This window comes from Staphylococcus sp. McC-251-APC-3A2 (genome assembly GCF_009695665.1).
Taxonomy (GTDB): domain Bacteria; phylum Bacillota; class Bacilli; order Staphylococcales; family Staphylococcaceae; genus Staphylococcus; species Staphylococcus cohnii.
The window spans coordinates 922746-980416 of sequence record NZ_VUNO01000001.1 but is presented as its reverse complement, the minus strand read 5'-3'; the positions used below and the strand labels follow the sequence as shown (position 1 = coordinate 980416).

Sequence of the window (57671 nt, the reverse complement as noted above, 5' to 3'; positions counted from 1 at the left end):
GTCAACCACTTTATAAATATTTAGGTGGCTTCAATGGTAAACAATTACCAGTTCCAATGATGAATATTGTAAATGGTGGTTCTCACTCTGATGCGCCAATCGCATTCCAAGAGTTCATGATCTTACCAGTTGGTGCAGAAACATTTAAAGAATCATTACGTTGGGGAGCAGAAATTTTCCACAACTTAAAATCAATCCTTAAAAACCGTGGTTTAGAAACAGCAGTAGGTGACGAAGGTGGTTTCGCTCCTAAATTTGAAGGTACAGAAGACGCTGTTGAAACAATATTAGAAGCGATCAAAGCAGTTGGATTAGAACCTGGTAAAGATGTGTTCTTAGGCTTTGACTGTGCTTCATCTGAATTCTTCGAAGATGGCGTTTATAATTATGCTAAATTTGAAGGTGAAAATGGTTCAAAACTTACAGCAGAACAACAAGTTGACTATTTAGAAGAATTAGTTAATAAATATCCAATCATTTCTATTGAAGATGGTATGGATGAAAATGACTGGGACGGTTGGAAAGTATTAACTGACCGTATCGGTGATCGTGTTCAATTAGTTGGTGACGATTTATTTGTTACAAATACTGTTAAATTATCAGAAGGTATCGAAAAAGGCATTGGTAACTCAATCTTAATTAAAGTTAACCAAATTGGTACATTAACTGAAACATTTGATGCTATTGAAATGGCTCAAAAAGCTGGATATACAGCAGTAGTATCACACCGTTCTGGTGAAACAGAAGATACAACTATTGCGGATATCGCAGTTGCTACAAATGCAGGCCAAATTAAAACTGGTTCATTATCTAGAACTGACCGTATTGCTAAATACAATCAATTATTACGCATCGAAGATGAATTGTTTGAAACAGGCAAATTCGATGGTATTAAATCTTTCTACAACTTAGATAAATAATATTTATCTTGAAAAAGAGTTCACGCGCTAACACGTAAGCCCAATGGGTTTGCGTGTTTTTTTATTGCAAGACGCGTTAATATCATTTATGATTCAAAATTGTGTCAGACAAAGATAAGATTCAATAAATACATCGTCAACGTTATTTAATTTGTTCATCTTTGTCAGTGAAACTGATATAATTAAAAGTGTAAATTATAGAAGGAGTATTGACTGATTATGAAGGCACAACCTAAAACAAAAGAAATTAGAACAGGTCATTTTCTTGCTTACACTTCACTTATCATAGCAATATTATATGCCATCCATTTATTTGTTATTTTAGATGACAGTGTGATAAAACAAATGTTAATAAATAGTAGACAAAAGCCTTCTGAAAACGCAATTGGTGTTATAAAAAACAGTTTCCAATTTACAGGTATCATGTATGTGATTGCTAATTTAACAGGGATTATTGCGATTTGGAATAGGCACACGTATTTGTGGTGGTTTATGTTTGCAGTATTCACTTCACAAATTTTATATAATTTAGTTAATATCAGTTCGGTTTATGAGGCGATATTAGATACAAAATCAATGATAAATATCTTACCGTTAACAATTGTATTGATCATGTCACTTATTTTAGCGATTTATATGTTGGTTGTTTCAATCAAACGTAAAAGCACTTTTAATAGATAGAAGTTTGCTAAATAAGTTAAACGTGTGATATAATGCGGTTCGTATATAATGAATGGAGGACAATTTTTATGCATACATTTTTCATGATCATTTTAATTTTAGATTGTATTGCATTAGTGACTGTTGTATTACTCCAAGAAGGTAAAAGTAATGGACTATCAGGTGCGATAAGCGGTGGCGCTGAACAGTTATTTGGTAAACAAAAACAACGTGGCGTTGATTTATTCTTGCATAGATTAACAATTGTATTGTCTGTCATTTTCTTCTTGTTAATGTTAGGCATAAGTTATTTTGGTTTATAAGGTCCGACAATGTAAAAGTCGGGCTTTTTTATTTATAATAGAAGTATTCGGCTTTTAAATGCTTCAAAGTAGGGAATATATTTTGAGTACAACTGATATCATATTTATTTTAATAGCTTGGACGAAAGGATTGAATCACGATGCAAATTAGATTACCAGAACCATTCTTTTTTGAAGAAGGTAATCGCGCTGTATTACTTTTACACGGTTTTACAGGAAATTCTTCAGATGTAAGACAATTAGGTCGATTCTTACAAAAAAAGGGTTACACTTCTTATGCGCCACAATATGACGGGCATGCAGCACCACCAGAAGAGATACTTCAATCTAGTCCATTTGCATGGTATAAAGATGCGATAGATGGATATGAATTCCTTGTGGATAAAGGATATGATGAAATTGTGGTGGCTGGCTTATCACTTGGTGGTTGTTATGCATTGAAAATAAGCTTAGATAGAGATGTAAAGGGTATTATAACAATGTGTTCACCTATGCATATTAAGACTGAAGGTGCAATGTTTGATGGTGTCTTAACGTATGCACGTAATTTTAAAAAATACGAAGGCAAAGATGAAACAACAGTAGAAAGAGAAATGGATGCGTTTCATCCAACAGATACTTTAAAAGATTTACAAGGTCAAATTCAAAGTATACGTAATCGAGTAGATGAGGTTATGGATCCGCTACTGGTTATCCAAGGTGAGCAAGATCAAATGATTAATACAGATTCTGCTAACATTATATACAATGAAAGCGACTCAGATGATAAAGAGATTAAATGGTATGCGAATTCAGGACATGTCATTACAATTGATAAAGAAAAAGAACAAGTTTTTGAAGATATATACCAATTCTTAGAATCATTAGATTGGTCCAAATAAATTTACAGTATTTAATAAAAGAAAGGAGGGGCATAATGAATTTAAAGCAATCCATTGAAGAAATTATTAAACAACCAGATTATGAACCCATGTCTGTATCAGATTTTCAAGATGCATTAGGTTTAAATAGTGCCGACTCATTTAGAGACTTAATCAAGGTACTTGTTGAATTAGAACAAACAGGATTAATTCAACGTACAAAGACAGACAGATACCAACGTCAGGAATCTAAAAAATCAAAGCAATCGAAATTAATACAAGGTACACTTAGCCAAAATAAAAAAGGTTTTGCATTCTTACGTCCTGAAGACAATGATATGGATGATGTCTTTATCCCACCTACGAAAATTAATCGTGCAATGGATGGAGATACCGTACTTGTCGAATTACAAAACTCTAAAGGTGAACATAAAGGTAAGTTAGAAGGTGAAGTGAAATCAATTGAAAAGCACTCTGTTACTCAAGTAGTGGGTACGTATAGTGAAGCTCGACATTTTGGTTTCGTGTTACCTGATGATAAACGTATTATGCAAGATGTCTTTATTCCCAAAGGGCATAATTTAGGTGCGATAGATGGACATAAAGTCTTAGTACAAATTACAAAATATGCGGACGGTACCGATAATCCAGAAGGCCAAGTTTCTGCAATTTTAGGCCATAAAAATGATCCAGGTGTCGATATCTTGTCGATTATCTATCAACATGGTATTGAAATTGAATTCCCAGATAAAGTGTTAGAGGAAGCTGAAGCTGTTCCAGATGAAATTAAACCATCTGAAATCGAAGGACGTCGTGATTTAAGAAATGAGCTAACCATTACAATTGATGGTGCAGACGCTAAAGACTTAGATGACGCGATTAGTGTGAAAAAGTTAGATAATGGACATACGCAATTAACGGTAAGTATCGCCGATGTCAGTTATTATGTAACAGAGGGGTCAGCGTTAAATGAAGAAGCATACGACCGTGCAACGAGTGTTTATTTAGTAGACCGTGTGATTCCAATGATACCTCATCGACTAAGTAATGGCATTTGTTCATTAAATCCACAAGTGGATAGACTAACTTTAAGTTGTCAAATGGAATTAGATGAACGTGGGCATGTAGTTAATCATGAAATCTTTGATAGTGTGATTCATTCAAATTATCGTATGACTTATGATGAAGTGAATGAAATTATTACAGATCAAAATGAAGACACGCGTAAACAATATAACGAAGTTACACCAATGCTAGATTTAGCTAAAGACTTATCAGAACGTTTAATCAATATGCGCAGACGCCGCGGTGAAATTGACTTCGATATCAGTGAAGCCAAAGTACTTGTCAATGATGAAGGTATCCCAACAGACGTAGAATTAAGAAAACGCGGTGAAGGTGAACGTCTCATCGAATCGTTTATGTTAGCAGCCAATGAAACGATAGCAGAACACTTTGATCGTTTAAATGTGCCATTTATATATCGTGTTCATGAGCAACCAAAATCAGAGCGTTTACGTCAATTCTTTGATTTTATTACTAACTTTGGTTTAATGATTAAAGGTACTGGTGAAGAAGTTCACCCATCAACTTTACAAAAAATTCAACAAGAAGTAGAAGGCCAACCAGAGCAAATGGTCATTTCTACAATGATGTTACGTTCAATGCAACAAGCACGTTATGATGATGTGAATCTAGGTCACTTCGGTCTGTCAGCAGAGCACTATACACACTTCACGTCACCGATTCGTAGATATCCAGATTTAATCGTGCATAGACTCATTCGTAAATATCTTATTGATAAAACAATGGATGATAAAACACTTAATAAATGGGAAGAAGCATTACCAGAAATTGCTGATCATACATCACAAAGAGAACGAAGAGCGATCGAAGCAGAACGTGATACAGATGAATTGAAAAAAGCAGAATACATGGTTCAACATATTGGAGAAGAATATGAGGGTATCATTAGTTCTGTGGCTAATTTTGGTATGTTTATCGAATTGCCGAATACAATCGAAGGTATGGTACATGTATCAGAGATGACAGACGATTACTATCACTTCGATGAACGTCAAATGGCAATGATTGGAGAACGTCAAGCTAAAGTCTTTCGCATCGGTGATCCAGTTACAATCAAAGTTGTTAACGTAGATGTTGATGAGCGTATGATTGATTTCCAAATTGTTGGTATGCCATTACCGAAAAAAGAACGCAGCCCAAGACCTTCACGTGGTAAGACCATTCAAGCGAAACCACGCGGTCAGTCATTAGATAATTCAAATAATGATAAAAAGGGTAAGAAAAACCAACGTAAAGGTAAAAACCAACGCAATAAAAACAAGCCAGCAAGTGGTAATACAAAACATAAACCATTTTACAAAGATAAAAAAGTGAAAAATAAAGCTCGTAAGAAGAAAAAATAATTCAACAAAGAGGTGAAACTCAATGCCAAAGAAAAAATCACCAGGAACATTAGCTGAAAATCGTAAGGCCAGACATGATTTTAATATAGAAGATACGATTGAAGCGGGCATTGTGTTGAAAGGGACAGAAATTAAGTCCATTCGTCGTGGCAGTGCAAACCTTAAAGATAGCTATGCGCAAGTAAATCGTGGCGAAATGTTTTTAAATAATATGCACATTGCCCCATATGAAGAAGGGAATCGATTTAACCATGACCCGCGTCGTTCACGTAAATTACTATTACACAAACGTGAAATAGCAAAATTAGGGGAACGCACAAGAGAAATTGGTTATTCCATCATTCCTTTAAAACTCTATTTAAAACACGGTCAATGCAAAGTTTTACTTGGTGTTGCAAGAGGTAAGAAAAGACATGATAAACGTCAAGCATTGAAAGAAAAAGCAATGAAGCGCGACGTAGATAGAGCACTTAAAGCGCGTTATTAAGCGAAAATATTGCCAAAGACATTGATCTTTGGTAATATAATATGTGCTTTCTGAAAAAGATAGATGATTAAATCTGCAGAAAGTACATTATATTATTACGGGGGCGTTTTTGGATTCGACAGGGGTCCCCGAGCTAGTTAAGCGTGTCGGAGGGCTGTCTCCGCACCAACACACACAGTTAAAAATTAACTGACAAATCAAACAATAATTTCGCAGTAGCTGCCTAATAGCACTCTGCATCGCCTAACTGCATTTCCTATGTGCAGTTAACGCGATTCAACCTTAATAGGATACGCTAGGCACTGCCGTTTGAAGTCTGCCTAGAAGAGATTAATCGAACTAGCATAATGTCGGCTGTCTATCACCTAACATTATGCGAAATACCTTGATAGACTACACACGTAGAAAGATTAGTATCAGGACCTCTGGACGCGGGTTCGAATCCCGCCGTCTCCATTATATAGCCTGCAACCCATGTGGTTGTAGGCTTTTTACTTGTATAAAGATGTTGAAAATTTTTGAGAGTTATTTTAGAAAGATAACTGCGTAATTATCACTAGGTTGATACTTATAAGAATAAACCTAGTGATATGGATGAACTTCAATATATGAACTTAGAATCGATTGTAAAGGGCATTACAGAGGTATACAACAATAGCCAAGTAAAAGTACAACAGATTATTAAATTGTCATGGTGGGAGGATAACAACCATACAGAGAACGTTATAGCTGATGTGATGAGTATAAGTGAATTAACGTTAAGACATGCAAAAGAAGTGATATTAAAGCGTGTTGCGAAAGCAGTTGACTATGTGTGATGTATGACAAGAAAACAGTTAAAAAGTTTATATTAAATTATCACAAGACAATGAATAATAGTAATGAGTGTGACGAAGAAACAACTGTGGATGACTTTTTTAGTGTGAATGATCAAGTGGAATCGCATGAAATAGATAATAGTTATATTGAAGAAAGTATATTTTATATTGAAATAGAAGCAACTATTGAAAGAGTAACGACTGAAAAAGAACACAATTTATTTTTACTACTTTGTAACTGTGTTAGCTTTGAAAAGATAGGTAATATATTCGGAGTTAAAGCACTTAGAGTTAACCAGATGTTAAATGAGTTGTTGGATAAGATAGCGTATTAATTATCGAGGGTACACAAATAGCGGTGCTTGCCCTGTTTTTTACGTCTTAATACATATTTTATAAAATTAAAATCAATTTATTTTATTATACAGTTTGGAAAAGAAATTAAACGTTTAAGAAAAACAAATATTAAAACAAATAAATTGTGTTAATATTTGTTTATATTCAAATGACAGGGGGGATAGTAAAAATGGAGACAGTAATAAATGCAGTAGGATCTGCAGTTAAATGGGTTGCGAATAATCCAGACACTGTAGTGAAAGTAGTAAACTTTGTTAAAGACCATATTTAAAAAAGTTTAAACTACATACTTAGTGAAACACGTCTCATCTAAATAAATAGATGGGGCGTTTATTTATTTAAATATGCTTACATTCACAGGGTCGGCGTTCACACTCAGATACTACATTTATATGAAGAAATTTGAATATGTAAGTTGAATTTAAAAGATATTGTGGAGATAAAATAAAAAAGGCATAGTTAAATGCCCATATAAAAATATGTTAAATAAAATTATCAATCATATAATTCAAGATAACTATCTGTAAATTCTTCTGATGAAATTTCTCCATTGTCTCTTTGTTATTGCAATTCTGCAGCTTTATTCTGAATTTCATCGTACTCTTCACGAGAATATCCTTGATTTTCCATCTCTTCATAGTTTGCTTCTTCTTGGTCTTTTTGTTGTTCAGGTGTTAAACAACCACCAACTGTACAATAAGTACCATCATCTTTATATTCACCAAACATTACATCACCAGCAGGTACATTTGATTGCTCGTTATTAGCTACTTGTGATTTTTGTTGTTCTTCAGATTGTTGTGCTGTCTGTTGTTCTTGTGTATTCACTTGTTCTTGTGATTGAACAGGTTGTTCATTAATTTTATCTTGTTTTGCTACTTCTTCATTAGAGCTATCATCTGATTTGTTTTTTTTATCCTCAGATTTTTTATCATCTTTCTTTTTGTCAGCCTTTTCGGATGACTTCGTTTCCTTCTTATCTTCTGATTTATTTTCTTCATTATTTCCACATGCTGCTAATAATAAAAAACTAGCTAATAATAAAAATAAGATTTTTTTCATTTAATGCTCTCCCTTAAAAATAAATTATTAACTTAATTGTACTATACCTAAAAATAAAAGTGATAACAAAAAGTTATGATGATTATTATTTTTTGTGAAAATACTTATAGTTACATGTAAATCAAATACGATTATTGTACATCAAACGAATAACTTATATGTTTATACATTTTTTGATGCAACACAGACGAAGGTTAGGAACATATTTACTCAATGGCAAAGGCTTACGCTAAGCGTTATATCATTTGGAATTATTGGATGAATGTAACGGGAAAATTTAGAAGTCAAAAACATACGCATACTAAATTTCGACAGAAAAAAGCTATTTTTAAATAACACATAGGGAGCATTAATGGCCGGAAAAATTTAGAATTTTATTCACGGAGAACATTATATAAAGTATCTAATTTGCAATACTAAATAATTAGTTGGATAATTAATTTATAATACTTACACAGGGTGAATATAGATGGACGAAATTTTTGTTTTTAAAATAAAAACGAACGATGGAAATATGTTTCGTGAATATGTAGAAAATATTTGGCAAATTAGTGAAGCAGTGGCTTTGAAAAGGTTTGAAAAAGCGATTAAAAAGCATGAATACTTTTACTTAAAAGATAGTGGTAGATATATTAATGTGAGTAAAATTATTTCAATAGACGTAGAACTATTGAAATAAAACTATTAAATTATCAGTATAAAATATAAGTATATTGATATCATGAATTGTTTTTTAAGATTTATACGTACAGTTAAACTATAGAATCAATATAAAATCAAGACGTAGCATTATGAAAATTGATTACTTAGTGTGCTTAACTAATAAGAAATATTTTATAATCCAATATGGATATTGCTCAAAAGGAGCTAGAAAATTGAAAAAAATAATAATGTTAATGAGCTTGTATATTGTTGGGAAATTAGCTTCATCTGCGACAAAATTTTTAAATAATATAAGATATGGAAATAAAAAAAGTTTTACACCGAATCCACAGTTTTTAAAAAAGGAAGATGGCTTAAGTGCTAAAAATATTCTTTTTTTAGATTCGTCAATAACATATGGAGCAGCTTCTCATGGGGTATCATTTGTTGAATTTTTAAATATAGAATCTAATATGAACACAACGAAAGAAGCAATTTCGGGTACAAGTTTGGCAGGAACAGAAAAAAATTCATATGTCCAAAGGATTAAAAAAGAGGAGTTGAGTAAAGCCAAATATGATTTATTGGTTTGTCAGTTATCGACAAATGACGGTAGGTTAAATAAGTCTATAGGTGAAATAAAAAAAGAGTACGACATTGACGCCTTTGATGTAAAAACAACAATCGGCGCAATGGAATATATTATCAGTTACGCTAAATTAACTTGGGACGTTCCCGTATTATTTTATACATGTATTAGAAAAACAGATCCTTATTATGAATTCTTGGTAGATAATTTATATAAACTAAAAGAAAAATGGGATATTGAAATTTTAGATGTTTGGGGCAATCAATGGGCAAATGAACAAATGAAATATGATAATACACTTTTTGCTGATGATGCACACCCGACTTTAAAAGGCTACCGCTATATTTATACACCACTTTTTAAAGAAAAAATAAAAAATATATTGACTAAAGAAATATAAAAATGAACCAATTTTTTAAACGAAGTAGAAAAGTTAGCAGTTCATTTTGTATTTAATGCAAAAGGATAGGCAAATGAATGCCTATCCTTTTTAATTATCCAGTATTTATTTTTTAGGAAAAATGAACAAAGTAAAAATACTTAAAACAATAGAAATCATAGCTAGATAAACTGGTGCATTTATATTTTGAGTGTAAAAATAGCCAGTAATAATTGGTGCTATTAAAGTACCTAGAGAGGTGAAAGTAGAGTTTATTGAACCTGCTAAGCCTTGTTTGTTTTGAACTAATTTTGATAGATACACTGTTATAGTAGGGCGTATGATATCAAATCCAATAAATATAATCCAACTTATTAATATGAGGGATATCACAGAATTTAAGAATAATAAGCTAAATAGTATGACGATTGAATACATAGAACTAATAGTGATAATCGAAAGTTCACTTAAATACTTTGAAATTTTAGGATATAGAAAATATTGAGTAAAAGCGCCTAGCAAAGATCCACCTATAATAGCGGCAGCTATATTAATTGATGTAAACGCAGCTTTATCGACTAAGTATAATGGATAAAGTTCTTCTATAGCAGCTAGTCCAAATGCCAATAAAAATATAATTATAGAAGGTAATAAATATAGCTTTAAGTCCTTGAATTTTATTTTAAAATTTTTATTTTTTGGTACATGTTCATTTTTAATATGTGGAATACTTAACTTTAAATTTATAACTAACATGATCATGCCTATTACCATAGCTATAAAATAAGGTAATCTTATGTGGATTGATGAAAACAGCGCTCCTATACCTGGTCCAATGATAAAGCCCAATGATGTTATAGCTGAAAATGTGCCGAAATTTTTATCACGATTTTTTTCATCAGAGATATCTCCGATAATGCCAATAATAGATGTAGTCATTAAGGCGGCACTTATGCCTCCCAATACTCTGGAAACAAAGAGTGTATAAAAATCCATACCTATCCCGAATAAGCATTCTGAAATTATATAGAATAACAATCCAAACGATAGAAAGTGTTTTTTGGGGTACTTGTCAGAAAAGTATCCAATTATAAGTGAACAAATCATTTGGAAAAAAGAAAAAACTGCAATAAGTATTCCAAAAGCATTTCCAGTTATAGATAAATCTTTAATTATTAAAGGTAAACTTGGGACAACTAGTCCTATGCCAGTAAATGCCAAAAAAATATTGATATAAAGTGGAATAATTAAGCCTCTTTTAATCATTGTAACTCCTTAATGGAATAAATGATTAAAAGTAAGATTTCAATCATATATTGTTTGCATATTTATATAATTGATTGATTTAATCATTTATTCCTCCTGTTGTTTTAGTTTTAATTTGAATTATTAACGTATTTTTTCTGACTAACATAAAAACTCCTCCTTTTGATGATTGTATTATACAATATTTAATTTTTTACGAAAATAATGACTTGAAATATTTTTATTTATTTAAAAAGTATGATTAAAACTACATTAGTTTATATATTCAACCGAATTTTAAGTGAAAAAAGATAACAATATTGTAAGTACACTTAATTCATTTTGATTGATAAAATAATTTTATATAACGAAAGGAATGATTATAAATGAAGAAGATATTGATTTTAATGCCAGTTGTAATACTAGCTTTAGCAATAATATTAATAGGAATGTATTTAGTATCAAATGGAAAAAAACAAGAAGGAGAAATAGCTGGTTTAATTGATCACATTAACCCCTTAGTTAAAAAGGAAAGCAGTTATGTAAAAACAAAAAAACCTGATGAATTTTTGGAATATGATAGAGTCAGTTACACACAAAAAGCTTATGATGAACAAGGCGAAAGTAGAAATCTTACTTTCACAGCCTCTCAAAGTTTAAAGCTAGATAAATATTTGAAAATAACGCATAAGGGAGCTCATGTAGCTACATTTGAAGAAGTTAACAAACAGGATATACCTAAAAAAGCAATTGAAGAAATTGAAAAGTAAAAAATGATAATTTGATAACTCACTTTAAAGGGACTTTCAAACAGTTCCTTTATTTTTATTGATAAACATGAATTTGGATTCTATAGTAAGTCGTAGTTTTACTAGTTTAATCAATGAATCGTAGTCTTGTAATTTTCTAACGATTTGTGAGGTGTTGATTTTGGGAACTCGAAAATTTTAGGAATTATTATAATAAGTAAATAATTGACTTTTTGTAATGTAAGTGTAATATTACAATTGAATCAACCAAGATTCAAAATTTTTACAGGGAGTGTTTAATATGAATAAAGTGTCAAAGATAATGTTATCTTGCGGCCTCGTATTTAGTACAGCAGTAGGTGCAGCAGCAATCGATTCACATCAATCACAAACCCAAGCAGCAGAAACGCCATATTATAACTATACAGGTTATACATCAGCAAATAGTGAATTTATTTTGGATCAAGATTTTATTAATGCAATTAAATACGGTAATTTAACAATTAATGGTTATAAAATTACAAATAGTGACGCAGAAACAGCTGAGATGGTAGACATATATGATCAATCATTTCGTAAAACTGGCGAAAATAAAGCAGATGCTGTTACTTTTGATTTAGATGGTAAATCTGTTTCAAAAAATGATTTATTAACAGTATATGGTCCTTCAGATGTAACCGACACACCAGCAGGACATATGTATGAACGTAATTATAACGGTACGTCAATTAAATTTTATGTAAACGAGGGTTATGTAACCAAAGTACAAATTAATACTTAAAGTGAAATATAAAGGGAATACTAAACAATCAATCAAATTTAATAAATAATGTAGTTAATGAAAGTGTATTTTTATCACATGTATGTCATTCTTAAATTTTTTAGCAGTGTGTAATTTACAAATGTACAAGTCAAAAAGTGATTAATAGAAAATAGGTAATGCTAGTGGTTCTTTTTATAAAACTAAATTTCTAATAAACAAACGCTCACCAATTGGTGGGCGTTTTTGTAATAAAAAATATTTTTAGTGTGACTTTAATAGGTTAAGGATATAATTATATACACAATTTTGGAAGTAAGGATTTAAGCATGTTCTTTGAGAAGGAATTAACTTTTAATTATAAATTTAGTTTTAACAATTTTTATGCGTTGTCATAAAAGGTAAGTACGTTTGTCTAAAATTCATTTGGCATATTAGTCCTTCTGAGGTCTTAAAATATAAAAATAAAAAACCAAAAATATGATGATTGATGGTGGTAAACTTATAGATATTGTTTTTAAAAATTCGTTACTGATTAAAATCAATGTTTCGAAATTAGAAGCGTTCATAATTTTATTAATTCCTGTTTCTGATGGTCTGATTAAAATTGTAATAAATGTTATTATCAAGAAAAAAACAATGGAATATTTTAGACTTTTTTTAAATCTCATAAAGCACCTCTCTTTGATATAGCGTATCGTGATATTGAAACATGTATGACAAATGTATTATTTGCTCATATTATATAATAATGATGTATATATGTCACAGTGTTATCGAATTTTATTATAAAAGCGTTGTAAAATCTAATTTACTATAATATTATAAAAATATGATTTTTTTAGAGCTCTATCATTTTTGCGGCCACCTTTAAAGGTGGTTATTTTAATGGATTTATAATTAATTTCTGTTTTTAAGATAGTTAGTAAAAAGGAGATATTAAATTGAAAAGAGTAATAGGCGTAGGTATTTTAAGTGGTATATTACTTTCTGGTTGTTCTCCAGATATGTTAAGTAAAAAATATTTAAATATTGCCCATCGAGGGGCTAGTGGATCGACACCTGAACATACTTTTGTCGCATATGATAAAGCAATTGAGTTGGATGCAGATTATATAGAAGTAGATTTACAAATGACTAAAGATAATAAGTTAATTGCAATGCATGATAGTAAAGTCGATAGAACTACTGATAACACAGGATATGTAAAAGATAAAAATATCTCTCAAATAAAAAAATTAGATGCTGGATCTTGGTTTGATAAAAAATACAAAAATGAAAAAGTACCGGAATTAGCAGAAATATTAAAAAAATATTATAAAAAGTCTAATTTTTATATTGAAACTAAAAATCCTGAAATGTACCCAGGTATGGATGAAAAACTAGTAGAAGAACTCAATAAAAAAGTTTTATTAGGTAAAAATAAATTAAAAAAAGGTGAAGTTATAATACAGTCATTTTCTGAAAGTAGTTTAGTGAACATACATAAAATAAATAAAAACATTCCATTAATAAAACTAATTGATGATAATGAAATTAATAGTTTATCAGATAAAGAATTGCAACGCTTATCAAAATTTATATATGGTATTGGGATGAATCATAAAAGCGTGAATCCTGAATTAGTAAAACGAGTACACGATAACGGATTAAAAGTTCATGTTTTTACTTTAAATAGTAAAGGAGAAGTTAAAAAAATGAAAAAAATGGGGGTTGATGGTGGGTTTAACAATAATCCATAGTATTTAATTAAAATAATATTTATGATCGTAGGCGTAATTCGAATAATATGCTTAAATAATGCCAACGACTATATAGAACCACAATGACGTTAAGTAGAGTTTTGAATCTTTAAGAAGCATAAATAATAAATTAGGATATTAAAATTTTAAATTATATGGTTATTTATAATGAACGGTAAATTATTTTAGCATAAATCGTTTATATGTATATTGTTTTGGTTATATTTAAGAAAGTCTGAAATTGGAAAGGTGTATTGTAAAATGGAGAAATTAAATCAGGTCATGCTATATGTAGATGATCAGTCAAAAGCTGTTGATTTTTGGAAAAATATAATGGAATTTGTCGTTTTATCAGAAGAAGCATTAGCAGAAGGATATAAAGCAGTAGAAATAGCACCCAATAATGAGGCCGAAACATCGATTTCTATTATGGAAAAAGCATTTATTAAAAAATATAGTCCAGAAGTTAATTTGGGTACACCATCACTTATGTTTAAAGCATCAAATTTCGATGAACTTTATGAAAAGTTAAAAGCTAAAGGCTTAACTGGACATGATATTATTGAAATGTCAGGAACTCGGGTATTTAATTTTCAAGATGGACAAGGTAACTATTTCGCCGTAAGTGAATAGCATTTATTATTTTCTTGAAATAAATAACTGCCGTCAATAGGACTGAAACCAAATCGATGAAATTCGTTTGGTTTTGGTCCTTTTTAATAATCGCAAGCATATTTATTATACCTTGTGGGGGTATATGTTATAATCATTAATGCTAAGAGAATAACGTTACACTCTATAAGGAGGATAAAACATGACAAATTCAAATAATCATGAATCACGCGATTATCATGATCATGGGATGCATGAGGAACATCATACACAGCATCATGAAGGACATGATATGCATGATCACCAGGGACATCACCATGGCAATTTTAAGCGTAAATTTTTTATATCACTGTTATTTGCTATACCAATCGTCATTTTATCACCAATGATGGGAATAAAATTACCGTTTCAATTCTCATTTAATGGTTCCGATTGGATCGTAGTAGTGCTTGCCACAATATTGTTTTTCTATGGTGGTAAACCTTTTTTAACTGGTGCCAAAGATGAACTTTTATCTAAAAAGCCTGGTATGATGACGCTTGTTGCGTTAGGTATTTCTGTAGCATATATTTATAGTTTATATGCATTTTATATGAATCATTTTAGCCATGCATCTGGGCATGTTATGGATTTCTTCTGGGAATTAGCTACATTAATATTGATTATGTTGTTAGGACATTGGATTGAAATGAATGCAGTTGGTAATGCAGGTAATGCTTTGAAAAAAATGGCTGAACTTTTACCTAATAAAGCGATAAGAGTGATAGATTCGGAAGAAAAAGAAGAGGTTTCTATATCTGAAATTTCAGCGAATGATATTGTGGAAGTAAAAGCTGGAGAAAGCATACCGGCAGACGGAGTGATCACTCAAGGAAGTACCTCAGTAGATGAATCATTAGTAACAGGAGAATCTAAGCAAGTAGTTAAAAATGAACAAGATGAAGTTATCGGTGGTTCAATTAATGGTTCAGGCACGGTACATGTCAAAGTAACTGCTACAGGAGAGAATGGCTATTTATCACAAGTGATGGGATTAGTAAATCAAGCACAAAATGATAAGTCTGATGCGGAATTATTATCAGATAAAGTAGCGGGTTATCTATTTTATTTTGCAGTAAGTGTTGGTTTAATAGCATTTATCGTGTGGATGCTTATCCATAATAATATAGATTTTGCTTTGGAAAGATTAGTGACGGTATTGGTTATAGCTTGTCCTCATGCACTGGGATTAGCTATACCTCTAGTTACGGCGCGTTCTACTTCTATTGGCGCACATAATGGATTAATCATAAAAAATAGATCTTCTGTTGAATTAGCTCAACATATTGACTATATTATGATGGATAAAACAGGCACTTTAACAGAAGGTGATTTTTCAGTGAATCATTATGAAAGTTATACAGATCAAAGTGATAATGAAGCAATCTTATCTTTATTTGCTTCATTGGAAAGTAATTCCAATCATCCACTCGCTTTAGGTATCGTGACATTTGCTAAAAGTAAAGGTATCAAAATTAAAAATCCTCAAGAAGTTACCAATATACCAGGTGTTGGATTAGAAGGTATAATTGAAAATCAAAAATATAAAATTACAAATGTAAGCTATTTAGAAAATAACAACTTGAAATATAATATCGAAGAATTTGAAAACCTTACGAAACAAGGTAACTCAGTTAGCTTTTTAATTAATAACGAAGAAGTAATAGGAGTTATTGCACAAGGGGATAAAATTAAAGAAAGTTCAAGAAAAATGGTTTCAGATTTATTATCAAGAAATATTACGCCAGTGATGTTAACAGGAGATAATAATGAAGTTGCAACTACAGTGGCTAAAGAATTAGGTATTAATGATGTCCATGCACAATTATTACCTGAGGATAAAGAAAAAATTATTCAAGATTATCAAAATAATGGACATAAAGTAATGATGGTTGGTGACGGTATCAATGATGCACCTAGTTTAATTAGAGCGGATATAGGTATGGCTATTGGTGCTGGTACGGACGTTGCTGTTGAATCAGGAGACGTGATTCTTGTTAAAAGTACACCATCAGATATAATTCATTTCCTTTCACTTTCTAAAAATACTATGAGAAAAATGGTTCAAAATTTATGGTGGGGAGCTGGATATAACATTGTTGCTGTACCACTCGCAGCTGGTGTTTTAGCATTTTTAGGGTTAATATTATCTCCTGCTGTCGGAGCAATTTTGATGTCTTTAAGTACGGTTATTGTTGCAATTAATGCAATGACATTAAAATTGAAGTAGAACCACAAAAATTTTGAATGAACGCGTACGAATATAATGACTTGAATAAAGTGGAAAGACACAATCTTTTAAAGGTAAAGTGTTTGTTCCACTTTTTTTTAATTAGTAAACTAGAAATGAATTATGCTAAACTAGTGCTAATTAAAAAGGGGGTATGACATGTCGTTAAAACTGGAGCCTATGACGCAAAAAACTTTTGATGAAATTTATGAAAATAGCATTCATGAATATGCGCATGAACATATAAAAAGTGGTGATTGGGAAGCAGAAGGTGCCATTGAGAGGGCACGTTCAGATTTTGAAAAACTATTGCCTTATGGATTAGCTACTGAAAATCAGGATTTATTTTCTGTTAATTATTTGGATGAAATGATTGGATATTGTTGGTTACATTTTGAGGGGATTAAAAAGAAAACTAAATGTTTTATTTATGATGTACATATTTTTGACAGTTATAGAGGTCAAGGCTTAGGTGAAAAAACGATGCTTTGTATCGAAGATTATTGCCAAAAAAGAAATATACATCGTATTGGTTTACATGTGTTTGGTCACAACGAGAGGGCAGTATCCTTATACAATAAATTAGGGTTTCAAACTACTAATTATAGAATGGAAAAAGTGATAGGGAATGATACACATTAAAATAAGACGCTAATTTTTAAAAATTTATCAAAAGTTTTAAGTAGGGGAATTTAAAAATCGGTAATCTATGCAAATTGATAGCGAAATATTTTTAGAATTAAGCAATTATTTTTAGATGTTTTAATGAATGTTGGTTGGCAATATAAATGAGGTTCAACCTCAACTTAGAATGATTCTATAGGTTTATTACCATAAAGGAAATAAGCGTCCAATGACTTATGACTTTTTATAAAAATAGAGAAGACGTCCCTTTCTATTGGACAGATATAGAAAGAGACGTTTTTTTATATGACTAAAGCTTTATGAAAGCCACTGAATTGTCTGTTTGCCAGCATTTGTATATTTATGACCAGCCAATTAATTGTGCAATTACTAATGAAATAATTGAAATAAGTCCCCACATAATAAATAAAGGGAAGAAAAACTTGATCCACTTAGTATAAGAAACGCCACCAATGGCTAATGCTGCCATGAAATAACCACTTGTAGGATAGAATACATGTGTGAAGCCATCGCCTAATTGAAAAGCTAAAACAGCTGTTTGACGAGTAATTCCTAGCATATCTGCTAATGGTGCCATGATAGGCATAGTGACAAGTGCTTGACCACTTCCTGATGAGATGATGAAGTTAATTAATACCTGAACGAGATACATTCCGATGACTGCGACAGTCGGTGTTGCACCGTCAATAACAGAACCTAAGCCATGCACGATACTGTCCATAATCTTACCATCTTCAAGAACTACTGCGATAGAACGTGCGAGACCTACAATGATAGCTCCCATCAATACGTCTTTAAATCCGTCATTAAATGACTCGCAAATTTCACGCGTATTCAATCCAGTAATTAATCCAACAACAATTCCCATAATGATAAATAATCCGGACATTTCAACCATAAACCAACCCTGTGTAGTAACACCATAAACAAGTACAATAAAAAAGGCTAATACAACTGCAATGCCAATTTTTTGACGTTGAGTTGCAACTAGCGGTTCGTGCTTCGTAATGTCTTTATAGGTTTGTCTTTTTTCAGTGTCTTCTTGGTAAACTAAGCTAATATGTGGGCTTTGTTTTACTTTTCGTGCGTATCTCATTATAAATAATATCGTTATAATAAGCACAACTACAAAGATTATTAGTCGTAAGCCAATACCAGAAAAAACAGGAATACCAGATAATTTTTGTGCTAACCCAGTATTAATAGGGTTTAATACACCGACTGTAAAGCCTACAACAGTACCACATAGCGCAATCGCAGTAGCGGTTATAGAATCATAACCTAAAGCAATAATTAATGGAATGATAACGGGTATGTATACAAGTGAAAGTTCAGCAGTACCTATGAGAGTAGCAATAATTGCAAATACTGATGTCAGTACTGGAATGATAAAGATACTATGATTTAAAAACCTACGCGCGAGTTTATCAACTCCAATTTCAATAATGCCCGTACGTCTTAATACCATAAACATACCACCAATAATCAGTGTGAAAAATACAATTTCACCTGCTTCAATGAGACCTCTTGGAATAATGGATATAAAGTCTATGATATTCAATGGTGTAGCTTTTATGTAATGAAATGAGTCTGCATCAACCATTTCTCTACCTTCTGGTCCTTTAATTCGATCAAATTCTCCGGAAGGAATGAGGTAAGTTGAAATGGTGGCTAAGACACCAAATATAAATAATATGACATAAATATGTGGCATTTCGACCATTTTCCTGTCTTTATTTGTTGTTTTCCCTTTATTTTTTGAAAATTTCATTGCTACACCCCTTTTAGCTAACATAAATAATGAAAATATATCATGGTTATATAAAAATTAAAATCTTAATTTTCTGAAAATTTTAATTTAAACATAATTATAACAAAATTATTAAATAAATATGATTTTAGTTAAACAATTTAGTGTGAATTAATATAAAATAAAAAACCTAGTAATTGAACTGTGCAGCTCATTTACTAGATTTTACTAGAAACATTTTATTTATTTGATAACTAAAGACAGTAACAAGGCACTATCTTTAATTATAAGTGTTTATTACATTGCTCGATCAACATTACTACACAATATATTCAAATAGCGATGAACATTATGCGAAGTCGTATCTTTAGGTAGTGCATGAGAAAACGTATTACCTTTTGTCGTTTTAACAGTATAGATTATATCATAGTTACTAATTTTGAAATCAATAATTTTCATAAATATCCCCTTAACAATGGTCATTGTTTTAAAATTATGAAATTGCAAATGAAACTGTGAAATAGGTTGAAGTACAAAGTTGACCATTTATATAATTGTACTATACATAAATCTTTTAAGTAATAAAAAGTATAACATATTTATGAAATAAACTTAAATAATACAAATAAAAAACACATTCAAATTTAAGAATATGTTTAATCATTAAGTAAATTTATTATTTCATCGTACTTTTGTTCACTCAAGGTACCTAAAGGACTTTGATTTATTTCAAATATTAAAAAATCATCATTTGAATTGAATACACTTTTTATATTTTCACAAATCGTATTTTGATCTAAGTCACTTTTTAACAACCACAATCCTTTGTAGATGTACAAAGGTTTACCAACAAGATTTAACTTAGAAGGTAATTTTTCATACCCATAAGAAATAGCATTTAAATTATAGGATAATATATATTTCGCCATTTATATCGCCCTCCGATATAAGCATATCATTAACTAAGATTTAAAGGTTGAAAGAAGGTTGGGTTTAAACACCATTTATTAATTTATGGAATATTATAGGCGGATTAAGTTTGTTTTTATTTTGGAAGGGGATTTTAATAATATAGGTAACTTTATTTTTAATACTATGGGGTGAAATAAAAATGAATTATATAAAGTATATAACTCAAAAGATAACACGAAGCTTTATGCAAAAATAAATGAAATTGAAAAGGCTAAAGCTAATATTATTATTGTCCATGGATTAGCTGAACATCTTGATCGTTATGATGAATTAGCTAATTACTTAAATAAAAATGAATTCAATGTAATTAGGTATGATCAGCGGGGACATGGTCGATCAGAAGGCAAGCAGACATTTTATAGTAATAAAGATGAGATTGTTGAAGATTTGACTGCTGTGGTTGATAAAGTTAAAGCAGACTATAAAGGGAAGATATATTTAATTGGTCATAGTATGGGCGGATATACAGTAACATTATTCGGTACACAATATCCTAATGAAGTAGACGGCATAATAACATCTGGCGCTTTAACGAGATATAATAAGAAAACGTTTGGTGAAGTAGACAATCATGTAGATAAGTATAGTTATTTTGATAACGAGCTTAGTGAAGGACTATGTTCAGATCAAAATGTTGTTGAAAAATATGCATTAGATGATTTGAATGCAAAGCAAATTTCAATGGGATTAATAGTTAGTCTAATGGATGGTATAGCGTATTTAAAAGAAAATGCATCTAAATTTATTGAACATACACTTATATTACATGGTAAGGAAGATGGGTTGGTGAGTTACCAAGATTCATTACAATTATTTGATGAAATAGGTTCTGAACATAAATCAATTCATATTTATGATGGTTTACAACACGAAATATTTAATGAATCTTCTTTTAACAAGAATATTTTTAAAGAAATTGTTGATTGGTTAGATAATGAAATATAATTAACATGAATTTTTAAAGTAGATTTACAAATTTATTGTTGATTAAGTCCTCAAATATTTTAAAATGTTTGTTTCAGTAATTTGAAGGATTTATAATAAAAAAATAATTAAGACAAAATAGTTGAAGGAGACAAATATGTTTATTAAAACCTTGCACATGGAATACGAAGAGAGTTTCGAAGAATTTGATACACGGGTGAACCAATTTTTACATGAAGTTGACGATAAACAGCATTGGGAACTTGTTTCAGTTACACCTTCAGTTACAAACACTGTGGAAGGCGTAGATTATTTTATTACAATTATTTATAAAAAGTAATGAATAACACGATAAAAAAAAGAGCCTGAAAACTTTTTCAGGCTTAAACATAATATAGACAGTAATTGGTTAGGAAATGTCTGATAATCATGATTTTAATCAATCACTCACATTCTAATCATTCCGGTTATTGCAAGTCGACTAGATTATTTAAAAAATGATGTTTATCTCGTCCATATATAAATTGTGATACATGATATCAATCTAATCACTAATTATATAAATTCAATATGTGTACTAAATTCATATAATTAGTGACTAAATGTTTTTTGAGGGACGTTGAAATAATCAGCTAAAATTTTAGTGTCATTTTCTGATGGTTCTCTATATCCATGTTCCCAATCCCATATTTGACATATTCTATAACTTTTCTCGTAGTCTTTGTTTAAATTAATTGCTAATTTAGACAAGCTTAAATGCTCTTTTTCACGTAGCTCAGTTAAAATTTCCAAAATCTAAAACCTCCATCATTTAAATGTATAATACGTATATTAATTATTTTAGTACAGATAAACTGTATGTTCAAATAACTAAATATTTATTTAGAATTAATTGAAATGTTATTTCCAACAATTTTAATATTTTGAATAAAATATAAATCATTTGTTGATTGTATAAAGTGTCAGGATATAAGGATAGGGTATTAAAATATTAAAAATATTTATAATAAGGAGGAAAATAAATTGAAAATAATTGCTATGAGTATTTTTGTAGATGATCAAGAAAAGGCAAAACAATTTTATACAGAAAAGCTCGGTTTTGAACTTGTACATGACATGGAGATTGGTGGCGGGTTTAAATGGTTAACTGTAAAAGAAAACAATTCTAACAATCCGGTAGAAATCGTTCTTGAACCTAATGAGAATCCTATAGCAAAAACATATCAAGATGATTTGTTTAATGCAGGTATTCCCGTAACGATGTTTGGCGTTTCTAATTTAGAACAAACACACCAATCACTGTCAGATTTAGATGTGAAATTTCATACAGCACCAAAAGAGGTTGAAGGAATTAAATTAGCAATCATTGAAGACACTTGTGGTAATTTAATTCAATTAATTGAGCAATAAGTATATATTTTTCTAAGCACTAGATTTAATTTATCGTCATTTTTTATGATATAAGTTAAATTTGGTGCTTGTTACTTATTATATTAAAGCACTTTATAAAATATAATTTCTGTATTCATCACCGATGAAAATGAATAATCATTTTTTGTAGCCCTCTGAATTAAACGCTGGTTAACAAATTTTTGGATATGTTTATGAAGTATATTTTATTGGAGGGAACTTTACAGAAAGTTATGAGTTTGCAAAATGCATTCTTATACGAATTACAATCCAATAACGATGTAAACTAAGTAGTAAAGTAGCGATGATTAATACGATATAACCCCTTTATCCGCCGTATTAATCATCGTTCAAAAACATGAGTATTTATTTTTTCATTTTATCAATATCTTCCGCAACAATTGTTAATAATTCTTCAGTTTCTGCGTCGGTTAACTCATCAGAACCTTTAATTCTAATGACAGAACCCTTATCCGTTTTAACATGGTAAATCGGTTCTTCGTCTTTATAAACTTTTCGTAATACTTTCATCTCATCACCCTTTTTTTTATAAAACAATTCACGATAATATAAAATAATGTCTAAATAGAAACATTACTTTCATAAGACGAATAAGTTCTTATTTTATAACTGAAATGATTAATACTTTAACTATAGGATAACTTTTTATTAAATTCATTTCCACTGGTATGATTTAATTAATTTAATTATTTTGTTGAATCTTATTTAAAATAATACATTTTCAACTGTTAATTATAATTTATGATATTTTTTTGAGAAAATTAGTTTTTTGTGTTTTTATATTATAAAGAAGGGTATAACTAACCAAGCACAAAAAGTCCTCCAAACTTTAGTGTGGAATATATTTTCGAGATTGACGTCGCTTTTCGAAGCGGCGTTTTTGTTTTATACTGCATATAGTAAGACTATTTAAAAAAGGGATGTATATTGTGAGATTATTGAGTATATTGTCATTTTTATGTAGCCTGGCGATAACAGTTGTTATTATATATGGCGTTATCATGATGGCTGGTGACTTAATGGGGTTAACAACATTTAATAATCAATTATTAATTGTAGGTCTAGCATTTGTATTATTGAGTGGTTTGTTTGGAAAAAGTAAACCACGATTGTCAATGTTAGTGCTATTTATTGGATTTATAATTGTAATTGTTAATTAATAAATAATAAAAGGAGTGAAAAGGAATCAATGTTTACCAATGATTTCTTTTCACTCCTTTTTATATGAGTCATTTTATCAAAAATAACTAAGCTTTAAATGATTCAATATTGCCTTGAAGTTTTTGATCCATGTCATTAGCTATTTTTAATAATAATTGTTTTATATCTTTTGAAGTTAATTCATTATCAGCAGTAACTTTGATAATTAAGCCTAAATCCGTTTTAATATGGAAAGTCGTACGGTTATTTTCAGATACGCTTCTTAATATTTGCATCTTAATCACCCCGTTTTCAAATTACAGAATTATCGTTTGACGTATAACTAAACAGTATTAATGAGATAATTCAATTAACATAGTGTAAAATGTTAATTTGATATAAGTTTAATATATTTGAGATGAAATGAATAATAATTAGCTTCTGATATAGTGATGTGATTATTTAATGTATTTAGGTATCATCTTGATATAGATAAGTTCGCCTAATAATTCACATAATGTTTGTGTAATAATGACTGTAGTTGTAATGGTTACCCAATGGTTTGGTAAACCTAATGCTAAAGGTAGGACAACTAGTGCATTTCTTGTACTAGAACTAAATGCAATGGTCCTTTTGGTTTCTTGTGTTACTTTAAATAATTTACCACATAAGGTACCTATTAAAGGAGCAATGATTAAAAAACAAATATAAATAGGTATAACTGTAATGACAATATTTAAATTATGGATAATTTTATTTATTTGTGATCCTACAATTGAAAATAAAACGAGAGCCATAAAAATTTCGGGAAGCCAAGATGTGAACTTTAATATTTGATTTATGTTTTTGGACTTATTACTAGAATATTGCAATAGAAGTGCTAATAATAAAGGGAAAATTATAAACATCAAAAACGACTTAAAGAATGGTAAAATATCTATTTGTGAAAAAATATCAGTGTTTAGAAATAGTGTGAAATATAAAGGTAATAATAAAATTTGGCATATAAACAGTAGTGGTGTAGCAAATAACATGAGTTGTTCGTTTCCTTTTCCTAATGCATTAAAAACAAGAACGTAGTCAATACAAGGCGTTAGTAGAACAAGATACAACCCGATTAGGATAGGTGCATCTGAAATATCAAACAATAAGATCAAGCCATAAACAAATAAAGGAATAACAATAAAATTTGATATTAATAATGCCAAAATAGACTTTATATTAAGCAAACTGTGTTTGATGTTAAAAAATGGAATTTGTGAAAACATACTAAACATAAGTAGAAACAAACTAGCAGAAATTATAGATTCTAATATGTTGGCAAAAATATTTGATATTAAGCCAACAAGGACACCGCTTAAAAGTGCTATAAAATAAATGTAAATTTGGTACTTTTCAATCAAGGATTTTATATATTGCATAATAACCTCTCATTTATCAATTTTTGTTCATGGATTTATTTCATACACAGTCAGTAATACAGAATAACCTGAAATAAAAAAAGTGGTGAGAAATCATGTATGCCATTTTGATTTCAAGTCCCACTTCTTTATATGAACTAGTTTCGATTTTATTTTTTGTCTTTATCTTGAACACTTACTTTGTTTTCAATTTTATCATCATTTGTGCTATCAATACTTAGAAGTAATGCACGAATAACTAAAACACCAGATATAAGTAATAACAGATTTTTTAATAGTTTCATATTTTCACCCACTTGTATGAATTTAAATGTTTGTTACAAAATAATTATATTTATATACATCATACACTAAAACCTACCGACTAAATAAAAAATACTATTGTGTTTGTTTCCTTTATATAAGGGTTATTTAAAGGTCGACGACGTAAAGTGTTGAATTTTCTTCATCGACAGTTACTTTTAATTCATCACTATTATTTTCAATTGTGGTATTAACAACATTTCCTTGCTCAATCGTAAAGAAAATTTGGCTTAAAATACCCATCGCATAATCATTAATTGGACTTACAAGAGAAATAGAAGTTGTATCTTCTTGTATCATAAATTGCTTTTGACTTTGATTTATTAATTGCCAATTAGGTAAATAGGTTAATTTCATAATTGTCACTCCTTAATATTGCTACATTTTTAAAATTTTTCTAAAGAAGAATATTAAATTTTGAATTAATTGATTGTGAAAGGGAATAAGTTCACCAAATACATAAGAATAAGAGGTGATAGCATGATTGTTTTATTATCTATTATATTAGCATTAATTTTTGCTTTTCTAGCAACAATGCCATTTTTATTTATAAATACGAGGTTGCATGAAAATGTTAATCACTCTAAGGAAGAGATACGCCATGAAAAAATAAGAGCGATTAAACGTTTTGTGTATTTTTTTATATTAATTATTATTTTGTTAATGGTTTTTCATTTCATTACAAATTGAATTGATACGTATAAAATACAAACATAAGTGCGAGCATATTTGATTCGTTTTTTAAATTAAATGACTTATGTTATAGAAGTAGGAGGAAATGTTGCTTTTTAAGTGATTCATGGGTGAAAGCTTGTAATAAAGCGCCACTTATAAATTGATTTTAAGTGGCACCTCAGAAGCTTATGGTATCGTTTAGTTTAAACTAAGATTGTTTGATCGTATACGCATTGAATTGATATTGAACGCCTAAATATGATCTAACTGAAAATAATGGTAAAGAGTATACCCACAACACCAAAAATAATTAACATAACGGTCAGTCCGAGTAAAGATTCTTTGGTTTGTTGTGTGTCTTTCAACTTATAAAATATTAAAGAAATAATTCCACAAATTAAAAATATGAGTGAAAGCCAAAATACAATCATGAAATGTAAACTCAAATTCTTGTCCCTCCTTTGTAATGTCATCTAGCTATAATACTTGATGATTTTATTCAATAACTTAAAAATTAATTGTTTTTAGTTTTGTAAGCTCGTTTGTATTATATTTTATCATTTATTCATAAGATGCCATAGTGTAAGATATTTTCACGAATTTGGTTAGAAAAATTAAATTGTGGAAATAGAATATCATCATGATTATGTTTAACGTAGAAAAGAGGAATTGCATGAGCAATTTTAAAGTAAAATTGGATAGGGCAAGACAAGCAGTAAATGAAATACAAGATTGTAACAGTAAAGATTTTCAAGAAGCAGAACAGTTAATTGTAGAATTGAAGCAAGCAATTAGAAATGACTTAATGCCACAAACTGAGCAAGAAGACAAAAGATTAAAAGACATTGCAAGCAAATTAAATACACATATTAAAACGGGTTTTGAAAATTTTCATACACCTCAGGATATAAGTCATTATTTAGAGTCAGCTTTTCAACGTGGTAAAAAAGATAAAACGTACGGGAGAGCATTAATATTAATTGAAGAAAATGAAATGATAGAACAAGTGAAAGTACATTTTGATGATAGAGCACAAAACGCCAAGTTAATTAATAACATTTTAGAAAAATTAATTGAACTGAGTGTAGAAATAATGCCAACCGAATATACAGAAATATTGAAAATTGAAAAAGCATATTTCGAAAAAACATTTGCCAATTAAAAAGAATTAGCGTATAAACATTAAAATTTTAGATTTTATTAATTATAACGGTGTATAATAGCAGTGAATCAAATAAGTAAGGAGATAGAAAATTATGAATGAAGTAAATAAAATAATTTATATTGTTTTAGCGGTGTTTTTAGGAAGTTTTGGAATTCATAAGTTTTATGCTAGAAAAACTGGTATGGGTCTTTTGTTCCTCGTATTTTGTTGGACAGGTATTCCACAAATTTTAGCTATTATAGGTGCGATTATTACAGTATTTAAACCTGCAGATCAAAATGGCAATGTTTTAGTTTAAAACTATGATATAAAATAAAACGAGGCTGGGACATAAATCCCATTCTCAAAATAAGAGGGCAAATCCTTAACAATGGATTTGTCCTCTTTATATTTAAAATCTTCCGATTTTGATCGTGCATGCTTGCCTGGGAATATGGCTCGAGCCTGTAGTCTCTCGCTCATATCATTTCCCCGGGCGTCAGCACAATGCAAAATCGTTTGAAATATTTATCAAGATACAAAAGCAAAGGCTCATTAGAAACAATTCATTACCTCTAATATATTGATGAAGTTCTTATTTTATAAAATTAATAACATGAATTAGCCAGAAATCATAAGTAATAAAGAATTGGACCTTTTGATATGAGAATAATATGCGATTTTGACCGTGCATGCTTGCCTGGGGTATGGTTCGAGCCTGTAGTCTCTCACTCATACTATTCCCCCGGCGTCCGCACGTTACAAAATCAGTACAATAAAATTTATGTATGAAAAACAATTCAAAAACGAATAAGAAGATAATGAAGCATTTTAATTGGGAGTATTTTAAATCTCAAATTAATCAACAGCTTTCATAACCAGAGATTAAAAAATCTACAGTCAAAGAAAAATTGATGTAGAACCAGTTTTTTGATTCATGAAGGCTATTTTAGGTTTCACTCGAATGTCAGTTCGAGAGATAGACAAAGTCAAAAGAGAATTAGGATTTGTCCTAATGGCATTGAATGTAAGGAAAATAAGAAAACGACAATTTCTACATTATTTCAATAGAAATTATCGTTTTCTGTTTAGTCAGAGACATTTACGTCCTGAACTCGTTTTTATATTTAAAAATATAATGACATCAATCAAATTAAAATGAAAAAGTATTTAATTTTTATTGCTTTAGCAATAGAATTCATAAACTTTACAATATTTACAATTTTGATTAAATACTATGAAAACAACAATTAAACTGTTCATTTTTAAATTTAAAAATGAACAGTGATAGACAAATAAATATTATTTGTTATGATTATGAAAAGGCTTTAAATAGTAAGACATGTAACGATTAAAATTTAAATAATCGAGGTAATGCTTATGACATTCTATGATTTTATAAATGACTTTGTTAATGACGACACGCCACTTGGTCAACTTGCCTATTTTATAAATAAAGATAAGAATTTCCCTAAACATGCAACAGGATATCATGAATTATATGCATACTTTAAAACGAATTATAATTATAATGAAATAATGACGTCTGCAAAAAGAGCATTAAGTTTATATCTGAATAACTTAAGTGTCAATTAGCATAAAGATTCATTGTTCATAATACCAGTTTCTTATTTTCAGAGCATATTTAATGTCTTCCGTTCTAAAGTTAATTTCATTATTTCTAATTGAAAAAGGTTCAATGATATCTTGAGCCATCCAGGTATTAATAAGTTCTGTAGGTAGGCCATCTAATTCCATGTCACTTTTACTTAGAACAAAACATTCCCAATCGAGAGAAATTTTTGAAGGATTAATATATACACACTCATTAATCTGATTCATAAAAACACTCCTTAACATTGTAAATCCGACGTTAAGTTTTACCCAAGTACAAATAAAATAAAACGACAATTTTATTTTATTTGTCTACTAATTGATGAAAAAATAATAAATGATGGAAATTTGTTATTTTAAAGTATTCTAAAGTGTATAATTATAATCGTTTGTCTACTAATGAATAATAATATGTATTTGTTGATAATCATTAATATATAAATATAAGCACAGACTAAAAGCATGTCATCAACTAATTAATTGGCGATTTAAATTATAAACTCGTATACAAATAAAGAACTCATCCAATTTGATGTGGATGAGTTCTTTTTGTATTCAAAAGCTAACATTTTTGTTTACTGTGCATATTTTTCTTGAAGTAAGTTGAGATATGCATTTTTACCACGGTATAATTCCTAAAATACAAGCTACAAAAATCATAAATAGACTAGATCCAACAGCCCATTTTATTACTATGCGTTGGTTTTGGCCGTATTCTATATCTAGCATACCTACAAGTAAGTAACCAGCAGCATATAATGGACTTAACACATGTAAAGGCTGACCTAAAACTGAAGCTCTCGCCATATCAACTTTGGAAATACCAAATTGTTGCGCAGATTCAGCTAAAATAGGTAATACACCATAATAGAAAGGATCATTTGCCATAAAGTATGTAAATGGTCCACTCAAAATTGCTGTGATTAACGCAAAATGAGTGCCCATAGCATCTGGTATGATTTGTACCAAAGTATTAGCCATTTCGTTAACCATTTTTGTTCCATTCATTACACCTGTAAATATACCTGAAGCAAAAACAAGACTGATTACAGAAAGTACATCTCCAGCATGTTTTTTTACAACAGAATTTTGAATACTTAAATTAGGATAGTTTAGTAATATTGCAAAGCCAAACCATAGCATAAACAAGACTGGTATTGGCATTAAGCCGATAACCAGACAGACGATTAATGAAATTGTTAGTATTGCGTTTGGAATAAGCATTTTTGGTCTTTTTAATAAAGATTCTTCTTTTGTATCGGTAGGTTTTATATCATTTAAATCAATATTTGTATTTGATGTAATATACTTTTTTGAACGCTTTCCAAGTATGTAAGCAACTCCAAAAGCAAATAATATACCAGCAATCATTGCAGGTATGATAGGCACAAAGACCTCTTCAGTAGTTACTTGCAAAGATGAAATCGCACGTGCAGTGGGGCCACCCCAAGGCAACATGTTCATTACACCGATAGATAGAAGCGCCAATGTAGATAAAGTATATAGACTCATGCCAATCTTTTTATAAAGTGGCATCATTGCAGTTACGGTGATGATGAAAGTAGTGGTACCATCACCATCTAGTGCTACCATGGATGCTAAAATTACAGTGCCTATTGCTATTTTTACTGGATCCCCTTTAACGACTTTTATAATTTGATTAATGACTGGTTCAAATAAGCCAGCATCTATCATAACGCCAAAATAAAGTATGGCAAAAGTCAGCATAATTCCAGTTGGTGCAACAGTTTCTATGCCATCTAACATAAACTTACCTAAACCTGCATAGAAGCCACCAATCAAAGCAAAAATGGTAGGTATAACAATTAACGCAGTTAAAGCTGACATTTTACGTGTCATAATTAATACCATAAAGATGATAATCATAATAAAACCGAGAATTGCTAAGTTCATATATTCAATTTTCCCCCTTTGTTTTTATCATTATATACTTTTCAGAAATTTTTTGAAAATAAAATATTACTCTTTTTTTAAAAGTATATGCTAAAAAAACACTTCATAACTCAAATAAATAGTTATGAAGTGTTTTGCGATTATTAAATATTATAAAATAAATATGTATTTATAAAATTAAATGAAAAAATTTATTACATATGATTTCCAAAAAGGGTAACTTAGTAGTGCTAAAGAAAATAATGATACCAACATAGCAAAAATATTAGCAATACGATCCCCGCGTAAACATGCATATAAATTAATAAGTAGTACACCCAATATGAATAACAGACCAGCTAATATTTGCATGTCTCCTTCTAAAATTTTATTAACTGCTAATAATGGTGTTGCTAATGTAATTAATGACAAGAACAGTGATAATAATGTCGTTGCATATTTCAAATTGTTCAGTCCTCTCTAAGAAATACTTTTATTAATCTAATGTTATAAATGATAGCTTAATAAAATAATATTTGCTTAACAATTTAATTGCAAGTCATTTTTATATATGGCGTAACATTTATCAAAATGATGATTAACGAAAAGTGTCAAATTATAGTAGTAAGGAGGCGTCTGTATTGTGAATGAGTAGTATAAAAGACTTGTTTATTCGAATAAAGTCATATCCTCACCATTGAAATAGTAAATCAACCAATGTTCATCAACATAATCTACATCATATTTTCTGGCAAATTTTTCTATTGCAAGTAATTCAAAATTTAAATTACTAAAAAAGACTTTGCCACTAATATTATTTGATATAAGTGAAGTCATTAGAATTTCAATTTGTTTATCATGGCAGATTTGGAATACATATTTCATTAATTGTTTGGCAATTTGTTCTTTGAGTTCATGGTTATTACCCATAACACACATATTTTCGATTACTGCTTTGTGTGACAGGCTGTAATTTTGATTAAATATAAGTGTTACAGCACCTATCAAAACACTATCTCGAAAGGCTCCAATGACAATTGATTGATTTGAATTAGTAGAAAGTAAATCGTTTAAATTGAGTTCGGCTAAGCATCGATCATTTTGTAATTTCCAAGCAAATACGTCAAGATCTTCATGAATGCCACGTTTTAATAATGTTCTATAGTTGGGTAAATCATCGATTGATAGATAACGTATATTTGTCATTGTATGCCTCCTAAACTTTATAAACCATTTATATAATAGATTAATAAATTTTACAGCCGTATTAAATTTGATTTTAAGGGAAAAAGGATAATTGAGCAACACTATATTTAATTTTATTCAAAAACATGGAATCATTTTTAATTTAAAAAACAAAAAATATGAAGTTTTTAAGTGTTTAATTGCATTTAATTTAATTTTTAAGTAACGCGAATGGATATGATAATTATGGTATAATATGGTGGATGATATATTATGAGCGGAGGCACGATAAGTGGAATCTTTAATGACTATTATAGTTTCGCTAATTTTGCTTATCTTGATTTCTTTTGCCATATTAATGATTTACATCTGGATTAATTATAAAGATGAAGACAATTAATAAAAAAGAGAAAACGATCAAAAGACATCATGACATAAGCATAAGCAGTATTAAAACAACAAAAAACCCCCAAATTCGATTAGGAATTTGGGGGTTTAGCATTATCGTTATTCTACTACTTGTACATTTAAATCTACGTCAATATTACCGCGTGTTGCTTTTGAATATGGACAAAATTCATGTGCATCTTGTAGATATTTTTCTGCATCTTCTTGTGATAAAACGTTTTTAACTTTTGCATCTATTGAAACGCTTAATTTAGGGCTTTCAGCCTCTGGGTCATCTTCTAAACGTACAGTTAAAGTGACTTCAGGTTCAGCGCCTCTCACTTTATTTTGTTTAAGAATTAAATCAAATGCACCATTAAAACATGACGCATAACCTGCTGCAAATAATTGTTCAGGGTTAGTACCTTTTTCAGCATCAGCTTGTGCTGGAGGAATGACTGCTACATCAATTGCTTTATCATCTGTTTGAACGTGACCGTTACGACCACCTGTATTCGTTGCTTTTGTTTCATAATTTACTGCCATTATATTACCTCCTAAATTACTTATATAACGACTATACCCTGTAAATTAAATTTAAATCATATAAAAAGGTGAATAGATTTTTATTATTTACTTAAACGATGCTCTTTTAAGATTGTGTTCGTTCTCAATATTGTTATACAATAATTTTAATGTTGAGTGAAAAGGAAGTTTTTTAAATGTCTGAAGTAAAAATTGCAGTAACGATAGAACCAGAAAGTGAAATTTCACAAACTTTTTTAAACGATTTAATAAAATATCAAACATCTATCGATATAATTGAATTAAGAGTTGATCAGTGGGCAACACCAAGAGTTGATGACATAGCTAATGTCATTGATAAATTATATAAGCTAAATTTAAACAAGAAAATTTTAGTTACTTATCGCACACAATCACAAGGCGGTAAAGGTGATTTGCCGATTGATGCGTACATTAAATTACTTGAAAGTATAATTGAAATAGACCATGTGGATATGATTGATGTTGAATTTGAAATTAACCATCAATCTCATTATATAGCGAACTTGATTGATCAAGCCCATAAAAATGATATTGAAGTTATATTGTCTTATCATGATTTTCAAAAAACGCCACCATTGGTTCAGTTAAAACATTTGTATTTTAAAATGCATCAAATGAATCCAGATTACTTAAAAGTTGCGGTCATGCCTTATAGTAAAGAAGATGTCTTAAATTTATTATCAGCATTATCAGCAACAGTTGATACAGTGCCGCAACAAGTGATTGGCATTGCTATGTCAAAATTAGGCATCATTTCAAGAACTGCACAAGGTATTTTTGGTGGTGCAGTATCATATGGTTGTTTGGATAATCCTAAAGCACCTGGACAGATACAAGTTGAAACTTTGCGCGCGCAATTAAAGCTATATCAGTAGTTTGAAAATCTAATCGTACTATCTTATAATTGAAAATAGTTATCAATAGTGAAAGGGCGATATTAGATGGAACTACAAGATGCAATAGCGCAACGAAGAAGTATAAAGGTCTTTAGAAGAGATATGAACATAGATGACGATGCTTTATATGAAGCGATACAGCGTGCTACAGATGCACCCAATCACGGCTTGAGAGCACCTTGGAGAGTGGTTCATATCGCAAAAGATAGATTGGGAGATATGAGTAAACAATTAACTGAAATTGCTTTTCCTAATCTGAGAAAAAAGCAGGAAGATCACTATAAAGTTGCTACCAATTTAGGTGGTATGCTTGCATTAATTGTTAAAGAAGATCCAAGACAAAAAGAAAGTTTAGAGAATAATATGGCATTTGGTGCATTTGCACAAAATCTTATGCTATTACTTTTTGAATCAGGTATAGGTACCTGTTGGAAGTCACCGGCTTATATTTTCAATCCTGAAATACGCAAAATATTTGGTGTGAAAGATGATGAGCGTTTAGTTGGATTACTATATTTGACTGATTTGGAAGATTTAGAAAAAATGCCACATCGAGAACGTCAACAAAATCAAGTCATTGATAAGTTTTAAATAGAACAATTCGGGACATAAATGTCTCTGACCAAACAGAAAACGATAATTTCTATTGAAATAATGTAGAAATTGTCGTTTTCTTTATTTTTATCAAGTAGTGTAGTTCGTCGAGCTACTATTTTCCTTAAATTTAATGCCGTTAGGACAAATCCTAATTCTCTTTTGACTTTGTCTCCCCCTCGAATTGACATTCGAGTGAAACCTAAAATAGCCTTCATGAACTCAAAAACTGCTTCTACATCAATTTTTCTTTGACTTTAGATTTTTCAGCCTCTGGTTATGAAAGCTGTTGATTAATTTGAGATTTAAAATATTCCCAATTAAAATGCTTCATTATCTTCTTATTCGTTTTTGAATTATTTTTTCATACATAAATTTTTAAGTGGACATTTTAAACAATCATCACATTCGTATAATTTGAGTCATGTTATAATCTTTATACATAAAGCACCTCGTTAATTTGGTTTAGTAGTGTTTATTAAATTATACGAAAGGGCCTTATTTTTTTGAATAAAAAATGCAAATTGTACTGATTTTGTAACGTGCTGACGCCCGGGGGAATATTATGAGTGAGAGACTACAGGCTCGTGCCATATCCCCAGGCAAGCATGCACGGTCAAAATCGAATATTATTCTCATATCAAAAGGTCCAATTCTTTATTACTTATGATTTCTGGCTAATTCATGTTATTAATTTTATAAAATAAGAACTTCATCAATATATTAGTGGTAATGAATTGTTTCAAATGAACCTTTGCTTTTGTATCTTGATAAATATTCCAACGATATTGCATTGTGCTGACGCCCGGGGAAATGATATGAGCGAGAGACCACAGGCTCGAGCCATATCCCCAGGCAAGCATGCACGATCAAAATCGGAAGATTTTAAATATAAAGAGGGCAAATCCATTGTTAAGGATTTGCCCTCTTATTTTGAGAATGGGATTTATGTCCCACATCTTTTTAATGCTTATTTCAAAATTTTGATTGTTTAAAAGTTAAAATTAATAGAATTAAACCAATAATTACTCGAACGTTTCAGCTAGGAATGATTCAACTTGTTCAGGAGATTTAGCATTTGCTGAATGTAAATGTGCTAATTTCTCTCCATTTTTAAAAACTAGTAAACTTGGAATACCCATAACGTCATTTTCAGCTGCAGCGTCTTCCAATTCATCGCGGTTAACAGTGTACCAGTTATAATTGTTATATTTTTCTACAATTGGGTCAATCCACATGTCCATTGCTTTACAATCTGGACACCATCCTGCTTCAAACTTAACGATGACTGGTTCGTCACTTTGTACTGTATTTTTAAATTGATCATTAGTATTAATTGATTCCATAATTAGACTCCTTTATAAAAGATATTATTGTAAACATTATAACCGACAATTTGCAGTTATTAAAAAAATCAGCTTAATAATTAGAGCGTTTTTGTTATAAGTTTGTTATATTAGTGTTAACTAAGCATAGGAGGTCCTGAAAAATGATAAAATTTTACCAATATCCTAATTGTACAACTTGTAAAAAAGCTGCAAAATTTTTACAAGCATACGGGGTAAGTTTTGAACCTATCGATATTGTGCAACATACACCAACTAAAAATGAGTTTAAAGAAATCATTAATACTACAGGTATTGATATCAATAAACTATTTAACACGCATGGTGCAAAATATCGTGAATTAGGCCTTAAAGATAAATTAAAAGACCTTTCCGATGAAGAAAAACTAGATTTATTATCCTCGGATGGCATGTTAGTGAAACGACCACTCGCTGTATTAGGTGATAAAGTAACAGTAGGTTTTAAAGAGGAACAATACAAGGAAACTTGGTTGTAAACACATTTTCTTTTACAATTCATTTTTAACAACTTTTGAGAATAATAGTTATATGCTTTGAAAAAGTTTTGTGCGATGAATTGTGAAACATGAGAAGTATTGTAAAATCAATTAAATAGTTGATTGTAAGCCTTTCATATGGCATCATGAATATGTAAAAACATTTAGGAGGGGATTCTCGTGGCAGTACCAAGTGAATTAAAATATTCTAAAGAACATGAATGGGTAAAAATTGATGGAAATACAGTGACGATTGGTATCACTGAGTATGCGCAAAGTGAATTAGGTGATATCGTATTCGTTGAATTACCTGAAACTGATGACGATATTGACGAAGGTGAATCTTTTGGTAGTGTTGAATCAGTAAAAACAGTTTCAGAACTTTATGCGCCTGTTTCAGGTAAAGTTGTAGAAACAAATGATGAACTAGAAGATAGTCCAGAATTCGTTAATGAATCACCATATGAAAAAGCATGGATGGTTAAAGTTGAGTTAAGTGATGAAAGTCAATTAGACGAGTTAATGTCAGCTGACCAATATTCTGAAATGATTGGTGAATAATATGAAATCAAACTCCACGATACGATATATCATGGAGTTTTTATTTTATCCTATAATGAAAGGCTGAATTTTAATTCAATATTCAAGTTGTTTTTGAAGTATAAATTACTTTTAAAAGTATCATTAATAATATCATTGATGATAAAATGAATATTCAATTATTAAGATTATAATAAGAATCTATAATAAATGTTTATGTTGATAATGTCTGGTGTAGAACTAAATATAAAATTGAATTTACTATCACATTTAGAGGTGAATGTCATGGCGATATTAAACCAAGTTATCATTGTCGAAGGGAAAACAGACAAGAAACGGGTGAAGCAGGTGATTGACCAACCTATTGAAATCATTTGTACTAACGGTACTATGGGGATTGATAAGTTAGATGAAATGATTGAATCATTATACGACAAGCAAGTTTATGTACTTGCAGATGCAGATGATGAGGGTGAAAAGATACGTAAATGGTTTAAAAAATATTTAAGTGAAAGTAAACACATTCACATAGACAAACAATATGGTGAAGTAGCGAGATGCCCTAAAGCCTATTTGTCAAAAGTATTAGCAAAACATGGATTTTTAGTGAAAGATGAAGAAAAAGTAGCAAAAGCAAAGTTAGATTATATTGCTGAAAGGGTCAGTTTATTAACATGAATGTACAGAGTGAAACGCGTGTTAATGTTTTAGAACACGTAGATAAAGAAAAATATCTAATTTTTGGTTATACACCAACCTGTGGTACATGTAAAGTATCGGAACGAATGTTAGATATTGCGAATGAAATTTTAAAATTACCAATCACTAAAATAGATTTAAATTTCCATCCTGATTTTAGCCAACAACATGAGATACAATCAGTACCGATACTTATGCTTATGTCCAAAGGAGAAGAACAAAAAAGAATTTATGCATTTCAATCAGTGCCTTATTTGTTAGAAAATTTAAAATAATTATTGACGAATCTTTAGTACAATGGTAGGATTATGGATAATTAAATAATGAACTCTTATCACGAGAGGTGGAGGGATGTGCCCTATGAAGCCCGGCAACCGTCTTTAATAGAAATGGTGCCAATTCACATAAAGTAGATAAACTTTAGAAGATGAGAGAAGCGGGTATGCTTTCTCTATTCTTCGGTGAAAAGAGAGAGCATTTTTTAATTGAATGAGCAATACAAGGAGGAAACGGCAATGATTGAATTAAATCAAATCGTTAAGAGATATAAAACGAAAAAACACGATGTGTTAGCAGTAGATCATGTTGATTTAAGCATTCAATCAGGCTCGATTTTTGGTGTGGTTGGTTTTTCAGGCGCAGGTAAAAGTACTTTGATAAGACTTTTAAATCATCTTGAACAACCAACTTCAGGAGACGTCATCATTGATGGAGATACCATAGGGAAATTATCGAAATCAGAATTGAGAAAAAAACGTCAAAAAGTGAGCATGATTTTTCAACATTTTAATCTATTGTGGTCACGTAATGTTTTGAATAATATTACTTTTCCATTAGAAATTGCTGGTGTATCACGCAGTGAAGCAAAAAAACGAGCGATGGAATTAGTGGAATTGGTAGGACTAAAAGGTAGAGAAAATGCCTATCCATCAGAATTATCAGGTGGACAAAAACAGCGTGTGGGTATTGCACGTGCGTTAGCAAATGAGCCTAATGTCTTGCTTTGTGATGAAGCGACAAGTGCATTAGACCCTCAAACAACAGATGAAATTTTAGAATTATTATTAAAAATTAAAGAAGAAAGAAATTTAACGATCGTTATTATCACACATGAAATGCAAGTCATCAGACGCATTTGTGATGAAGTGGCAGTAATGGAAAATGGTCGTGTTATTGAACAAGGAAATGTGTCAACTGTTTTTGAAAATCCTCAACACGAAGTAACAAAACGCTTTGTCAAAGAAGATTTAAATGATGAATTTGACGAATCCATTTCTGAATTGATCGATTTAGATGAAAGTGCGTATGTCGTACGTTTGAATTTTACAGGAAACAATACAACTGAACCGTTAGTGTCATACATAACAAAGACACATAATATTGATGTCAATATTCTTGAAGCAAATATTAAACATACTAAAGATGGTGCACTGGGCTTTTTAGTATTGCATTTATTAGATGTAAATTCTGAAAAATTCGAAAAGTTCAAAAATGATTTAGGTGCACAACATGTTTCTGTGGAGGTGTTAAAGCATGGGTAGTTCATTCAGCGAGATTCTACAGGAAATGCTAACGATGCCTAATGTAAGTTGGGACGAGGTTTGGTTAGCTACATATGAAACAATTTATATGACAGTGATATCTACAATATTTGCTTTTGTTTTTGGTTTGATACTTGGTGTGCTTTTATTTTTATCTGCTAAAAGTCAATCGCCTGTGGCTAGAGTGTTTTACAGCGTTGTATCATTTGTAGTGAATTTATTCAGAGCAATACCATTTATTATTTTAATTTTACTACTCATACCATTTACGAGTTTAGTACTTGGAACGATTAGTGGTCCAACAGGTGCTTTGCCAGCACTTATCATCAGTGCAGCACCATTCTACGCAAGATTAGTGGAAATCGCTTTTAAAGAAATTGACAAGGGTGTTATTGAAGCTGCTTGGTCAATGGGAGCTACAACATGGACAGTAGTTAAAAAAGTGTTGTTACCTGAAGCAATGCCAGCGTTAATATCTGGAATAACTGTAACAGCAATTGCTTTAGTAGGATCTACTGCAGTAGCTGGTGTAATTGGAGCCGGCGGTTTAGGTAACTTAGCATACTTAACTGGCTTCACACGAAACCAAAACGATGTCATATTCGTTTCTACAATTTTAATCTTAATTATTGTTTTTATCATCCAATTCATTGGAGACCAAGTTACAAATAAAATAGATAAACGTTAAGTTAAAGGGGACAATTATATGAAAAAAATATTTAGTTTAGCTTCAATAATAGCTTTAGCATTAATATTAGCTGCTTGTGGTAATGGCGGTGGAGGTAAAGATAAGACAATTACAGTTGGTGCCTCTCCAGCCCCACATGCTGAAATCTTAGAAAAAGCAAAACCAATTTTAAAAGATAAAGGCTATGACTTAAAAATTAAAACGATTAACGATTATACGACACCAAATAAATTATTAGATAAAGGTGAGTTAGATGCTAACTTCTTCCAACATACACCATATCTAAATACTGAAAAGAAAGACAAAAATTATAAAATTGAATCAGCAGGGAACGTACATTTAGAGCCTATGGCTGTTTATTCAAAGAAATATAAAAGTTTAAAAGACTTACCAAAAGGAGCTACTGTTTATGTTTCAAATAACCCTGCAGAAGAAGGTCGTTTCTTAAAATTCTTCTCTGATGCAGGATTAATCAAAATTAAAAAAGGTGTTAAAACTGAAGACGCTAAATTTGATGATATCGTAGAAAATAAAAAAGATATCAAATTTAACAATAAACAATCAGCAGAATATCTACCTAAGATTTATCAAAAAGAAGATGCTGACGCAGTAATCATTAATTCTAACTTTGCAATTGATCAAAAATTAAGTCCTAAAAACGATTCAATTGTTTTAGAAAAAGCAAAAGACAATCCATACGCTAACTTGATTGGTGTCAAAGAAGGTCATAAAGACGATGAAAAAATCAAAGCATTAATGGATGCATTACAGTCTAAAGAAATTAAAGATTACATCAATAAAAAATATGACGGTGCAGTAGTACCAGCTAAATAATAGCGAAAATATTAACAAACCCTTTAACTTTAATAGTTGAAGGGTTGTTTTTGTTTGATTAATTTTAGAAAAAGGGCATAAAAAAGTAGCGGTGTGTGGAATAAGACATATAAAAATACGAATGCTTTAGGATATATTAACTCGGTTGCACTTGCACAAATTTGTTCATAATATCCTCATCAACAAGTGTATTATGCAATTGTGTAGTGAGGTGTTGCTCGATGAGCTTAATAATCTAAAGGATTGATCATTGCTTTTTGAGATGAAGTTATATTTATTTACTTTGCTTACAAGATGATTTTAAATAGAAAAATTACATATTTGAATTTCACAGTTTTATGGCGTAAAATTAAATTATGTTTGAGTGAATTGCTTTAAAGCACGAAAATGTTGATGGTGTTTTTCAATACCACAATATCATTCAAACTGTGATAGGGAGAACTTAAAATTGGGCGCACCTTATTTCAGAATATAGGCTGCGTCATTATATATAGGCATTCATCATATATCATTTCGCTATTGATGTATAAGCATGAATGTAAAATAGCCCGGATGTGGTATGGATTTGTTACTAAACTACTTAGTTAGTTATAGCAACGAATCATTACCATTCCGGGCTTTATGTTTTTGATAAGGGCAGAAATCAAATATTATATAGTGATTGCGTTGTCAAAATGCTTATGTAAGCTTCCGATAAATACACAATCCTATTTTAATATGGTTTATACATAGAAAAATTAAAAATCATCGCTTGTAATATGTCCTAGTTTGTAGCTAATAAAGTAGCCTAAAATTACTGTAATAATAGAAATAATCCAAGTGAAAACATCATTTGGCAGACCAGGAAATACTGCATACAGCGATCCTACAACAAAACCAATGATAAGTGCATAGGTTAAGTAAGTGTAATGGTTTAAAAGGTATTGAATCAATTTACTAGAAAATAAGAATCCGCAAATAATCCCAATACCTACGACCATTAAGATTGGTACAGCTTTAAAATTTAAAGACATAAATTCTGAAATTGAAAACATTACAGTACCATATACACCAAATACTAATAACATAAAGGATCCTGAAATGCCTGGTAGTAACATTGCACTAGAAGCACAAACACCTGCAATAAAATATTTAATAATAAGAGCAGTTGATAATTCAAGTGTTTCTCCTGCATGTTTATCACCATTATTTAACAAGGTGATCACTACAATGATTATAATACCAAGTAAAACGAGTAAATAATGAGAAGTTTGAAATGTTTGTTTAACTCTTGCTGTATTTAATAAATAGGGTATGATGCCTGCTATTAGTCCAACAAATAGAAACATGGTTGGTACGGTGTGTTCACTTAAAAGATAATTAATTACTTTGCTCAATAAGCCAATAGCAATTATCATCCCTATTCCAATAGGAATCAGGAATTTTAAGCTTTCCCAAAACTTCTTTGAAAATATTCCGCTAATAGACCGTATAAAATCATCATAAATACCTAGAAGCAAAGCGATAGTACCTCCGCTTACACCAGGTACTAAATCGGAAGTACCCATTGCAAATCCTTTCCATAGATTTGACCACTTAATTTTTGACATACCAAAATCCTTTCTATCTAAAATATATTGAAAATGATAGCACAATTTTTCTTAGAACTATATTAAAAACAAAAGTTAAAATGAGTGAATGATTATAGAATATACTTTGCTTATAATAGATAGTTATAGGAATAATTGAGTTGAGAACATCATATCTTATATTATCAGTTAAAGAAATGATTAACGTACTATCAAAAATCATTGTATTTTGATAACAATTTTAATTTAGCACTTGAAAAGGTTTATATTCCAACACAACTGCGTTATAATTAGAAGGTGTAACAAGGGCTCAGTCTTTTGACTGTAGATTAAAATTATTATAAACTAGATAGGAAAAACATATCATATAATACGGAGGGAATATGTATGCCATCAACATTAGAAATTAAAGACCTACATGTGTCTATTGAAGATAAAGAGATTCTTAAAGGTGTTAATTTAACAATTAATACAGGAGAAATACATGCAGTAATGGGGCCTAATGGTACAGGTAAATCAACATTATCATCTGCAATCATGGGACACCCAAGCTATGAAGTAACACAAGGTGAAGTACTATTAGACGGCGTTAACATTTTAGAACTAGATGTTGATGATCGTGCCAAAGCTGGATTATTCTTAGCTATGCAATATCCATCAGAAATCACTGGTGTAACGAATGCAGACTTTATGCGTTCTGCGATAAACGCGAAACGTGAAGAAGGCGAAGAAATTAATTTAATGCAATTCATTAAAAAGTTAGACAAAGAAATGGACTTTTTAGATATTGATCAAGATATGGCACAACGTTATTTAAATGAAGGATTTTCAGGTGGGGAGAAAAAACGTAATGAAATTCTTCAGTTAATGATGCTAGAACCTAAATTTGCTATTTTAGATGAAATTGACTCAGGACTTGATATTGACGCATTAAAAGTAGTTTCAAAAGGTATCAATCAAATGCGTGGAGAAACGTTTGGTTCATTAATCATTACGCACTATCAACGACTATTGAATTATATTACACCTGATCATGTACACGTTATGTATGGTGGTAAAATTGTTACTTCAGGAGGACCTGAATTAGCGAAACGTCTTGAAGAAGAAGGTTATGAATGGGTTAAAGAAGAGTTTAATGCTGCAGAATAAGTCTTAATTCATATGAAAAATAATATTATAGATGAAGATTTAGGTTTTGATTTATACCGATGAGTTAAATCATACAATCATCAAATGGGAGGAAAAAAGTATGACGACTGAAACTTTGAACATTTCTGAAGCACAACTTGTTGAATATTCACAAGCCCATAATGAACCTTCTTGGTTAACTGAATTACGTAAAGAAGCGTTGCAATTAACTGAAACTTTAGAAATGCCAAAACCAGATAAAACAAAAATCACGAGATGGGACTTTGATTCATTTAAACAACATGAAACAAAGGGTAACGTTTATGAATCATTAGAAGAATTACCAAGTGAAGTTAGAGAGATTATTGATGTTGAAAACACTGAGAATTTGGTTATCCAACATAATAATACATTAGCATTCACAAAAGTTTCTGATTCAGCTCAAAATGATGGTGTTGTCGTTGAAGGCTTAGCAGAAGCTTTGATTAACCATCCTGATTTAGTAAAAAAATATTTCATGAATGAAACTGTTACAGTTGATGAACATAGATTGACAGCACTACATACTGCATTGCTAAATGGTGGCGTATTTGTATATGTTCCCAAAAATGTAGTGGTTGAGCATCCAATCCAATATGTAGTATTACACGATGATGAAAATGCAAGTTTCTACAACCATGTCATTATTGCAACTGAAGAAAGTGCTGAAGTAACTTATGTTGAAAACTATTTATCAATCGCAAGTGGAGAAGGTAACCAACTTAACATTGTTTCAGAAGTAAGTGCTGGTGCTAATTCAAAAATCACATACGGTTCAGTAGATTATTTAGATAAAGGTTTCACTGGCCATATTATTCGCCGCGGTGTTACTGAATCAGATGCTACTATAAATTGGGCGTTAGGTTTAATGAACGAAGGTAGTCAAATCATTGATAATACAACTAATTTAATTGGTGACCGTTCTGAAAGTGAACTCAAATCAGTGGTTGTAGGTACTGGTAGTCAGAAAATTAATTTAACTTCTAAAATTGTGCAATATGGTAAAGAAACAAATGGCTACATCTTAAAACACGGTGTAATGCTAGAAGGCGCGCAAACAGTATTTAATGGTATTGGCTATATTAAACATGGTGGTACGAAATCTATTGCGAACCAAGAATCTCGTGTTCTTATGTTATCTGAAAAAGCGCGCGGTGACGCGAACCCTATCTTACTTATCGATGAAGATGATGTAGAGGCTGGACATGCTGCATCCGTTGGCCGTGTTGACCCTGAACAATTATATTATTTAATGAGCCGTGGTATTTCTCGTCATGAAGCTGAACGTCTCGTTATTCATGGTTTCTTAGATCCAGTTGTACGTGAATTGCCAATTGAAGATGTTCAACGTAAATTACGTGAAGTAATCGAATTAAAAGTTAATAAATAATAAATAATAAATACAATTGAATCCGCAGCAAAATAATATTAAGAGAATGTGATTGAACATTATTATAAAATGCTCAGATTAAATGAATTAATATACGTTAGTTTGTTGTATTTCTTAAATTGCTACGGTTTCTTTATTGATTTTTTAAATTAAGAAAGGTCTGTGGATAATTTGACCCAATCACTAAATGTTAACGAAATATTAAAAGACTTTCCAATTCTTAACCAAAAAGTTAACAATAATCGCCTTGCTTATTTAGATACAACTGCTACTAGTCAAACACCAACACAAGTCATTGATGTTATAGCTGATTATTATAAACGTTATAACTCTAATGTACATCGTGGTGTACACACACTTGGATCATTAGCAACTGATGGTTATGAAAGCGCACGTGAAACAGTCAGACGTTTCATTAATGCAAAATATTTTGAAGAAATTATCTTCACACGTGGAACGACAGCTTCCATTAATGTTGTAGCACATAGTTATGGAGATGCGAATATTTCTGAAGGTGATGAGATTGTAGTCACTGAAATGGAACATCATGCTAATATAGTGCCTTGGCAACAATTAGCGAAACGCAAGAATGCATCTTTAAAGTTCATTCCAATGACAGATGAAGGTGAACTTACAATTGAAAATATAAAAGCGACAATTAATGATAATACAAAAATTGTAGCTATCACGCACGTTTCAAATGTACTAGGTACAATTAATGACATTAAGGCTATCACAGACATTGCGCATGAACATGGTGCTATCGTGAGTGTGGACGGTGCACAAGCAGCGCCACACATGGATTTAGACATGCAATCATTAGATGTTGATTTTTATAGTTTTAGTGGTCATAAAATGTTAGGACCTACTGGTATCGGTGTACTTTATGGTAAACGCGCCTTACTTGACGAAATGGAACCGGTCGAATTTGGTGGAGACATGATTGATTTCGTTGAAAAATATGATGCTTCTTGGGCAGATTTACCTACGAAATTTGAAGCTGGTACGCCATTAATTGCGCAAGCGATTGGTTTAGCTGAAGCAATTCGCTATATTGAAAATCTAGGTTTTGATGCGATACAAGCACATGAACATGAATTGACGACGTATGCTTACGATAAGATGTCTGAAATTGAAGGTATTGAAATATATGGTCCACCAAAAGACAGACGTGCTGGTGTTATAACTTTCAATATGACTGATGTTCATGCACATGATGTAGCGACTGCAGTTGATACAGAAGGCGTTGCTGTTAGAGCAGGGCATCACTGTGCACAACCGTTGATGAAATGGTTGAATCAATCGTCAACTGCACGTGCAAGTTTCTATATTTATAATACTAAAGAAGATATTGATCAGTTAGTAGAATCCTTGAATCAAACGAAGGAGTTTTTCTCATATGAATTTTAATAATTTAAACCAGTTGTATCGTTCAGTCATTATGGATCATTATAAAAACCCTAGAAATAAAGGGAGTCTAGATACTGGTGCAATGACAGTAGATATGAATAATCCAACTTGTGGGGATCGCATCCATCTTACGTTTGATATTGAAGATGGTTTTATCAAAGATGCTAAATTTGATGGAGAAGGTTGTTCAATTTCAATGTCAAGTGCTTCTATGATGACAGAGGCAGTAAAAGGTCACTCTTTAGCTGAAGCAATGCAAATGAGTCAAGAATTCACAAAAATGATGCTTGGTGAAGATTATGAAATCAGTGAAGCAATGGGAGATATAGAAGCACTACAAGGTGTTTCTCAATTCCCAGCTAGAATTAAATGTGCTACTTTGGCTTGGAAAGCTTTAGAAAAAGGCACAGTTGAAAAAGAAGGAAATACAGAAGACTAATCCATGTTGATACGTTGACATTGTGTAAATTTCCATTCACACTAGACATAACATCAAGATTAGGATGTAATTACGATGTAACTACAAATGAAGTTGTCTTGACGCGAGTCGTTTTAATATATAAAAGGAGTGATTTAAATGGCTAAAAAAGCACCTGATGTGGGCAATTACCAATATGGTTTCCATGATGAAGATGTTTCCATTTTTAGATCAGAACGCGGTTTAACAGAAAATATCGTCCGTGAAATTTCAAAAATGAAAGAAGAACCAGAATGGATGCTTAATTATAGATTGAAAGCATTAAAACAATTCTACAAAATGCCAATGCCTCAATGGGGTGGCGATTTATCAGAATTGAATTTTGATGATATCACTTATTATGTTAAGCCATCTGAACAAACTGAACGTTCATGGGATGAAGTGCCAGAAGAAATCAAACGTACATTTGATAAATTAGGTATTCCTGAAGCAGAACAAAAATACCTTGCTGGTGTTTCAGCACAATATGAATCAGAAGTTGTTTATCACAATATGGAAAAAGAACTTGAAGATAAAGGTATTGTCTTTAAAGATACAGACACTGCATTAAAAGAAAACGAAGAATTATTTAGACAATATTTCTCAACAGTTGTACCAGCTGGAGATAACAAATTCTCAGCACTTAATTCAGCTGTTTGGTCTGGTGGATCGTTCATTTATATACCAAAAAATATTAAACTAGATACGCCTTTACAAGCGTATTTCCGTATTAACTCTGAAAACATGGGACAATTTGAACGTACACTAATCATTGCAGATGAAGGTGCTTCAGTTAACTATGTAGAAGGTTGTACTGCACCGGTTTATACAACAAGTTCACTACACTCAGCTGTAGTTGAAATTATCGTCCACAAAGATGCCCATGTGCGTTATACTACAATTCAAAACTGGGCTAATAACGTTTATAACTTAGTTACAAAACGTACATTAGTGCATGAGAATGGTAATATGGAATGGGTTGACGGTAACTTAGGTTCTAAATTAACGATGAAATATCCCAACTGTGTGCTTATGGGTGAAGGCGCTAAAGGTAGTACGCTATCAATTGCATTCGCTGGTAAAGGGCAAGTTCAAGATGCTGGTGCAAAAATGATTCATAAAGCACCTAACACTTCATCTACAATAGTATCTAAATCTATTTCTAAAGATGGCGGTAAAGTTATTTATCGTGGTATCGTACACTTTGGCCGCAAAGCTAAAGGTGCACGTTCTAACATTGAATGTGATACGTTAATTTTAGATAACGAATCTACTTCAGATACAATTCCATATAATGAAGTATTTAATGATAATATTTCATTAGAACATGAAGCAAAAGTATCAAAAGTTTCTGAAGAGCAATTATTCTATTTAATGAGTCGTGGTATTTCAGAAGAAGAAGCTACAGAAATGATTGTTATGGGCTTCATTGAACCATTTACTAAAGAGCTTCCAATGGAATATGCTGTTGAAATGAATCGTCTTATCAAATTTGAAATGGAAGGTTCAATCGGCTAAAGTATTTATGATAAATAGTTTAGTTTTACAGTAAGTGATTAAATTTTAAAAACACGAGTGATGCGATTTTGATTCCCTTATATATATGGGCATTCAAATATGTATCACTTCGTGTTTTTTTATTATAGTTGTTTTGAAAACGCTGTTTTAATAATTGGAAATGCGTTTATGTATTGTAAAACAAGGGAATTGATACATATCGTTTAAAATTTTATAGAATATAAAAAGGAGTTATGCTGATATGATTATAGCTATAATCATACTTTTATTTGCTTCATTCTTCTTTTCTGGTAGTGAAACAGCTTTAACTGCTGCAAATAGGATGAAAATACAAACTGAAGCTGAAAATGGAGATAAAAAGTCTGCTAAATTATCAAAGCTACTTACAAAACCCAGTGAATTTATTACTACAATTTTAATTGGAAATAATATTGCGAATATTATTTTGCCTACATTAGTGACAGTATTAGCAGTGGATATTGGAATGAACGTTGGTGTAGCTACTGCAATTACAACGGTTGCTATTATCATCATTTCTGAAGTAATTCCAAAATCTGTTGCTGCAACTTATCCAGATCGTATGTCTAGATTGGTTTATACACCGATTTCATTTTTCGTCACAATATTTAAACCAATTACGAAATTGTTAAACTGGTTAACAGATATGATCAATAATTTACTTTCTAAAGTGCAAGAAGATCAACAACGATTATCAAAAGAAGAGATTAGACAGATGGTTACGATTGCAGGTAGTGAGGGTGCATTCAATGAAATGGAACGAAATCGAATTCAAGGTGTTATGGATTTTGAACAATTAAAAATTACAAATATCGATACAACACCAAGGATTAATGTGACTGCATTTCCGGCTGATATATCTTACGAAGATGCGTACGATACGGTAGTGACGAATCCGTATACACGTTATCCAGTTTATGATGGTGATATCGACCATATTATAGGCATCTTCCATTCAAAATATTTGCTAGCATGGAGTAAAGAAAAGTCAAACAATATTTTACAATATACTTCAGAACCTTTATTTGTGAATGAGCATAATAGAGCAGAATGGGCACTGAGAAAAATGACTGTGTCACGTAAACATTTAGCGATTGTATTAGATGAATTTGGTGGGACAGATGCCATTGTTTCTCATGAGGATTTAATTGAAGAAATGCTAGGTATGGAAATTGAAGATGAGATGGACGAACAAGAGCAAGAGAAATTAGACGCGCAAATGCAAGCTTATAATAAAAAATAAAAACTATAGTCACAATATTTAAGTTATTGTTTTTAATTAAAGGAGTGTTTTGCATGCACTTTTCATCAAAAGTGACCAAAATGTTGAATATCAAACTTCCTATTATTCAGGCAGGTATGGCAGGTAGTACAACGCCTGAATTAGTAGCATCTGTGAGTAATAGTGGAGGACTTGGTACAATTGGGGCAGGGTATTTTAATTCAGAGAAGTTAGATTCAGAAATAACATATGTTCAAGAATTAACTGATTTGCCTTTTGCAGTTAACTTATTTGTTCCAAGTGAACAATTATATATTCCAGAAAGTGTAGAACACATGAATGCATGGTTAAAACCCTATAGAAAAGCTTTGAGTTTAGAGGAACCTGTTATTGATGTTAGTGAGGAACAGCAATTTAATGAATCCATAGATATGGTAATCGAAAAAGGGGTTCCTGTAGTTTCATTTACTTTTGGAATACCAAATCAAAATATTATCAAAAAATTGAAAGCACGTCAGATTACTGTGATAGGAACAGCAACATCAGTTGAAGAAGCGAAAGCTAATGAAAGTGCTGGTATGGATGCAGTCATCGCTCAAGGTAGTGAAGCAGGTGGACATAGAGGTTCTTTCACTGTAACTTCAGATGATCACACACCATTGATTGGTACCATGTCACTGGTACCACAAGTCGTAGATAATGTATCTATTCCAGTGATAGCAGCAGGTGGCATTATGGATGGACGTGGCGTTGTTGCAAGTATGGTGTTAGGTGCCGAAGCTGTACAAATGGGAACAGCATTTTTAACTTCAGAAGAAAGTGGTGCTTCAGCTTTATATAAAAATGCAATACAACAAAGTAAAGAAACAGATACTGTCATCACAAAAGCTTTTACAGGTAAACCAGCTAGAGGTATCGATAATGAATTTATACACAAGATGGAAGGATATGATGATGACATTCCAGATTATCCTATACAAAACCAATTGACAAAAAGTATTCGTAAAACTGCTGCTGACTTAGGTAATGAGCAATGGACACATCTATGGAGTGGACAAAGTCCTAGGTTATCACAACCTAGTTCAGCTTCTGAATTGATAGCTGGTATCATACAAGAAACTAAACGCATACTTAACGAGTAATGAACTTAAGTTGTTTTAAGAAAAGTTGCTATTTTTAAAATGATAGCAACTTTTTTTGTTTTATGTTTCGTGTATCTACTACAGTCATCGTTGTTTTATCCTAACCTTAACCGTTGAAACAATTGAAGAATATAATTTAATCTAGTGAATCTCATAAATCATCTATGGTATCATGTAACTGGTGATACTATGATAAATATTGGATTAACAGGTTGGGGAGACCATGATACTTTGTACGAAGATTTACAGCGTAAATCAGATAAGTTAATTACATATGCAAGTCACTTTCCCATCGTAGAATTAGATGCATCTTATTATGCGATACAACCTGAAAGAAATATTAGAAAATGGATAAGAGAGACGCCTGAGAGATTCCAATTTATAGTTAAAATTCATCAGGCGTTAACACTTCATGCAGATTATCATGATTTTGCAGAATCAAGACAAATACTTTTTGATCAGTTTAAAGCGATGTTAACGCCATTACAATCTGAACAAAAGTTAGCGATGGTATTAGTACAATTTCCGCCTTGGTTTGATTGCACAGTACAGAACATCAGATATATTCGATATGTACGAGAACAGTTGAAAGCATTTCCTGTTTGTATAGAATTTAGACATCAATCCTGGTTTAATGATCAATTTAAAGAAGAAACATTAGCTTTTTTAACTGAATATGACATGATACACGCAGTATGTGATGAACCACAAGTTGGACAAGGTTCCATACCCTTAGTCAATCGTATTACAAACGAGACAGCATTTGTGCGTTATCATGGCAGAAATGAACATGGATGGACGAAAAAAGATATGACGGATGAAGCATGGAGAGATGTAAGGTACTTGTACGATTATAATAAACAAGAACTTCAAGATTTAGCACAAAAAGTGAAGCTATTAGAACAAAAAGCTAAAAATATTTATGTAGTTTTTAATAATAACTCAGGTGGTCATGCTGCACAAAATGCTAAGACATATCAAACATTACTAGGCATTGATTATGAAGGCTTAGCACCACAACAATTAAAATTATTTTAGGAGCGATCGTATATGTTAACAATAATTATTTTGATTTTAATTGGTGGTTTATCAGCTGTTTTAGGTTCTCTTGTAGGCATTGGTGGCGGCATTATTATCGTTCCGACTTTAGTTTATTTAGGTGTAGAAAACGATTTACTAAATGGAATTACACCTCAAATTGCCATAGGGACATCTTCACTGATATTAATCGTGACAGGATTATCATCAACATTAGGTTATTTGAAAACAAAACAAGTTGATGTGAAAAATGGTTCTATCTTTTTATTTGGATTGTTACCAGGTTCTTTGGTTGGGTCTATTTTAAGTCGTTTTTTAACTTTAGACTCTTTTAATTTATATTTTGGTATCTTTTTGATATTTGTAGCAATTTTGCTCATGATAAGAAATAATATTAAACCGATGAAAATGTTTAATAAGCCAAAGTATGCACGTACATATGTAGATGGTTATGGAAAGACACATCATTATAGTGTTCCGCCAGTTGTAGCATTTATATCAACGTTATTTATAGGTGTTTTGACAGGATTATTTGGTATTGGTGGTGGCGCATTAATGACACCTTTAATGTTAATTGTTTTCAGATTTCCACCACATGTTGCTGTCGGTACAAGCATGATGATGATATTCTTTTCTAGCGTAATGAGTTCTGTTGGGCATATTGCCCAAGGACATGTGGCTTGGGTTTATTCTATTGTATTAATCATCTCTAGCTATTTGGGTGCTAAAATAGGCGTGAAAGTAAATCAATCCATACAATCAAATACTGTCGTTATGTTATTGAGAACAGTTATGCTTATAATGGGACTATATTTAATCATTAAGTCATTTTTATAAACTAAGAGGAGGGAACCAAGGTGAAATTAACTATTTACCATACAAATGATATCCATAGTCATTTGCATGAGTATGCCCGCATTTCCGAATATTTAGCTCAAGAGAGACCAAAATTAAATCACCCCTCGCTCTATTTAGATATTGGAGACCATGTAGATCTATCTGCACCTGTTACAGAAGCTACTATGGGAATAAAAAATGTTGAACTATTAAATAAAGCACGTTGTGATATAGCAACTATTGGTAATAACGAAGGTATGACCATTTCACATGATGCATTAAATACACTTTATGACAATGCAAAATTTGATGTAACCTGTGCAAATGTTTTTGACGAACAGGGTGACTTACCGCGAAATATCACATCATCAATCATTAAGGAAATTGAAGGTGTGAGAATCTTATTTGTTGCAGCAACTGCGCCATTCACGCCATTTTATAGAGCATTGGATTGGGTTGTTACCAATCCATTAGAAGCCATTAAAGACGAAATCAGCGCGAACGAAGGTGATTATGATTTATTGATTATTATGAGCCATGTAGGCGTATTCTTTGATGAGAAATTATGCCAAGAAATTCCTGAAATAGATTTAATACTAGGGAGTCATACACATCATTATTTTGAAAATGGAGAAATGAACAATGGTGTATTAATGGCAGCTGCAGGTAAATATGGTCATTTTTTAGGTGAAGTGACATTAGAAATAGACCGTAATAGAGTTGTAGATAAGCAAGCGGTGATTTATCCAGTAGACACTTTACCTGAGGTTGAAACACATTTCGAAAGTGAAGGTAAAGCACTGTTAAGCGATCCAATTATTAATCGACCAGTTGAATTACCAAGAAAGACAGATGTTATAACAAAGACATCTTATATGTTAGCTGAAAGTGTATTTGAATTTACAAATGCTGACTGTACAATCATTAACGCAGGTTTGATTGTAAAAGGTATCTCAGCGAATCAAATGACAGAGTTTGACATTCATCAAATGTTACCTCATCCTATCAATGCCGTTCGTATCCGTTTAAATGGTCTGGAATTAAAAAATATAATTATTAAAAGCCAAAAACAAGAATATCTACATGAACATGCACAAGGTTTAGGTTTTAGAGGAGATATTTTTGGTGGCTATATACTATATAATTTAGGATTGATCGAATCAGAATCAAGATATTTCATCAATGGAGAAGAAATTGAAGACGATAAAATTTATGTGTTAGGTACTGTTGATATGTATACATTTGGTCGTTATTTTCCTACGCTAAAAGAACAATCTATAGATTACTTAATGCCAGAATTTTTAAGAGATATTTATAAAGAAAAAATGCTCGAATACTAAAATATTACATTTTACGTTTTAATTTAATCCGATTTTCGTTATAATGATTACAGATTTGAAATCAGGAGGAATTGTGCGGTTATGGCTACTAAAAATGAAGAAATTTTACGTAAACCAGATTGGTTGAAAATAAAACTGAATACTAACGAAAACTACACTGGTCTTAAGAAAATGATGCGAGAAAAGAACTTACATACAGTGTGTGAAGAAGCAAAATGTCCAAACATACATGAGTGTTGGGGCGAACGTCGTACTGCTACGTTTATGATTTTAGGCGCAGTTTGCACGCGTGCATGTCGTTTCTGTGCGGTTAAAACCGGATTGCCTAATGAGTTAGATTTAGATGAGCCAGAGCGCGTGGCAGAATCTGTTGAATTAATGAATTTAAAACATGTTGTTATAACAGCGGTTGCACGTGATGATTTAAGAGATGCTGGTTCAAATGTTTATGCTGAAACAGTCCGTAAAGTACGTGAGCGTAACCCTTACACTTCAATAGAAATATTACCATCTGATATGGGTGGTGACTTTGAAGCTTTAGAAACGTTAATGGCTTCAAAACCAGATATTTTAAACCATAATATTGAAACAGTTCGTCGTTTAACACCAAGAGTTCGTGCTAGAGCGACTTATGACCGTACTTTAGAATTTTTAAGACGTTCTAAAGAATTACAACCTGATATACCAACAAAATCTAGTTTAATGGTAGGACTAGGTGAAACTCATGAAGAAATTTATGAAACAATGGATGATTTACGTGCGAATGACGTAGATATCTTGACTATTGGTCAATATTTGCAACCTTCACGTAAACACTTAAAAGTTGAAAAATACTATACACCTTTAGAATTTGGTAAATTAAGAAAAGTTGCAATGGATAAAGGTTTCAAACATTGCCAAGCTGGACCGCTTGTGAGAAGTTCTTATCATGCAGATGAGCAAGTAAATGAAGCTGCAAAAGAAAGACATCGTCTAGGTGAAGAAAAACTTAGTACAGATTCTAATAGTTAAAACATAGATATTGCATTTAAAGACTTAGTTCAATTAGGGATATTAACGACGCGCGTTAACTCACTTTGGGCTAAGTCTTTTATTAGAAATAATAAAAATTGATTACTAACCTATTAAAGACAGACAATGTACGGTTAAATTGAGTAATGAAAATTAGATTAGGTGAGTATAATGATAAAAGTTAATAGTTTTTATTTTGAAATTATAGAAGATTATAGAGAATGTTTTGATGAAACATTATTTGCAAATCGTTACGCAGATATTTTAGATAAGTATGACTATATTGTGGGAGATTTTGGGTATGATCAATTAAGATTAAAAGGATTCTATAAAGATTCGAATAAAAAAGCTGAATTAAGTAAGCGTTTTTCCACAATTCAAGATTATTTATTAGAATACTGCAACTTTGGGTGTCCGTATTTTATTCTTAGAAAAGTTCCAGAAAATGAAATTAAATCCCAAATTGAAGCAGAAGATGAAAATGCAGAGATATCATTTGAAGAAAATAAATTACAAGATGTTAAAATCCAACCAACGATTCAAGATACAGAACAGTAAGTTGATGTAGATTTAGCGTCAGTTTAATATTAAAAACAAGTTAGGCTGCTATTCAACCGTGGAGTTACGGGTAATGAATAGTAGCTTTTTTATGTAGATTTATCATGACGCTAAATAAAATAAAAAAGGCTGATTATCGTAAATGACTCAGCCTTTTTCAATGACATTGTGTCTTATCATGTGCATCGATTTAATTAATAATATGACATAGAAATAATATTTAACGAACTGTATTTTGGCCATTAATATTATTTTGAACTTGTGCGTTTGCCACAGCAATTATTGTATGACTTGATTGAGATATTCAGTGATTTCATTACCTTCATTTTCAGTTACACCTAAAATATAAGCAATGTATCCTTCTTCTTCTAAATCATCTGTACCAATAATGCCAAATTTATTTGTTTGCATGTTTAAAACAATTGTTTTTCCAAAATGACGATTGGTTTGTATAAGCATTAAATCATAACGACTAAATTCTCCGACGAAACCTACAAATTGTACCTGTGATGATTCATCATCGTCATAAAGATACATATCTATCATAAAAACACCCTTTCATCATTGAGATATTAAAGTTTTTATTATTCGAATCATTCAATGAACTTAAAAAGTCTTAATTTACAGTATAACCATAAATGAATTCGACTGCAAAGGTATGGTATGATGAGAGTGATAGGGGTGACATAGATGTATTTTGTTAATAAAGAAAAGTTAGATAAAAAATTAAACTATTTACAACAATTAGTTAATGATTATCCAGATTATAGAGATAATCACTATGCATTTGAAAGAATTTCACAAATGTTGATTGAATCATCGGTAGATATTGGTAATATGATCATTGATGGCTTTATTTTGAGAGATCCAGGAAATTATAAAGATGTCATTGATATTTTAGAATTAGAAAATGTAATTTCTAAAGATACTCAAAATAATGTTAACCAAACTGTTGATGTCAGAAAGCAATTCGTTCATTTTTATGATGAACTTGATACGATTCAATTGAAACCACTTTTTGATAAAACACTTGATTATTATCAACAATTTATCGATGAAGTAATACAATTTTTGAATAATGAAAATGTACCTATAACAGCATTTGGTCAAAAAGGAGAGAAGTAATTTTTGATGAAACAGTACAAAGCATATCTCATTGATTTGGATGGTACGATGTACAAAGGGAATGAAAAAATTGATGGTGCAGCACAGTTTATTGAATACTTAAACAAGCATCAAATACCTCATTTATTTGTCACGAATAACTCTACTAAAGAACCATCAGAAGTAGCAGAAAAATTAAAAGTGATGGGAATTGATGCTACAGCAGATGAAGTAGTTACATCAGCACTGGCAACTGCAGAGTATATTGCTGATGAACAACCAGGTGCTTCAATCTATATGTTAGGTGGCGCTGGTTTAGAAAAAGCGTTAACGCAACATCAATTAAAAATAAAAGATGATGAGTTTGTAGATTATGTAGTTATTGGTTTGGATGAAGCTGTAACTTATGAAAAACTAGCAACTGCTACACTAGGTGTTCGAAACGGAGCAAAATTCATTTCAACAAATAAAGATGTATCCATTCCAAAAGAACGTGGGTTCTTACCTGGTAATGGCGCAATTACAAGTGTTGTGTCAGTATCTACAGGCGTTGAACCAACATTCATTGGTAAACCGGAACCTATTATTATGAATAAAGCCTTAGAAATTTTGGGATTAGATTGTTCTGAAGTTGCAATGATAGGTGATTTATATGATACAGATATACTTTCTGGAATCAATGTTAATGTTGATACAATACATGTTCAAACAGGTGTATCAACTTTAGATGATGTAAACCAAAAAGAAATACCGCCAACATATAGTTTTAAAGATTTAAACGAGGTAATCAAAGAACTCGAAGTTTAGGAGTGATTGAATGCAAAAAATCGTAGTAAGTAGAAAAATTCCACAGAAATTTATCAAACAATTAGAGGACATCGGTGAAGTAGAAGTTTGGGATGCATCGTTGACCCCTATGCCAAGAGAGAAATTTTTAACTGCTTTAAAAGACGCGACAGCTTGTTTTGTGACATTAAGTGAAACAATGGATGAAGAAGTCATTGAAGCTGCACCAAATCTGAAAGTCATAGCAAACATGGCAGTAGGTTATGATAATATAGATGTTGATTTGATGCAAAGTAAGGGTATTGTTGTGACGAATACACCAAGCGTTTTAACTGAAACAACGGCAGAATTAGGCTTTACTTTAATGCTTGCAGTGGCAAGACGTGTAGTTGAAGCGGAAACATATGTTCAAAATGGTGAATGGCAGAGTTGGGGGCCGTATTTATTTGCTGGTAAAGATTTATATCATGCTAACGTCGGCATTTATGGTATGGGCGATATTGGAAAAGCATTCGC

Annotated in this window: 66 protein-coding genes, 1 other RNA gene, 3 pseudogenes and 1 riboswitch (2 of these 71 cut by a window edge); of the genes and pseudogenes, 49 read left to right on the top strand and 21 right to left on the bottom strand. The window is 31.1% G+C overall.

The genetic code is table 11. The annotated features are described in order from the left end of the window. The 9 genes from eno to FYJ81_RS04705 form a co-directional block, all read left to right on the top strand. On the top strand, nucleotides 1-920 hold the 3' portion of the coding sequence (gene eno / locus FYJ81_RS04745) for a surface-displayed alpha-enolase (RefSeq protein WP_019469444.1). Its footprint begins 385 nt before the window's first position; the window shows 920 of its 1305 coding nt (coding positions 386-1305); its start codon lies beyond the left edge, outside the window; it ends in the stop codon at nucleotides 918-920. Between the two features lie 219 nt (nucleotides 921-1139). Beyond that, a complete protein-coding gene (locus tag FYJ81_RS04740) occupies nucleotides 1140-1601 on the top strand; it encodes a hypothetical protein (protein WP_107386152.1) in 462 nt (153 codons plus the stop codon). A gap of 68 nt (nucleotides 1602-1669) precedes the next feature. Further along, nucleotides 1670-1903 (top strand): preprotein translocase subunit SecG, encoded by a 234-nt coding sequence (secG, locus tag FYJ81_RS04735; protein ID WP_019469442.1) that lies wholly within the window; start codon nucleotides 1670-1672, stop codon nucleotides 1901-1903. Between the two features lie 140 nt (nucleotides 1904-2043). Continuing rightward, entirely contained in the window at nucleotides 2044-2784 is a 741-nt protein-coding gene (locus FYJ81_RS04730) for an alpha/beta hydrolase (protein ID WP_154409370.1), read from the top strand. 35 nt (nucleotides 2785-2819) lie between these two features. After that, nucleotides 2820-5192, top strand: a complete 2373-nt coding sequence (gene rnr, locus FYJ81_RS04725) for a ribonuclease R (protein ID WP_119517708.1) — start codon at nucleotides 2820-2822, stop codon at nucleotides 5190-5192. Between the two features lie 22 nt (nucleotides 5193-5214). Next, the gene (gene smpB / locus FYJ81_RS04720; RefSeq protein ID WP_154409369.1) at nucleotides 5215-5679 is read left to right on the top strand and encodes an SsrA-binding protein SmpB; all 465 of its coding nucleotides are present in this window, start codon (nucleotides 5215-5217) and stop codon (nucleotides 5677-5679) included. A gap of 99 nt (nucleotides 5680-5778) precedes the next feature. After that, nucleotides 5779-6138, top strand: a transfer-messenger RNA (tmRNA) gene (gene ssrA / locus FYJ81_RS04715). 149 nt (nucleotides 6139-6287) lie between these two features. Next, nucleotides 6288-6497 carry a hypothetical protein gene (locus FYJ81_RS04710; RefSeq protein WP_226956209.1) on the top strand — a complete coding sequence of 70 codons (210 nt, stop codon included), beginning with the start codon at nucleotides 6288-6290 and terminating at the stop codon, nucleotides 6495-6497. Further along, nucleotides 6497-6832, top strand: a complete 336-nt coding sequence (locus FYJ81_RS04705; protein WP_154409368.1) for a sigma-70 family RNA polymerase sigma factor — start codon at nucleotides 6497-6499, stop codon at nucleotides 6830-6832. The genes FYJ81_RS04710 and FYJ81_RS04705 overlap by 1 nt, the downstream gene beginning before the upstream one ends. 583 nt (nucleotides 6833-7415) lie before the next feature. On the opposite strand, the gene FYJ81_RS13075 is transcribed toward FYJ81_RS04705, so the two are convergent. Further along, nucleotides 7416-7916, bottom strand: a complete 501-nt coding sequence (locus FYJ81_RS13075; protein WP_226956210.1) for a hypothetical protein — start codon at nucleotides 7914-7916, stop codon at nucleotides 7416-7418. Between the two features lie 469 nt (nucleotides 7917-8385). Between FYJ81_RS13075 and FYJ81_RS04695 the strand changes: the two genes are divergently transcribed. Further along, entirely contained in the window at nucleotides 8386-8595 is a 210-nt protein-coding gene (locus FYJ81_RS04695) for a hypothetical protein (RefSeq protein ID WP_154409367.1), read from the top strand. 196 nt (nucleotides 8596-8791) lie between these two features. Further along, nucleotides 8792-9547 carry an SGNH/GDSL hydrolase family protein gene (locus FYJ81_RS04690; RefSeq protein ID WP_154409366.1) on the top strand — a complete coding sequence of 252 codons (756 nt, stop codon included), beginning with the start codon at nucleotides 8792-8794 and terminating at the stop codon, nucleotides 9545-9547. A gap of 105 nt (nucleotides 9548-9652) precedes the next feature. Here the strand turns inward: FYJ81_RS04690 and FYJ81_RS04685 are convergent, their stop codons facing one another. Beyond that, the gene (locus tag FYJ81_RS04685; protein WP_154409365.1) at nucleotides 9653-10792 is read right to left on the bottom strand and encodes an MFS transporter; all 1140 of its coding nucleotides are present in this window, start codon (nucleotides 10790-10792) and stop codon (nucleotides 9653-9655) included. 365 nt (nucleotides 10793-11157) lie between these two features. Here FYJ81_RS04685 and FYJ81_RS04680 point away from each other — a divergent pair, with 365 nt between their 5' ends. From FYJ81_RS04680 to FYJ81_RS04655, 6 genes are all read left to right on the top strand, one after another. After that, the gene (locus tag FYJ81_RS04680) at nucleotides 11158-11541 is read left to right on the top strand and encodes a YxeA family protein (protein ID WP_154409364.1); all 384 of its coding nucleotides are present in this window, start codon (nucleotides 11158-11160) and stop codon (nucleotides 11539-11541) included. Nucleotides 11542-11821: 280 nt separating this feature from the next. Next, nucleotides 11822-12301, top strand: coding sequence for an immunodominant staphylococcal antigen IsaB family protein (isaB, locus tag FYJ81_RS04675; protein ID WP_154409363.1), 480 nt, complete (start codon nucleotides 11822-11824; stop codon nucleotides 12299-12301). A gap of 923 nt (nucleotides 12302-13224) precedes the next feature. Beyond that, a complete protein-coding gene (locus tag FYJ81_RS04670; protein WP_154409362.1) occupies nucleotides 13225-14022 on the top strand; it encodes a glycerophosphodiester phosphodiesterase family protein in 798 nt (265 codons plus the stop codon). A 261-nt stretch (nucleotides 14023-14283) separates the two neighbouring features. Further along, entirely contained in the window at nucleotides 14284-14655 is a 372-nt protein-coding gene (locus FYJ81_RS04665; protein ID WP_107385259.1) for a VOC family protein, read from the top strand. Between the two features lie 229 nt (nucleotides 14656-14884). Next, on the top strand, nucleotides 14885-16903 hold the full coding sequence (locus tag FYJ81_RS04660) for a heavy metal translocating P-type ATPase (protein WP_432578221.1): 2019 nt from the start codon (nucleotides 14885-14887) through the stop codon (nucleotides 16901-16903). A 159-nt stretch (nucleotides 16904-17062) separates the two neighbouring features. Next, nucleotides 17063-17545, top strand: coding sequence for a GNAT family N-acetyltransferase (locus FYJ81_RS04655; RefSeq protein WP_107385257.1), 483 nt, complete (start codon nucleotides 17063-17065; stop codon nucleotides 17543-17545). Between the two features lie 343 nt (nucleotides 17546-17888). Here the strand turns inward: FYJ81_RS04655 and FYJ81_RS04650 are convergent, their stop codons facing one another. The 3 genes from FYJ81_RS04650 to FYJ81_RS04645 form a co-directional block, all read right to left on the bottom strand. Continuing rightward, nucleotides 17889-19319 carry a YfcC family protein gene (locus FYJ81_RS04650; protein WP_154409360.1) on the bottom strand — a complete coding sequence of 477 codons (1431 nt, stop codon included), beginning with the start codon at nucleotides 19317-19319 and terminating at the stop codon, nucleotides 17889-17891. Nucleotides 19320-19595: 276 nt separating this feature from the next. Then, the gene (locus FYJ81_RS12995; RefSeq protein WP_181187807.1) at nucleotides 19596-19757 is read right to left on the bottom strand and encodes a hypothetical protein; all 162 of its coding nucleotides are present in this window, start codon (nucleotides 19755-19757) and stop codon (nucleotides 19596-19598) included. Nucleotides 19758-19954: 197 nt separating this feature from the next. Then, the gene (locus FYJ81_RS04645) at nucleotides 19955-20227 is read right to left on the bottom strand and encodes a hypothetical protein (RefSeq protein ID WP_107386690.1); all 273 of its coding nucleotides are present in this window, start codon (nucleotides 20225-20227) and stop codon (nucleotides 19955-19957) included. Between the two features lie 182 nt (nucleotides 20228-20409). Here FYJ81_RS04645 and FYJ81_RS04640 point away from each other — a divergent pair. Further along, nucleotides 20410-21215: pseudogene (locus FYJ81_RS04640) on the top strand (alpha/beta hydrolase). Nucleotides 21216-21351: 136 nt separating this feature from the next. Continuing rightward, nucleotides 21352-21534 (top strand): hypothetical protein, encoded by a 183-nt coding sequence (locus FYJ81_RS04635; RefSeq protein ID WP_107505408.1) that lies wholly within the window; start codon nucleotides 21352-21354, stop codon nucleotides 21532-21534. Between the two features lie 251 nt (nucleotides 21535-21785). Here the strand turns inward: FYJ81_RS04635 and FYJ81_RS04630 are convergent, their stop codons facing one another. Further along, on the bottom strand, nucleotides 21786-21986 hold the full coding sequence (locus tag FYJ81_RS04630) for a helix-turn-helix domain-containing protein (RefSeq protein ID WP_107385383.1): 201 nt from the start codon (nucleotides 21984-21986) through the stop codon (nucleotides 21786-21788). 231 nt (nucleotides 21987-22217) lie between these two features. Between FYJ81_RS04630 and FYJ81_RS04625 the strand changes: the two genes are divergently transcribed. Further along, entirely contained in the window at nucleotides 22218-22604 is a 387-nt protein-coding gene (locus FYJ81_RS04625) for a VOC family protein (RefSeq protein WP_107385384.1), read from the top strand. A gap of 366 nt (nucleotides 22605-22970) precedes the next feature. Here FYJ81_RS04625 and vraX read toward each other — a convergent pair whose 3' ends face one another. Next, nucleotides 22971-23135, bottom strand: coding sequence for a C1q-binding complement inhibitor VraX (vraX, locus tag FYJ81_RS12990; protein WP_164996921.1), 165 nt, complete (start codon nucleotides 23133-23135; stop codon nucleotides 22971-22973). A gap of 419 nt (nucleotides 23136-23554) precedes the next feature. Between vraX and FYJ81_RS04620 the strand changes: the two genes are divergently transcribed. Further along, entirely contained in the window at nucleotides 23555-23785 is a 231-nt protein-coding gene (locus FYJ81_RS04620) for a hypothetical protein (protein WP_026034740.1), read from the top strand. An 87-nt stretch (nucleotides 23786-23872) separates the two neighbouring features. Here the strand turns inward: FYJ81_RS04620 and FYJ81_RS04615 are convergent, their stop codons facing one another. The 5 genes from FYJ81_RS04615 to tsaT form a co-directional block, all read right to left on the bottom strand. After that, nucleotides 23873-24061: a hypothetical protein gene (locus FYJ81_RS04615; protein WP_019467911.1), complete on the bottom strand. Its 189-nt coding sequence runs from the start codon at nucleotides 24059-24061 to the stop codon at nucleotides 23873-23875. A gap of 162 nt (nucleotides 24062-24223) precedes the next feature. Continuing rightward, nucleotides 24224-25186 carry an arsenic resistance protein gene (locus FYJ81_RS04610; protein WP_154409358.1) on the bottom strand — a complete coding sequence of 321 codons (963 nt, stop codon included), beginning with the start codon at nucleotides 25184-25186 and terminating at the stop codon, nucleotides 24224-24226. Between the two features lie 149 nt (nucleotides 25187-25335). Next, on the bottom strand, nucleotides 25336-25470 hold the full coding sequence (locus FYJ81_RS13225; protein WP_258230502.1) for a hypothetical protein: 135 nt from the start codon (nucleotides 25468-25470) through the stop codon (nucleotides 25336-25338). A gap of 127 nt (nucleotides 25471-25597) precedes the next feature. Next, nucleotides 25598-25846, bottom strand: coding sequence for a hypothetical protein (locus FYJ81_RS04605; RefSeq protein WP_154409357.1), 249 nt, complete (start codon nucleotides 25844-25846; stop codon nucleotides 25598-25600). A 581-nt stretch (nucleotides 25847-26427) separates the two neighbouring features. After that, nucleotides 26428-26610, bottom strand: coding sequence for a type II toxin-antitoxin system toxin TsaT (gene tsaT / locus FYJ81_RS04600; RefSeq protein ID WP_107385374.1), 183 nt, complete (start codon nucleotides 26608-26610; stop codon nucleotides 26428-26430). Nucleotides 26611-26837: 227 nt separating this feature from the next. Between tsaT and FYJ81_RS04595 the strand changes: the two genes are divergently transcribed. From FYJ81_RS04595 to FYJ81_RS04580, 4 genes and pseudogenes are all read left to right on the top strand, one after another. Next, the gene (locus FYJ81_RS04595; RefSeq protein ID WP_107386684.1) at nucleotides 26838-27326 is read left to right on the top strand and encodes a hypothetical protein; all 489 of its coding nucleotides are present in this window, start codon (nucleotides 26838-26840) and stop codon (nucleotides 27324-27326) included. 94 nt (nucleotides 27327-27420) lie between these two features. Continuing rightward, entirely contained in the window at nucleotides 27421-27627 is a 207-nt protein-coding gene (locus tag FYJ81_RS04590) for a TM2 domain-containing protein (protein ID WP_107385367.1), read from the top strand. Nucleotides 27628-28093: 466 nt separating this feature from the next. Continuing rightward, nucleotides 28094-28447, top strand: a pseudogene (locus FYJ81_RS13070) (transposase); the annotation flags it as partial. A 241-nt stretch (nucleotides 28448-28688) separates the two neighbouring features. Further along, nucleotides 28689-28904 (top strand): sterile alpha motif-like domain-containing protein, encoded by a 216-nt coding sequence (locus FYJ81_RS04580; protein ID WP_107384306.1) that lies wholly within the window; start codon nucleotides 28689-28691, stop codon nucleotides 28902-28904. A gap of 9 nt (nucleotides 28905-28913) precedes the next feature. Here FYJ81_RS04580 and FYJ81_RS04575 read toward each other — a convergent pair whose 3' ends face one another. The 5 genes from FYJ81_RS04575 to FYJ81_RS04555 all read right to left on the bottom strand — a co-directional run bounded on the left by FYJ81_RS04575 (nucleotide 28914) and on the right by FYJ81_RS04555 (nucleotide 32933). Beyond that, entirely contained in the window at nucleotides 28914-29150 is a 237-nt protein-coding gene (locus FYJ81_RS04575; protein ID WP_107384305.1) for a hypothetical protein, read from the bottom strand. A gap of 390 nt (nucleotides 29151-29540) precedes the next feature. Continuing rightward, entirely contained in the window at nucleotides 29541-30836 is a 1296-nt protein-coding gene (locus FYJ81_RS04570; RefSeq protein ID WP_107384304.1) for a CitMHS family transporter, read from the bottom strand. A 177-nt stretch (nucleotides 30837-31013) separates the two neighbouring features. Next, entirely contained in the window at nucleotides 31014-31280 is a 267-nt protein-coding gene (locus FYJ81_RS04565) for a hypothetical protein (RefSeq protein WP_107386611.1), read from the bottom strand. Between the two features lie 204 nt (nucleotides 31281-31484). Further along, nucleotides 31485-32021, bottom strand: a complete 537-nt coding sequence (locus FYJ81_RS04560; protein WP_107386610.1) for a GNAT family N-acetyltransferase — start codon at nucleotides 32019-32021, stop codon at nucleotides 31485-31487. Nucleotides 32022-32507: 486 nt separating this feature from the next. Further along, complete coding sequence (locus FYJ81_RS04555; protein WP_040030180.1) at nucleotides 32508-32933, bottom strand: organic hydroperoxide resistance protein; 426 nt, start codon at nucleotides 32931-32933, stop codon at nucleotides 32508-32510. A gap of 176 nt (nucleotides 32934-33109) precedes the next feature. Between FYJ81_RS04555 and aroD the strand changes: the two genes are divergently transcribed. Together aroD and FYJ81_RS04545 are read left to right on the top strand one after the other, a co-directional pair. After that, the gene (gene aroD / locus FYJ81_RS04550; protein WP_107384301.1) at nucleotides 33110-33829 is read left to right on the top strand and encodes a type I 3-dehydroquinate dehydratase; all 720 of its coding nucleotides are present in this window, start codon (nucleotides 33110-33112) and stop codon (nucleotides 33827-33829) included. Between the two features lie 66 nt (nucleotides 33830-33895). Then, nucleotides 33896-34441: a nitroreductase family protein gene (locus FYJ81_RS04545; protein WP_107384300.1), complete on the top strand. Its 546-nt coding sequence runs from the start codon at nucleotides 33896-33898 to the stop codon at nucleotides 34439-34441. Here the strand turns inward: FYJ81_RS04545 and FYJ81_RS04540 are convergent. Both FYJ81_RS04540 and FYJ81_RS04535 read right to left on the bottom strand, forming a co-directional pair. Further along, nucleotides 34438-34863, bottom strand: a pseudogene (locus FYJ81_RS04540) (transposase); the annotation flags it as partial. The gene FYJ81_RS04545 and the pseudogene FYJ81_RS04540 sit on opposite strands and share 4 nt — an antisense overlap. A gap of 606 nt (nucleotides 34864-35469) precedes the next feature. Continuing rightward, complete coding sequence (locus FYJ81_RS04535) at nucleotides 35470-35790, bottom strand: thioredoxin family protein (RefSeq protein ID WP_107384299.1); 321 nt, start codon at nucleotides 35788-35790, stop codon at nucleotides 35470-35472. A 143-nt stretch (nucleotides 35791-35933) separates the two neighbouring features. Between FYJ81_RS04535 and FYJ81_RS04530 the strand changes: the two genes are divergently transcribed. From FYJ81_RS04530 to FYJ81_RS04500, 7 genes are all read left to right on the top strand, one after another. Then, complete coding sequence (locus FYJ81_RS04530; RefSeq protein WP_107384298.1) at nucleotides 35934-36287, top strand: arsenate reductase family protein; 354 nt, start codon at nucleotides 35934-35936, stop codon at nucleotides 36285-36287. A gap of 180 nt (nucleotides 36288-36467) precedes the next feature. Next, nucleotides 36468-36848, top strand: a complete 381-nt coding sequence (gcvH, locus tag FYJ81_RS04525) for a glycine cleavage system protein GcvH (RefSeq protein ID WP_019469771.1) — start codon at nucleotides 36468-36470, stop codon at nucleotides 36846-36848. 264 nt (nucleotides 36849-37112) lie between these two features. After that, entirely contained in the window at nucleotides 37113-37505 is a 393-nt protein-coding gene (locus FYJ81_RS04520) for a toprim domain-containing protein (RefSeq protein ID WP_019469770.1), read from the top strand. Further along, on the top strand, nucleotides 37502-37801 hold the full coding sequence (locus tag FYJ81_RS04515; protein WP_154409356.1) for a thioredoxin family protein: 300 nt from the start codon (nucleotides 37502-37504) through the stop codon (nucleotides 37799-37801). Before FYJ81_RS04520 ends, FYJ81_RS04515 begins: the two co-directional genes overlap by 4 nt. 53 nt (nucleotides 37802-37854) lie before the next feature. Continuing rightward, nucleotides 37855-37960: riboswitch (SAM riboswitch) on the top strand. Between the two features lie 81 nt (nucleotides 37961-38041). Next, nucleotides 38042-39067 (top strand): methionine ABC transporter ATP-binding protein, encoded by a 1026-nt coding sequence (locus tag FYJ81_RS04510; protein ID WP_107384296.1) that lies wholly within the window; start codon nucleotides 38042-38044, stop codon nucleotides 39065-39067. Then, nucleotides 39060-39755 carry a methionine ABC transporter permease gene (locus tag FYJ81_RS04505; RefSeq protein ID WP_107384295.1) on the top strand — a complete coding sequence of 232 codons (696 nt, stop codon included), beginning with the start codon at nucleotides 39060-39062 and terminating at the stop codon, nucleotides 39753-39755. Before FYJ81_RS04510 ends, FYJ81_RS04505 begins: the two co-directional genes overlap by 8 nt. An 18-nt stretch (nucleotides 39756-39773) precedes the next feature. Continuing rightward, entirely contained in the window at nucleotides 39774-40589 is an 816-nt protein-coding gene (locus FYJ81_RS04500) for a MetQ/NlpA family ABC transporter substrate-binding protein (RefSeq protein WP_107384294.1), read from the top strand. 737 nt (nucleotides 40590-41326) lie between these two features. On the opposite strand, the gene FYJ81_RS04495 is transcribed toward FYJ81_RS04500, so the two are convergent. After that, on the bottom strand, nucleotides 41327-42178 hold the full coding sequence (locus tag FYJ81_RS04495; protein WP_154409355.1) for a DUF368 domain-containing protein: 852 nt from the start codon (nucleotides 42176-42178) through the stop codon (nucleotides 41327-41329). A gap of 366 nt (nucleotides 42179-42544) precedes the next feature. Between FYJ81_RS04495 and sufC the strand changes: the two genes are divergently transcribed. The 12 genes from sufC (at nucleotide 42545) to FYJ81_RS04435 (ending at nucleotide 55265) form a co-directional block, all read left to right on the top strand. Beyond that, entirely contained in the window at nucleotides 42545-43306 is a 762-nt protein-coding gene (gene sufC / locus FYJ81_RS04490; RefSeq protein WP_019469764.1) for a Fe-S cluster assembly ATPase SufC, read from the top strand. Between the two features lie 100 nt (nucleotides 43307-43406). Continuing rightward, on the top strand, nucleotides 43407-44714 hold the full coding sequence (gene sufD / locus FYJ81_RS04485) for a Fe-S cluster assembly protein SufD (protein WP_107384292.1): 1308 nt from the start codon (nucleotides 43407-43409) through the stop codon (nucleotides 44712-44714). 171 nt (nucleotides 44715-44885) lie between these two features. Continuing rightward, complete coding sequence (locus FYJ81_RS04480; protein WP_154409402.1) at nucleotides 44886-46124, top strand: cysteine desulfurase; 1239 nt, start codon at nucleotides 44886-44888, stop codon at nucleotides 46122-46124. Next, nucleotides 46114-46563 carry a Fe-S cluster assembly sulfur transfer protein SufU gene (gene sufU / locus FYJ81_RS04475; RefSeq protein WP_107384290.1) on the top strand — a complete coding sequence of 150 codons (450 nt, stop codon included), beginning with the start codon at nucleotides 46114-46116 and terminating at the stop codon, nucleotides 46561-46563. The genes FYJ81_RS04480 and sufU overlap by 11 nt, the downstream gene beginning before the upstream one ends. Before the next feature lie 138 nt (nucleotides 46564-46701). Then, nucleotides 46702-48099, top strand: a complete 1398-nt coding sequence (sufB, locus tag FYJ81_RS04470) for a Fe-S cluster assembly protein SufB (protein WP_154409354.1) — start codon at nucleotides 46702-46704, stop codon at nucleotides 48097-48099. Between the two features lie 241 nt (nucleotides 48100-48340). Next, nucleotides 48341-49360: a hemolysin family protein gene (locus FYJ81_RS04465; RefSeq protein WP_154409353.1), complete on the top strand. Its 1020-nt coding sequence runs from the start codon at nucleotides 48341-48343 to the stop codon at nucleotides 49358-49360. 53 nt (nucleotides 49361-49413) lie between these two features. Beyond that, nucleotides 49414-50481 (top strand): NAD(P)H-dependent flavin oxidoreductase, encoded by a 1068-nt coding sequence (locus FYJ81_RS04460; RefSeq protein WP_154409352.1) that lies wholly within the window; start codon nucleotides 49414-49416, stop codon nucleotides 50479-50481. A gap of 189 nt (nucleotides 50482-50670) precedes the next feature. Then, nucleotides 50671-51519, top strand: a complete 849-nt coding sequence (locus FYJ81_RS04455; RefSeq protein WP_107504621.1) for a DUF72 domain-containing protein — start codon at nucleotides 50671-50673, stop codon at nucleotides 51517-51519. 12 nt (nucleotides 51520-51531) lie between these two features. Continuing rightward, complete coding sequence (locus FYJ81_RS04450; RefSeq protein WP_107504620.1) at nucleotides 51532-52356, top strand: sulfite exporter TauE/SafE family protein; 825 nt, start codon at nucleotides 51532-51534, stop codon at nucleotides 52354-52356. Between the two features lie 20 nt (nucleotides 52357-52376). Further along, nucleotides 52377-53696 (top strand): bifunctional metallophosphatase/5'-nucleotidase, encoded by a 1320-nt coding sequence (locus FYJ81_RS04445; RefSeq protein ID WP_107504619.1) that lies wholly within the window; start codon nucleotides 52377-52379, stop codon nucleotides 53694-53696. Between the two features lie 81 nt (nucleotides 53697-53777). After that, nucleotides 53778-54707, top strand: a complete 930-nt coding sequence (lipA, locus tag FYJ81_RS04440) for a lipoyl synthase (protein WP_107384284.1) — start codon at nucleotides 53778-53780, stop codon at nucleotides 54705-54707. Between the two features lie 171 nt (nucleotides 54708-54878). Continuing rightward, complete coding sequence (locus FYJ81_RS04435) at nucleotides 54879-55265, top strand: YutD family protein (protein ID WP_107384283.1); 387 nt, start codon at nucleotides 54879-54881, stop codon at nucleotides 55263-55265. Between the two features lie 279 nt (nucleotides 55266-55544). Here FYJ81_RS04435 and FYJ81_RS04430 read toward each other — a convergent pair whose 3' ends face one another. Further along, complete coding sequence (locus FYJ81_RS04430) at nucleotides 55545-55811, bottom strand: DUF3055 domain-containing protein (RefSeq protein ID WP_107384282.1); 267 nt, start codon at nucleotides 55809-55811, stop codon at nucleotides 55545-55547. 144 nt (nucleotides 55812-55955) lie between these two features. Here FYJ81_RS04430 and FYJ81_RS04425 point away from each other — a divergent pair, with 144 nt between their 5' ends. The 3 genes in view from FYJ81_RS04425 to FYJ81_RS04415 are tightly spaced (at most 10 nt apart) and all read left to right on the top strand, a layout consistent with a single transcriptional unit that may run on beyond the window. Beyond that, nucleotides 55956-56390, top strand: a complete 435-nt coding sequence (locus FYJ81_RS04425) for a DUF86 domain-containing protein (RefSeq protein ID WP_107384281.1) — start codon at nucleotides 55956-55958, stop codon at nucleotides 56388-56390. A 6-nt stretch (nucleotides 56391-56396) separates the two neighbouring features. Then, entirely contained in the window at nucleotides 56397-57176 is a 780-nt protein-coding gene (locus tag FYJ81_RS04420; protein ID WP_107386381.1) for a TIGR01457 family HAD-type hydrolase, read from the top strand. 10 nt (nucleotides 57177-57186) lie between these two features. After that, nucleotides 57187-57671, top strand: the 5' portion of a protein-coding gene (locus tag FYJ81_RS04415) for a 2-hydroxyacid dehydrogenase (RefSeq protein WP_107504617.1). 475 nt of this gene lie beyond the right edge of the window; the window shows 485 of its 960 coding nt (coding positions 1-485); it begins with the start codon at nucleotides 57187-57189; its stop codon lies beyond the right edge, outside the window.

Excerpts from the sequence above, each read along its gene's own strand:
- FYJ81_RS04740 (WP_107386152.1), top strand. The coding sequence starts at position 1,140 with ATGAAGGCACAACCTAAAACAAAAGAAATTAGAACAGGTCATTTTCTT.
- secG (WP_019469442.1), top strand. The coding sequence starts at position 1,670 with ATGCATACATTTTTCATGATCATTTTAATTTTAGATTGTATTGCATTA.
- FYJ81_RS04730 (WP_154409370.1), top strand. The coding sequence starts at position 2,044 with ATGCAAATTAGATTACCAGAACCATTCTTTTTTGAAGAAGGTAATCGC.
- rnr (WP_119517708.1), top strand. The coding sequence starts at position 2,820 with ATGAATTTAAAGCAATCCATTGAAGAAATTATTAAACAACCAGATTAT.
- smpB (WP_154409369.1), top strand. The coding sequence starts at position 5,215 with ATGCCAAAGAAAAAATCACCAGGAACATTAGCTGAAAATCGTAAGGCC.
- FYJ81_RS04710 (WP_226956209.1), top strand. The coding sequence starts at position 6,288 with ATGAACTTAGAATCGATTGTAAAGGGCATTACAGAGGTATACAACAAT.
- FYJ81_RS04705 (WP_154409368.1), top strand. The coding sequence starts at position 6,497 with ATGTATGACAAGAAAACAGTTAAAAAGTTTATATTAAATTATCACAAG.
- FYJ81_RS13075 (WP_226956210.1), bottom strand. The coding sequence starts at position 7,916 with ATGAAAAAAATCTTATTTTTATTATTAGCTAGTTTTTTATTATTAGCA.
- FYJ81_RS04695 (WP_154409367.1), top strand. The coding sequence starts at position 8,386 with ATGGACGAAATTTTTGTTTTTAAAATAAAAACGAACGATGGAAATATG.
- FYJ81_RS04685 (WP_154409365.1), bottom strand. The coding sequence starts at position 10,792 with ATGATTAAAAGAGGCTTAATTATTCCACTTTATATCAATATTTTTTTG.
- FYJ81_RS04680 (WP_154409364.1), top strand. The coding sequence starts at position 11,158 with ATGAAGAAGATATTGATTTTAATGCCAGTTGTAATACTAGCTTTAGCA.
- isaB (WP_154409363.1), top strand. The coding sequence starts at position 11,822 with ATGAATAAAGTGTCAAAGATAATGTTATCTTGCGGCCTCGTATTTAGT.
- FYJ81_RS04665 (WP_107385259.1), top strand. The coding sequence starts at position 14,284 with ATGGAGAAATTAAATCAGGTCATGCTATATGTAGATGATCAGTCAAAA.
- FYJ81_RS04660 (WP_432578221.1), top strand. The coding sequence starts at position 14,885 with ATGCATGAGGAACATCATACACAGCATCATGAAGGACATGATATGCAT.
- FYJ81_RS04655 (WP_107385257.1), top strand. The coding sequence starts at position 17,063 with ATGTCGTTAAAACTGGAGCCTATGACGCAAAAAACTTTTGATGAAATT.
- FYJ81_RS04650 (WP_154409360.1), bottom strand. The coding sequence starts at position 19,319 with ATGAAATTTTCAAAAAATAAAGGGAAAACAACAAATAAAGACAGGAAA.
- FYJ81_RS12995 (WP_181187807.1), bottom strand. The coding sequence starts at position 19,757 with ATGAAAATTATTGATTTCAAAATTAGTAACTATGATATAATCTATACT.
- FYJ81_RS04645 (WP_107386690.1), bottom strand. The coding sequence starts at position 20,227 with ATGGCGAAATATATATTATCCTATAATTTAAATGCTATTTCTTATGGG.
- FYJ81_RS04635 (WP_107505408.1), top strand. The coding sequence starts at position 21,352 with ATGTTTATTAAAACCTTGCACATGGAATACGAAGAGAGTTTCGAAGAA.
- vraX (WP_164996921.1), bottom strand. The coding sequence starts at position 23,135 with ATGAAAGTATTACGAAAAGTTTATAAAGACGAAGAACCGATTTACCAT.
- FYJ81_RS04615 (WP_019467911.1), bottom strand. The coding sequence starts at position 24,061 with ATGCAAATATTAAGAAGCGTATCTGAAAATAACCGTACGACTTTCCAT.
- FYJ81_RS04610 (WP_154409358.1), bottom strand. The coding sequence starts at position 25,186 with ATGCAATATATAAAATCCTTGATTGAAAAGTACCAAATTTACATTTAT.
- FYJ81_RS13225 (WP_258230502.1), bottom strand. The coding sequence starts at position 25,470 with ATGAAACTATTAAAAAATCTGTTATTACTTATATCTGGTGTTTTAGTT.
- FYJ81_RS04605 (WP_154409357.1), bottom strand. The coding sequence starts at position 25,846 with ATGAAATTAACCTATTTACCTAATTGGCAATTAATAAATCAAAGTCAA.
- FYJ81_RS04595 (WP_107386684.1), top strand. The coding sequence starts at position 26,838 with ATGAGCAATTTTAAAGTAAAATTGGATAGGGCAAGACAAGCAGTAAAT.
- FYJ81_RS04590 (WP_107385367.1), top strand. The coding sequence starts at position 27,421 with ATGAATGAAGTAAATAAAATAATTTATATTGTTTTAGCGGTGTTTTTA.
- FYJ81_RS04580 (WP_107384306.1), top strand. The coding sequence starts at position 28,689 with ATGACATTCTATGATTTTATAAATGACTTTGTTAATGACGACACGCCA.
- FYJ81_RS04575 (WP_107384305.1), bottom strand. The coding sequence starts at position 29,150 with ATGAATCAGATTAATGAGTGTGTATATATTAATCCTTCAAAAATTTCT.
- FYJ81_RS04570 (WP_107384304.1), bottom strand. The coding sequence starts at position 30,836 with ATGAACTTAGCAATTCTCGGTTTTATTATGATTATCATCTTTATGGTA.
- FYJ81_RS04560 (WP_107386610.1), bottom strand. The coding sequence starts at position 32,021 with ATGACAAATATACGTTATCTATCAATCGATGATTTACCCAACTATAGA.
- FYJ81_RS04555 (WP_040030180.1), bottom strand. The coding sequence starts at position 32,933 with ATGGCAGTAAATTATGAAACAAAAGCAACGAATACAGGTGGTCGTAAC.
- aroD (WP_107384301.1), top strand. The coding sequence starts at position 33,110 with ATGTCTGAAGTAAAAATTGCAGTAACGATAGAACCAGAAAGTGAAATT.
- FYJ81_RS04545 (WP_107384300.1), top strand. The coding sequence starts at position 33,896 with ATGGAACTACAAGATGCAATAGCGCAACGAAGAAGTATAAAGGTCTTT.
- FYJ81_RS04535 (WP_107384299.1), bottom strand. The coding sequence starts at position 35,790 with ATGGAATCAATTAATACTAATGATCAATTTAAAAATACAGTACAAAGT.
- FYJ81_RS04530 (WP_107384298.1), top strand. The coding sequence starts at position 35,934 with ATGATAAAATTTTACCAATATCCTAATTGTACAACTTGTAAAAAAGCT.
- FYJ81_RS04520 (WP_019469770.1), top strand. The coding sequence starts at position 37,113 with ATGGCGATATTAAACCAAGTTATCATTGTCGAAGGGAAAACAGACAAG.
- FYJ81_RS04515 (WP_154409356.1), top strand. The coding sequence starts at position 37,502 with ATGAATGTACAGAGTGAAACGCGTGTTAATGTTTTAGAACACGTAGAT.
- FYJ81_RS04510 (WP_107384296.1), top strand. The coding sequence starts at position 38,042 with ATGATTGAATTAAATCAAATCGTTAAGAGATATAAAACGAAAAAACAC.
- FYJ81_RS04505 (WP_107384295.1), top strand. The coding sequence starts at position 39,060 with ATGGGTAGTTCATTCAGCGAGATTCTACAGGAAATGCTAACGATGCCT.
- FYJ81_RS04500 (WP_107384294.1), top strand. The coding sequence starts at position 39,774 with ATGAAAAAAATATTTAGTTTAGCTTCAATAATAGCTTTAGCATTAATA.
- FYJ81_RS04495 (WP_154409355.1), bottom strand. The coding sequence starts at position 42,178 with ATGTCAAAAATTAAGTGGTCAAATCTATGGAAAGGATTTGCAATGGGT.
- sufC (WP_019469764.1), top strand. The coding sequence starts at position 42,545 with ATGCCATCAACATTAGAAATTAAAGACCTACATGTGTCTATTGAAGAT.
- sufD (WP_107384292.1), top strand. The coding sequence starts at position 43,407 with ATGACGACTGAAACTTTGAACATTTCTGAAGCACAACTTGTTGAATAT.
- sufU (WP_107384290.1), top strand. The coding sequence starts at position 46,114 with ATGAATTTTAATAATTTAAACCAGTTGTATCGTTCAGTCATTATGGAT.
- sufB (WP_154409354.1), top strand. The coding sequence starts at position 46,702 with ATGGCTAAAAAAGCACCTGATGTGGGCAATTACCAATATGGTTTCCAT.
- FYJ81_RS04465 (WP_154409353.1), top strand. The coding sequence starts at position 48,341 with ATGATTATAGCTATAATCATACTTTTATTTGCTTCATTCTTCTTTTCT.
- FYJ81_RS04460 (WP_154409352.1), top strand. The coding sequence starts at position 49,414 with ATGCACTTTTCATCAAAAGTGACCAAAATGTTGAATATCAAACTTCCT.
- FYJ81_RS04455 (WP_107504621.1), top strand. The coding sequence starts at position 50,671 with ATGATAAATATTGGATTAACAGGTTGGGGAGACCATGATACTTTGTAC.
- FYJ81_RS04450 (WP_107504620.1), top strand. The coding sequence starts at position 51,532 with ATGTTAACAATAATTATTTTGATTTTAATTGGTGGTTTATCAGCTGTT.
- lipA (WP_107384284.1), top strand. The coding sequence starts at position 53,778 with ATGGCTACTAAAAATGAAGAAATTTTACGTAAACCAGATTGGTTGAAA.
- FYJ81_RS04435 (WP_107384283.1), top strand. The coding sequence starts at position 54,879 with ATGATAAAAGTTAATAGTTTTTATTTTGAAATTATAGAAGATTATAGA.
- FYJ81_RS04430 (WP_107384282.1), bottom strand. The coding sequence starts at position 55,811 with ATGATAGATATGTATCTTTATGACGATGATGAATCATCACAGGTACAA.
- FYJ81_RS04425 (WP_107384281.1), top strand. The coding sequence starts at position 55,956 with ATGTATTTTGTTAATAAAGAAAAGTTAGATAAAAAATTAAACTATTTA.
- FYJ81_RS04420 (WP_107386381.1), top strand. The coding sequence starts at position 56,397 with ATGAAACAGTACAAAGCATATCTCATTGATTTGGATGGTACGATGTAC.